General features: G+C 50.3%; 67 protein-coding genes and 2 tRNA genes (1 of these 69 running past the window's edge). 47 read left to right on the forward strand and 22 right to left on the reverse strand.

Going from position 1 to position 54467, the window contains the following annotated elements:
- The first annotated feature begins 101 nt into the window (after positions 1 to 101).
- The 33 genes from rplD to AS151_RS14740 all read left to right on the forward strand — a co-directional run bounded on the left by rplD (position 102) and on the right by AS151_RS14740 (position 18806).
- Positions 102 to 740: a 50S ribosomal protein L4 gene (rplD, locus tag AS151_RS14580; protein WP_071517794.1), complete on the forward strand. Its 639-nt coding sequence runs from the start codon at positions 102 to 104 to the stop codon at positions 738 to 740.
- Positions 727 to 1041, forward strand: coding sequence for a 50S ribosomal protein L23 (locus AS151_RS14585; RefSeq protein ID WP_071517863.1), 315 nt, complete (start codon positions 727 to 729; stop codon positions 1039 to 1041). The genes rplD and AS151_RS14585 overlap by 14 nt, the downstream gene beginning before the upstream one ends.
- A 46-nt stretch (positions 1042 to 1087) precedes the next feature.
- The gene (gene rplB / locus AS151_RS14590) at positions 1088 to 1918 is read left to right on the forward strand and encodes a 50S ribosomal protein L2 (RefSeq protein WP_071517795.1); all 831 of its coding nucleotides are present in this window, start codon (positions 1088 to 1090) and stop codon (positions 1916 to 1918) included.
- A gap of 44 nt (positions 1919 to 1962) precedes the next feature.
- Entirely contained in the window at positions 1963 to 2238 is a 276-nt protein-coding gene (gene rpsS / locus AS151_RS14595; RefSeq protein WP_071517796.1) for a 30S ribosomal protein S19, read from the forward strand.
- A gap of 63 nt (positions 2239 to 2301) precedes the next feature.
- Positions 2302 to 2670 (forward strand): 50S ribosomal protein L22, encoded by a 369-nt coding sequence (gene rplV, locus AS151_RS14600; protein ID WP_071517797.1) that lies wholly within the window; start codon positions 2302 to 2304, stop codon positions 2668 to 2670.
- Positions 2671 to 2707: 37 nt separating this feature from the next.
- Positions 2708 to 3421: a 30S ribosomal protein S3 gene (gene rpsC, locus AS151_RS14605; RefSeq protein WP_071517798.1), complete on the forward strand. Its 714-nt coding sequence runs from the start codon at positions 2708 to 2710 to the stop codon at positions 3419 to 3421.
- 53 nt (positions 3422 to 3474) lie between these two features.
- On the forward strand, positions 3475 to 3894 hold the full coding sequence (gene rplP, locus AS151_RS14610; RefSeq protein WP_071517799.1) for a 50S ribosomal protein L16: 420 nt from the start codon (positions 3475 to 3477) through the stop codon (positions 3892 to 3894).
- A 2-nt stretch (positions 3895 to 3896) separates the two neighbouring features.
- A complete protein-coding gene (gene rpmC / locus AS151_RS14615) occupies positions 3897 to 4148 on the forward strand; it encodes a 50S ribosomal protein L29 (RefSeq protein WP_071517800.1) in 252 nt (83 codons plus the stop codon).
- 21 nt (positions 4149 to 4169) lie between these two features.
- Entirely contained in the window at positions 4170 to 4442 is a 273-nt protein-coding gene (gene rpsQ / locus AS151_RS14620; protein ID WP_071517801.1) for a 30S ribosomal protein S17, read from the forward strand.
- Positions 4439 to 4807, forward strand: coding sequence for a 50S ribosomal protein L14 (rplN, locus tag AS151_RS14625; RefSeq protein ID WP_071517802.1), 369 nt, complete (start codon positions 4439 to 4441; stop codon positions 4805 to 4807). The genes rpsQ and rplN overlap by 4 nt, the downstream gene beginning before the upstream one ends.
- Positions 4807 to 5169, forward strand: a complete 363-nt coding sequence (rplX, locus tag AS151_RS14630; RefSeq protein ID WP_071517803.1) for a 50S ribosomal protein L24 — start codon at positions 4807 to 4809, stop codon at positions 5167 to 5169. The genes rplN and rplX overlap by 1 nt, the downstream gene beginning before the upstream one ends.
- Positions 5170 to 5234: 65 nt before the next feature.
- Positions 5235 to 5780 carry a 50S ribosomal protein L5 gene (gene rplE, locus AS151_RS14635; RefSeq protein WP_071517804.1) on the forward strand — a complete coding sequence of 182 codons (546 nt, stop codon included), beginning with the start codon at positions 5235 to 5237 and terminating at the stop codon, positions 5778 to 5780.
- Positions 5781 to 5802: 22 nt separating this feature from the next.
- Positions 5803 to 6204, forward strand: a complete 402-nt coding sequence (gene rpsH, locus AS151_RS14640; protein ID WP_071517805.1) for a 30S ribosomal protein S8 — start codon at positions 5803 to 5805, stop codon at positions 6202 to 6204.
- Positions 6205 to 6265: 61 nt separating this feature from the next.
- Entirely contained in the window at positions 6266 to 6805 is a 540-nt protein-coding gene (gene rplF, locus AS151_RS14645; protein WP_071517806.1) for a 50S ribosomal protein L6, read from the forward strand.
- An 87-nt stretch (positions 6806 to 6892) separates the two neighbouring features.
- Positions 6893 to 7255 (forward strand): 50S ribosomal protein L18, encoded by a 363-nt coding sequence (rplR, locus tag AS151_RS14650; RefSeq protein WP_071517807.1) that lies wholly within the window; start codon positions 6893 to 6895, stop codon positions 7253 to 7255.
- A 108-nt stretch (positions 7256 to 7363) separates the two neighbouring features.
- A complete protein-coding gene (gene rpsE, locus AS151_RS14655; protein WP_071517808.1) occupies positions 7364 to 7888 on the forward strand; it encodes a 30S ribosomal protein S5 in 525 nt (174 codons plus the stop codon).
- Between the two features lie 46 nt (positions 7889 to 7934).
- On the forward strand, positions 7935 to 8387 hold the full coding sequence (gene rplO / locus AS151_RS14660) for a 50S ribosomal protein L15 (protein ID WP_071517809.1): 453 nt from the start codon (positions 7935 to 7937) through the stop codon (positions 8385 to 8387).
- Positions 8388 to 8574: 187 nt separating this feature from the next.
- Entirely contained in the window at positions 8575 to 9909 is a 1335-nt protein-coding gene (secY, locus tag AS151_RS14665) for a preprotein translocase subunit SecY (protein WP_071517810.1), read from the forward strand.
- Positions 9910 to 9947: 38 nt separating this feature from the next.
- Positions 9948 to 10523, forward strand: a complete 576-nt coding sequence (locus AS151_RS14670) for an adenylate kinase (RefSeq protein ID WP_071517811.1) — start codon at positions 9948 to 9950, stop codon at positions 10521 to 10523.
- A 142-nt stretch (positions 10524 to 10665) separates the two neighbouring features.
- Positions 10666 to 10890 (forward strand): translation initiation factor IF-1, encoded by a 225-nt coding sequence (gene infA, locus AS151_RS14675; protein ID WP_071517812.1) that lies wholly within the window; start codon positions 10666 to 10668, stop codon positions 10888 to 10890.
- 435 nt (positions 10891 to 11325) lie between these two features.
- The gene (rpmJ, locus tag AS151_RS20895; RefSeq protein WP_084639614.1) at positions 11326 to 11439 is read left to right on the forward strand and encodes a 50S ribosomal protein L36; all 114 of its coding nucleotides are present in this window, start codon (positions 11326 to 11328) and stop codon (positions 11437 to 11439) included.
- 90 nt (positions 11440 to 11529) lie between these two features.
- Complete coding sequence (gene rpsM, locus AS151_RS14685; RefSeq protein ID WP_071517814.1) at positions 11530 to 11913, forward strand: 30S ribosomal protein S13; 384 nt, start codon at positions 11530 to 11532, stop codon at positions 11911 to 11913.
- Between the two features lie 270 nt (positions 11914 to 12183).
- Positions 12184 to 12573: a 30S ribosomal protein S11 gene (gene rpsK / locus AS151_RS14690; protein ID WP_071517815.1), complete on the forward strand. Its 390-nt coding sequence runs from the start codon at positions 12184 to 12186 to the stop codon at positions 12571 to 12573.
- A gap of 140 nt (positions 12574 to 12713) precedes the next feature.
- A complete protein-coding gene (locus AS151_RS14695; protein ID WP_170861411.1) occupies positions 12714 to 13664 on the forward strand; it encodes a DNA-directed RNA polymerase subunit alpha in 951 nt (316 codons plus the stop codon).
- A 118-nt stretch (positions 13665 to 13782) separates the two neighbouring features.
- The gene (gene rplQ / locus AS151_RS14700) at positions 13783 to 14133 is read left to right on the forward strand and encodes a 50S ribosomal protein L17 (RefSeq protein WP_071517816.1); all 351 of its coding nucleotides are present in this window, start codon (positions 13783 to 13785) and stop codon (positions 14131 to 14133) included.
- A gap of 15 nt (positions 14134 to 14148) precedes the next feature.
- On the forward strand, positions 14149 to 15021 hold the full coding sequence (truA, locus tag AS151_RS14705) for a tRNA pseudouridine(38-40) synthase TruA (protein WP_071517817.1): 873 nt from the start codon (positions 14149 to 14151) through the stop codon (positions 15019 to 15021).
- An 11-nt stretch (positions 15022 to 15032) separates the two neighbouring features.
- A complete protein-coding gene (gene rplM / locus AS151_RS14710) occupies positions 15033 to 15497 on the forward strand; it encodes a 50S ribosomal protein L13 (RefSeq protein ID WP_071517818.1) in 465 nt (154 codons plus the stop codon).
- The gene (rpsI, locus tag AS151_RS14715) at positions 15485 to 15898 is read left to right on the forward strand and encodes a 30S ribosomal protein S9 (RefSeq protein WP_084639616.1); all 414 of its coding nucleotides are present in this window, start codon (positions 15485 to 15487) and stop codon (positions 15896 to 15898) included. The genes rplM and rpsI overlap by 13 nt, the downstream gene beginning before the upstream one ends.
- A gap of 141 nt (positions 15899 to 16039) precedes the next feature.
- Complete coding sequence (gene rpmE / locus AS151_RS14720; protein ID WP_071517865.1) at positions 16040 to 16267, forward strand: 50S ribosomal protein L31; 228 nt, start codon at positions 16040 to 16042, stop codon at positions 16265 to 16267.
- A 115-nt stretch (positions 16268 to 16382) separates the two neighbouring features.
- Positions 16383 to 17501 (forward strand): peptide chain release factor 1, encoded by a 1119-nt coding sequence (gene prfA, locus AS151_RS14725; protein ID WP_071517820.1) that lies wholly within the window; start codon positions 16383 to 16385, stop codon positions 17499 to 17501.
- Positions 17502 to 17683: 182 nt separating this feature from the next.
- Positions 17684 to 17872, forward strand: a complete 189-nt coding sequence (psbZ, locus tag AS151_RS14730) for a photosystem II reaction center protein PsbZ (protein WP_071517821.1) — start codon at positions 17684 to 17686, stop codon at positions 17870 to 17872.
- 163 nt (positions 17873 to 18035) lie between these two features.
- Entirely contained in the window at positions 18036 to 18656 is a 621-nt protein-coding gene (ribH, locus tag AS151_RS14735) for a 6,7-dimethyl-8-ribityllumazine synthase (protein WP_071517822.1), read from the forward strand.
- A gap of 78 nt (positions 18657 to 18734) precedes the next feature.
- A tRNA-Gly gene (locus AS151_RS14740) sits at positions 18735 to 18806 on the forward strand.
- A gap of 148 nt (positions 18807 to 18954) precedes the next feature.
- On the opposite strand, the gene AS151_RS14745 is transcribed toward AS151_RS14740, so the two are convergent.
- Entirely contained in the window at positions 18955 to 19389 is a 435-nt protein-coding gene (locus AS151_RS14745) for a CAAD domain-containing protein (RefSeq protein ID WP_071517823.1), read from the reverse strand.
- Positions 19390 to 20035: 646 nt separating this feature from the next.
- Between AS151_RS14745 and AS151_RS14750 the strand changes: the two genes are divergently transcribed.
- Genes AS151_RS14750 through AS151_RS14760 form a run of 3 tightly spaced genes read left to right on the forward strand, consistent with a single transcriptional unit; the run spans position 20036 to position 26506 of the window.
- Entirely contained in the window at positions 20036 to 24733 is a 4698-nt protein-coding gene (locus tag AS151_RS14750) for a PAS domain S-box protein (protein ID WP_071517824.1), read from the forward strand.
- Positions 24734 to 24758: 25 nt separating this feature from the next.
- Positions 24759 to 25805 carry a PleD family two-component system response regulator gene (locus AS151_RS14755; RefSeq protein WP_071517825.1) on the forward strand — a complete coding sequence of 349 codons (1047 nt, stop codon included), beginning with the start codon at positions 24759 to 24761 and terminating at the stop codon, positions 25803 to 25805.
- 26 nt (positions 25806 to 25831) lie between these two features.
- Positions 25832 to 26506, forward strand: a complete 675-nt coding sequence (locus AS151_RS14760; protein WP_071517826.1) for a DUF1614 domain-containing protein — start codon at positions 25832 to 25834, stop codon at positions 26504 to 26506.
- A 69-nt stretch (positions 26507 to 26575) separates the two neighbouring features.
- On the opposite strand, the gene AS151_RS14765 is transcribed toward AS151_RS14760, so the two are convergent.
- Together AS151_RS14765 and AS151_RS14770 are read right to left on the reverse strand one after the other, a co-directional pair.
- Complete coding sequence (locus AS151_RS14765) at positions 26576 to 27589, reverse strand: 2-hydroxyacid dehydrogenase (RefSeq protein ID WP_071517827.1); 1014 nt, start codon at positions 27587 to 27589, stop codon at positions 26576 to 26578.
- A gap of 88 nt (positions 27590 to 27677) precedes the next feature.
- Complete coding sequence (locus AS151_RS14770; RefSeq protein WP_084639619.1) at positions 27678 to 28772, reverse strand: GGDEF domain-containing protein; 1095 nt, start codon at positions 28770 to 28772, stop codon at positions 27678 to 27680.
- 450 nt (positions 28773 to 29222) lie between these two features.
- On the opposite strand from AS151_RS14770, the gene AS151_RS14780 reads away from it, so the two are divergent.
- Positions 29223 to 29528: a carbon dioxide-concentrating mechanism protein CcmK gene (locus tag AS151_RS14780; RefSeq protein WP_071517829.1), complete on the forward strand. Its 306-nt coding sequence runs from the start codon at positions 29223 to 29225 to the stop codon at positions 29526 to 29528.
- A gap of 109 nt (positions 29529 to 29637) precedes the next feature.
- On the forward strand, positions 29638 to 30003 hold the full coding sequence (locus AS151_RS14785) for a carbon dioxide-concentrating mechanism protein CcmK (RefSeq protein ID WP_071517830.1): 366 nt from the start codon (positions 29638 to 29640) through the stop codon (positions 30001 to 30003).
- Positions 30004 to 30023: 20 nt separating this feature from the next.
- On the opposite strand, the gene AS151_RS14790 is transcribed toward AS151_RS14785, so the two are convergent.
- Positions 30024 to 30097: transfer RNA gene (locus tag AS151_RS14790), tRNA-Pro, on the reverse strand.
- Positions 30098 to 30193: 96 nt separating this feature from the next.
- Here AS151_RS14790 and lipA point away from each other — a divergent pair.
- From lipA to AS151_RS14805, 3 genes are all read left to right on the forward strand, one after another.
- Positions 30194 to 31087, forward strand: coding sequence for a lipoyl synthase (lipA, locus tag AS151_RS14795; protein WP_071517831.1), 894 nt, complete (start codon positions 30194 to 30196; stop codon positions 31085 to 31087).
- Positions 31088 to 32117: 1030 nt separating this feature from the next.
- Positions 32118 to 33371, forward strand: coding sequence for an RNA polymerase sigma factor SigC (gene sigC, locus AS151_RS14800; protein ID WP_071517832.1), 1254 nt, complete (start codon positions 32118 to 32120; stop codon positions 33369 to 33371).
- 476 nt (positions 33372 to 33847) lie between these two features.
- Positions 33848 to 34306, forward strand: a complete 459-nt coding sequence (locus tag AS151_RS14805) for a transcriptional repressor (RefSeq protein WP_071517833.1) — start codon at positions 33848 to 33850, stop codon at positions 34304 to 34306.
- Positions 34307 to 34321: 15 nt separating this feature from the next.
- Here AS151_RS14805 and AS151_RS14810 read toward each other — a convergent pair whose 3' ends face one another.
- The 11 genes from AS151_RS14810 to AS151_RS14850 all read right to left on the reverse strand — a co-directional run bounded on the left by AS151_RS14810 (position 34322) and on the right by AS151_RS14850 (position 42062).
- A complete protein-coding gene (locus tag AS151_RS14810) occupies positions 34322 to 35296 on the reverse strand; it encodes a peptidoglycan-binding protein (RefSeq protein WP_071517834.1) in 975 nt (324 codons plus the stop codon).
- Positions 35297 to 35427: 131 nt separating this feature from the next.
- Entirely contained in the window at positions 35428 to 35604 is a 177-nt protein-coding gene (locus AS151_RS22210) for a hypothetical protein (RefSeq protein ID WP_170861412.1), read from the reverse strand.
- A 207-nt stretch (positions 35605 to 35811) separates the two neighbouring features.
- The gene (locus AS151_RS14815; RefSeq protein ID WP_071517835.1) at positions 35812 to 36285 is read right to left on the reverse strand and encodes an SH3 domain-containing protein; all 474 of its coding nucleotides are present in this window, start codon (positions 36283 to 36285) and stop codon (positions 35812 to 35814) included.
- Positions 36286 to 36312: 27 nt separating this feature from the next.
- A complete protein-coding gene (locus AS151_RS14820) occupies positions 36313 to 37836 on the reverse strand; it encodes an AAA family ATPase (protein ID WP_071517836.1) in 1524 nt (507 codons plus the stop codon).
- Between the two features lie 14 nt (positions 37837 to 37850).
- Entirely contained in the window at positions 37851 to 38351 is a 501-nt protein-coding gene (locus tag AS151_RS14825) for a YceD family protein (RefSeq protein ID WP_071517837.1), read from the reverse strand.
- A gap of 236 nt (positions 38352 to 38587) precedes the next feature.
- Positions 38588 to 39085: a R3H domain-containing nucleic acid-binding protein gene (locus AS151_RS14830; RefSeq protein WP_071517838.1), complete on the reverse strand. Its 498-nt coding sequence runs from the start codon at positions 39083 to 39085 to the stop codon at positions 38588 to 38590.
- Positions 39085 to 40251: a membrane protein insertase YidC gene (gene yidC / locus AS151_RS14835; RefSeq protein WP_071517839.1), complete on the reverse strand. Its 1167-nt coding sequence runs from the start codon at positions 40249 to 40251 to the stop codon at positions 39085 to 39087. The genes AS151_RS14830 and yidC overlap by 1 nt, the downstream gene beginning before the upstream one ends.
- Before the next feature lie 204 nt (positions 40252 to 40455).
- Positions 40456 to 40872, reverse strand: coding sequence for a PH domain-containing protein (locus tag AS151_RS14840; protein WP_071517840.1), 417 nt, complete (start codon positions 40870 to 40872; stop codon positions 40456 to 40458).
- The gene (gene rnpA, locus AS151_RS14845; protein WP_071517841.1) at positions 40862 to 41266 is read right to left on the reverse strand and encodes a ribonuclease P protein component; all 405 of its coding nucleotides are present in this window, start codon (positions 41264 to 41266) and stop codon (positions 40862 to 40864) included. Before rnpA ends, AS151_RS14840 begins: the two co-directional genes overlap by 11 nt.
- A 28-nt stretch (positions 41267 to 41294) precedes the next feature.
- Positions 41295 to 41432: a 50S ribosomal protein L34 gene (rpmH, locus tag AS151_RS20900; protein WP_084639618.1), complete on the reverse strand. Its 138-nt coding sequence runs from the start codon at positions 41430 to 41432 to the stop codon at positions 41295 to 41297.
- A gap of 90 nt (positions 41433 to 41522) precedes the next feature.
- Positions 41523 to 42062 (reverse strand): DUF2808 domain-containing protein, encoded by a 540-nt coding sequence (locus AS151_RS14850; RefSeq protein ID WP_071517842.1) that lies wholly within the window; start codon positions 42060 to 42062, stop codon positions 41523 to 41525.
- An 833-nt stretch (positions 42063 to 42895) separates the two neighbouring features.
- On the opposite strand from AS151_RS14850, the gene AS151_RS14860 reads away from it, so the two are divergent.
- The 4 genes from AS151_RS14860 to AS151_RS14875 all read left to right on the forward strand — a co-directional run bounded on the left by AS151_RS14860 (position 42896) and on the right by AS151_RS14875 (position 46212).
- Positions 42896 to 44038 (forward strand): Re/Si-specific NAD(P)(+) transhydrogenase subunit alpha, encoded by a 1143-nt coding sequence (locus AS151_RS14860; protein WP_071517844.1) that lies wholly within the window; start codon positions 42896 to 42898, stop codon positions 44036 to 44038.
- Positions 44039 to 44106: 68 nt separating this feature from the next.
- Positions 44107 to 44400: an NAD(P) transhydrogenase subunit alpha gene (locus AS151_RS14865; RefSeq protein WP_071517845.1), complete on the forward strand. Its 294-nt coding sequence runs from the start codon at positions 44107 to 44109 to the stop codon at positions 44398 to 44400.
- Positions 44401 to 44403: 3 nt separating this feature from the next.
- Entirely contained in the window at positions 44404 to 45810 is a 1407-nt protein-coding gene (locus AS151_RS14870) for an NAD(P)(+) transhydrogenase (Re/Si-specific) subunit beta (protein ID WP_071517846.1), read from the forward strand.
- A gap of 69 nt (positions 45811 to 45879) precedes the next feature.
- Entirely contained in the window at positions 45880 to 46212 is a 333-nt protein-coding gene (locus tag AS151_RS14875) for a hypothetical protein (RefSeq protein WP_071517847.1), read from the forward strand.
- Positions 46213 to 46228: 16 nt separating this feature from the next.
- On the opposite strand, the gene AS151_RS14880 is transcribed toward AS151_RS14875, so the two are convergent.
- On the reverse strand, positions 46229 to 46696 hold the full coding sequence (locus tag AS151_RS14880) for a J domain-containing protein (RefSeq protein ID WP_139240674.1): 468 nt from the start codon (positions 46694 to 46696) through the stop codon (positions 46229 to 46231).
- Between the two features lie 279 nt (positions 46697 to 46975).
- Here AS151_RS14880 and miaB point away from each other — a divergent pair, with 279 nt between their 5' ends.
- Positions 46976 to 48337, forward strand: coding sequence for a tRNA (N6-isopentenyl adenosine(37)-C2)-methylthiotransferase MiaB (miaB, locus tag AS151_RS14885; protein WP_071517849.1), 1362 nt, complete (start codon positions 46976 to 46978; stop codon positions 48335 to 48337).
- Positions 48338 to 48493: 156 nt separating this feature from the next.
- On the opposite strand, the gene AS151_RS14890 is transcribed toward miaB, so the two are convergent.
- The 6 genes from AS151_RS14890 to AS151_RS14910 form a co-directional block, all read right to left on the reverse strand.
- Positions 48494 to 50725, reverse strand: coding sequence for a glycoside hydrolase (locus AS151_RS14890; protein ID WP_071517850.1), 2232 nt, complete (start codon positions 50723 to 50725; stop codon positions 48494 to 48496).
- 121 nt (positions 50726 to 50846) lie between these two features.
- Positions 50847 to 51089: a NifU family protein gene (locus AS151_RS14895; RefSeq protein WP_071517851.1), complete on the reverse strand. Its 243-nt coding sequence runs from the start codon at positions 51087 to 51089 to the stop codon at positions 50847 to 50849.
- Between the two features lie 140 nt (positions 51090 to 51229).
- Positions 51230 to 51460 (reverse strand): hypothetical protein, encoded by a 231-nt coding sequence (locus AS151_RS14900; RefSeq protein ID WP_071517852.1) that lies wholly within the window; start codon positions 51458 to 51460, stop codon positions 51230 to 51232.
- 880 nt (positions 51461 to 52340) lie between these two features.
- Positions 52341 to 53798 carry an NAD(P)/FAD-dependent oxidoreductase gene (locus AS151_RS14905; protein ID WP_071517853.1) on the reverse strand — a complete coding sequence of 486 codons (1458 nt, stop codon included), beginning with the start codon at positions 53796 to 53798 and terminating at the stop codon, positions 52341 to 52343.
- A 68-nt stretch (positions 53799 to 53866) separates the two neighbouring features.
- Positions 53867 to 54025, reverse strand: a complete 159-nt coding sequence (locus AS151_RS22215) for a hypothetical protein (RefSeq protein WP_170861413.1) — start codon at positions 54023 to 54025, stop codon at positions 53867 to 53869.
- Between the two features lie 41 nt (positions 54026 to 54066).
- On the reverse strand, positions 54067 to 54375 hold the full coding sequence (locus AS151_RS14910; RefSeq protein WP_071517854.1) for an HU family DNA-binding protein: 309 nt from the start codon (positions 54373 to 54375) through the stop codon (positions 54067 to 54069).
- A gap of 73 nt (positions 54376 to 54448) precedes the next feature.
- Here AS151_RS14910 and AS151_RS14915 point away from each other — a divergent pair, with 73 nt between their 5' ends.
- Positions 54449 to 54467 carry the 5' end (the start) of a hypothetical protein gene (locus tag AS151_RS14915; RefSeq protein ID WP_071517855.1) on the forward strand. The gene runs 266 nt beyond the window's last position, so 19 of the gene's 285 nt are visible here — the first part of the coding sequence; its start codon is at positions 54449 to 54451; the stop codon falls past the right edge of the window.

Here is a 54467-nt window from a genome sequence, read left to right on the forward strand (position 1 = left end):
TCACATCCAGCCAATCTTTAAGAAAGATGGCTACGACTATCAAGTCAATAAAAGTCAATTATTGTCCAGTAAATAACCTATTAGTAAGTAGCAGAACAAATATGGTTAACTGCGCTGTCAAAAACTGGGAAGGAGAAGAAGTCTCCCAAATCAACTTCGAGTGGCGGGTCGCCAAACCGGAAAACGCCTCTCACATCGTGCATCGCGCCCTCGTGCGTCAGATGACCAATTCCCGCCAAGGGACAGCCTCTGCCAAAACTCGTTCCGAAGTTCGCGGTGGCGGACGCAAACCGTGGCGGCAAAAAGGAACCGGTCGCGCCCGGGCAGGGTCCATTCGCTCGCCCTTGTGGCGCGGTGGTGGCGTAATTTTCGGTCCCAAACCCCGCGACTTTGAAATCAAAATGAACCGCAAAGAAAGACGGCTAGCCTTGCGCACCGCCTTTCAAGACTGCTTGCAAGACGCCGTGGTGGTGGAAGACTTCAACGACCGGCTGCCACGTCCGAAAACCAAAGAAGTCTATGCCGCCTTGCAGCGATGGGGCATCGATCCCGATCGTTGTCGGGTTTTGGCGATCGCGCCGAAACCGGATCCCAACGTAACCCTCTCCATGCGCAACCTACCAGGCGTCAAGCTCATCTACGTCAACAACCTAAATGTTTACGACCTATTGACCGCCGACCGCCTGGTGGTAACCTCAACCGCCTTGAACCAAATCCAGGAGGTGTATGGTGACGACTAACCAACCAGAAGACCTGCGGACCCTAGCCGATATCATCCGCCGCCCCATCGTAACCGAAAAAGCCACCATCCTCATGGAAGAAAACAAATACACCTTTGAGGTGGCACCGCAGGCAACCAAACCACAAATTCGAGCCGCCATCGAGCAGCTGTTCGACGTCAAAGTGGACAAAGTCCGCACCGTCAATCCCCCACGCAAATATCGCCGCGTCGGTCGCTTCTTCGGGCACAAACCCCGCTATAAAAAAGCGATCGTTACCCTAGCCGGCGACGACAGCATCACCTTGTTCCCAGAAGTATAAACCTGGACTCTGTCGCCCCCGATTGTCGCTCACACCAGCAATTGTTATGGCTATTCGTACCCTCAGACCTTACACACCGGGAACGCGGGATTACAGCCTATCCGACTTTTCGGAAATCACCCGCGCACAACCAGAAAAAGCCCTCACCAAAGGCAAGCATCGTGCCAAAGGCAGAAACAACCGCGGTACCATCACCTGCCGCCATCGCGGTGGGGGCAACAAGCGTCGCTATCGGTATGTAGACTTCCGCCGGGACAAACACAACATTCCCGCCAAAGTCGCAGCCATCGAATACGACCCCAACCGCAACGCGCGTATTGCCCTGCTGTACTATCAAGACGGGGAAAAACGGTACATCCTGTATCCCACCGGCTTGCAAGTAGGTAGCTTTATCACCGCCGGTCCCGACGTTCCCATCGAACTGGGCAATGCCCTGCCCTTAAGCCGGATTCCCCTGGGAACCGCCATCCACAACGTGGAACTGGTTCCCGGCCGTGGCGGGCAAATCGTTCGCGCCGCCGGCAGCATGGCCCAAGTAGCCGCCAAAGAAGGTAACTACGTTACCATCAAACTGCCCTCCGGAGAAGCCCGCATGGTCCGCAAAGAGTGCTATGCCACCATCGGACAAGTGGGCAACTCCGAACAGCGCAATATTAACCAGGGCAAAGCTGGTAGAAAACGCTGGAAAGGACGCCGTCCCCACGTACGCGGCAGCGTGATGAACCCCGTGGACCACCCCCACGGCGGCGGCGAAGGTCGGGCCCCCATTGGCAAACCCAGTCCGGTAACCCCCTGGGGCAAACCCACCTTGGGCTACAAGACCCGCAAACGTAAGAAAAACAGCGATAAATTTATTGTTCGCCGTCGGAACAAATAATTCAATTGCTGCATTGATTGGTTGAACCAAATGGAGGGATCGCAATGGGTCGTTCTCTGAAAAAAGGCCCTTTCGTAGCAGATAGTTTGCTCAAAAAAATTGAAAAGCTGAACGAAAAGGGTGATAAACAGGTGATTAAAACCTGGTCCCGTGCTTCCACAGTTCTCCCCGATATGGTGGGGCATACCATCGCCGTTCACAACGGCAGGCAGCACGTTCCCGTTTACATCACCGAACAAATGGTGGGGCACAAGTTAGGCGAGTTTGCCCCCACCCGGACCTACCGGGGACACGCCAAAGACAAAAAGGCCGGTCGCTAGGACTCCCCTCGGTCTGCAAGCAGATTTTCGCCACTTGCTAGGAGCAACAATTAGGAGAAAGATATGGCTGTTGCTGTTGACGATACCCAAGAAGTGAAGGCGATCGCCCGTCACATACGCATGTCCCCCACCAAAGTGCGTCGCGTCCTCGACCAGATCCGCGGCCGTACCTATCAAGATGCTTTGATTGTACTTCGCTTTATGCCCTACCGCGCCTGCGAACCGATTCTGAAAGTCTTGCGTTCCGCCGCCGCCAACGCCGAACACAACGAAGGTTTGGACCGTGCCAGCTTGGTGGTCAGCAAAGCTTTCGCCGACCAAGGCATTTACCTGCGGCGCTATCGACCCCGGGCACAAGGACGGGTTTATCAAGTGCGCAAACCCACCTGCCACATTACCATCGCCGTCGCGCCTCAGCTAGAAGAGGAGTAGACAACCTCACTGGTGGATTCATTGTAAGGAGAGATTCGTGGGACAGAAAATACATCCAACGGGTTTCCGCCTTGGCATCAATCAAGAACACCGTTCCATTTGGTTTGCCAACAGCGGTCGCTACCCAGAACTATTACAAGAAGACTTCCAAATCCGCGACTACGTTTACAAGCAGCTTAGCAACGCTGGGATTTCCGAAATCCGCATCGAGCGCAAAGCCGACCAAATCGACTTAGAAGTACGCACCGCCCGTCCCGGAGTGGTCGTCGGTCGCGGCGGCAGCGGCATCGAAGCCTTGAGAACCGGCTTGCAGGATTTGCTGGGAGGCAACCGCCAAATTCGCATCAACGTCGTGGAAGTGACCCGCGTGGATGCCGATGCCAACCTGCTCGCGGAATACATCACCCAGCAACTAGAACGTCGGGTTTCCTTCCGTCGGGTGGTCCGCCAAGCCATCCAAAGAGCCCAAAAAGCTGGTGTAGAAGGAATTAAAATTCAAGTCAGCGGGCGTTTGAACGGGGCAGAAATTGCCCGGACAGAATGGACCCGAGAAGGACGGGTTCCCCTGCACACCCTGCGGGCCGACCTAGACTATTCCTACCGCACCGCCCACACCCAGTACGGCATTTTGGGCGTTAAGGTCTGGATCTTTAAAGGAGAAATTATTCCCGGCGAGGAAGATACCTCGGCTGCCGCCGAATCCCAGCCCATTCGCCGGCAACAACGGCGTCGGGATGGCGTGGGGGCATAAATACCCCGACCGGTTGTCAGTTGCGCCAGTTAGATGTTTAAAGGATAATTGTTATGCTTTTTCCAAAACGGACCAAATACCGCAAGCAGCAGCGCGGGCGCATGAGAGGTAAAGCCACCAGAGGGAACAATTTAAACTTTGGTGAGTATGGCTTAATTACTTTAGAACCTCATTGGATTACCGCCCGCCAAATCGAGGCCAGCCGTCGCGCCATGACCCGCTACGTCCGCCGGGGTGGCAAAATTTGGATTCGTATCTTCCCAGACAAGCCCATTACCATGCGCCCCGCCGAAACCCGGATGGGATCCGGGAAAGGAACCCCCGAATATTGGGTGGCTGTCGTCAAACCCGGTCGGGTCTTATTTGAAATGGGAGGCGTATCTAAAGAGGTGGCCTTGGAAGCACTGCGCCTAGCTTCCCATAAGTTGCCTGTGAAGACGAAGATTATTACGCGCGAACAGGAGCAAACATAACTATGGCGTTTCCTAAAATTTCTGAAGTTCGGCAGTTAAGCGACGAGGAAATCGCTCAAGAAATTGTGCGCCTCAAACAGCGATTGTTTGAATTGCGCTTGGAAAAAGCAACGGGTCGTTTGGAGAAACCCCACGAAATCAAGCACGCCAAACACCGTTTGGCCCAGTTGATGACCGTGGAACATGAAAGAAAACAACAAACCAGCACCCAGAGCGAGGAAGCATCCGAACCATCACAAACCTCTGCCACCTAATGGGATGAAGGAGTTATTTCCATGGCAACGAAAGAAAGAGTTGGTGTTGTAGTCAGCAACAAAATGCAAAAGACCGTGGTGGTGGCAGTGGAAAACCGCACCGCCCACCCGAAGTACGGCAAAATTGTGGTGCGTACGAAGAAATATAAGGTTCACGATGAGGAAGAACGCTGCCTCGAAGGCGATCGCGTACGCATCCAAGAAACGCGACCCCTCAGCCGTACCAAACGCTGGAAAGTTTTGGAAATCATAGAAAGTCCTTCTCGCTTGGAACAAGTAGGAGAGCAAACGTGATCCAGAAAGAATCGTACCTCAAAGTAGCCGATAACAGCGGCGCGAAAAGCTTAATGTGCATCCGCGTCTTAGGCAGCGGTAACCGTCGCTATGCAGGCGTTGGCGATGTGGTGATTGCCGTGGTTAAAGACGCCATTCCCAACATGGCCGTGAAGAAATCCGATATCGTGCGGGCTGTGATTGTTAGAACCCGCAAAGGACTGCGTCGCGAAAGCGGCATGAGCATCCGCTTTGACGATAACGCCGCCGTGGTCATCAACCCCGACAACAACCCCCGCGGTACCCGGGTGTTTGGTCCGGTGGCAAGGGAATTGCGCGATCGCAACTTCACCAAAATCGTTTCTTTGGCACCGGAGGTTCTCTAATGGCATCCAAGAGAAAGCGCAAACAGCAAAAACCCGCCAAACCCTACAAAATGCACGTAAAAAAAGGAGATACCGTCCAGGCCATCTCTGGCAAAGACAAAGGCAAAATTGGGGAAGTTTTGCGCGCCCTCCCCAAAGAGAGCAAAGTCATCGTTAAGGGGATGAACGTCAAAACCAAACACGTGAAACCCCAACAGGAAGGCGAATCCGGGCAAATCGTCACCCAAGAAGCCCCCATGCACAGCTCCAACGTCATGCTGTATTCCACCAAAAACGAAGTCGCCAGCCGGATTTGCTATACCTTCACCGAAGACGGACGCAAAGTCCGCAAACTTAAAAAAACCGGCGAAATCATCGACTAAATTCAACGCCACCCATCTGGCCATTACCCCCCTGACCAAGACCAGGGACAACGAGGATAGCAACCATGACCCTAAAACTCAAAAAACAGTATCGGGAAAGCATTGTACCGAACCTGATGAAACAGTTTAACTACAGCAACATCCATCAGGTTCCCCAACTGGTCAAAATTACCATCAATCGCGGCCTGGGAGAAGCCGCCCAGAACGCCAAAGCACTGGATTCCTCCATTCAGGAACTATCCGTAATTACCGGACAAAGACCGGTGGTTACCCGCGCCAAAAAAGCGATCGCTGGCTTCAAAATCCGCAAAGGCATGCCCATCGGCTTGATGGTAACGCTACGGCGCGAACGCATGTATTCCTTTCTCGAACGCCTGATCGACCTAGCGCTGCCCCGCATTCGCGACTTTCGCGGCATCAGTCCCAAAAGCTTTGACGGTCGCGGCAACTATACCTTAGGCATTCGCGAACAACTTATTTTTCCAGAAGTCGATTACGACAGCATCGACCAAATCCGTGGCATGGACATCACCATCGTCACCACAGCCAATACCGACGAGGAGGGTCGCGCCTTGCTCAGAGAATTAGGCATGCCCTTCCGTGACAATTAAGGGAATAGAATCAGGAGGGAAGATGGCGGCTAACGACACAATCTCAGATATGCTCACCCGGATTCGCAATGCCTGTTTGGTGAAGCACCCCACCACGGAAGTGCCTTCCACCAGAATGACACGTAGCATTGCCCAAGTCCTCAAAGAAGAAGGTTTCATCGCCGACTACGAAGAACACAGCGAAGGAGTCAAGAAAAATATCACCATTTCCTTGAAATACAAAGGGAAAAACCGCCAACCCACCATCCATACGCTCAAGCGAGTTAGCAAACCGGGATTGCGCGTGTACTCCAACCGCAAAGAACTACCCCGCGTATTGGGCGGTATCGGCGTAGCCGTAATTTCCACATCCAAAGGCATCATGACCGACCGCGAAGCCAGACGCCAAGGCATTGGCGGAGAAGTCCTCTGCTACATTTGGTAGCGCCACCGCTCTTTCCGCCCCAGCCCAACGCAGCGAACACTCGCCCTGAGGAAACCAAACTATGTCTCGAATTGGCAAGCGTCCTGTTGAAATCCCCGACAAAGTCAACCTCACCCTAGACGGACAACAAGTTAGCGTCAAAGGACCGAAAGGAGAACTCTCCCGGGTTCTGCCCGATCGCGTCATCATCGAACACGAAAACAACACCGTCACCGTCCGACCCCGGGATGACTCCCCACAAGCCAAACGGCTGCACGGATTGTGCCGCACCCTCATCGCCAACATGGTCGAAGGCGTATCCAAAGGATTTGAAATTCGCCTGGAAATCCAAGGGGTCGGCTACCGCGCCCAGCTGCAGGGCAACACGCTAACGCTCAACCTGGGCTTCAGCAAACCCGTGCAAATGGCAGCTCCAGAAGGCATCGAGTTTGCCGTAGAAAACAACACCAACATCTTCATCCGCGGCATCAACAAAGAAAAAGTCGGCGATACCGCCGCCAAAATTCGCGACCTGCGCCCCCCCGAACCCTACAAAGGCAAGGGGATTCGCTACCAAGGAGAACAAGTACGGCGCAAAGCCGGCAAAGCCGGGAAAAAATAATGTGTGGGTTTGCCCCTTGGTTGCTGGCAGTCCCAGATCCTTCTTTGTCTGTTCCCTAGCCATCCAGTCATTTAAGCAGAAGCGATTATGAAGCGAACTCGTAAAGAACAAATTAAAAGACGCCACGATCGGGTGCGCAAGCGTGTCTTTGGTACCCCCGAACGTCCCCGCTTGTGCGTCTTTCGATCCAACCAACACATTTACGTGCAAGCCATCGACGATACCCAGCACCATACCATCGTAGCCGCCTCTACCCTGGACAAAGACCTGCGATCGCAGCTTTCCTCCACCGCCACCTGCGAAGCCGCCGCTTCTGTAGGTAAACTAGTGGCCCAGCGAGCTCTAGAAAAGGGCGTGCAAAAAGTCGTCTTCGACCGCGGTGGCAACGTCTACCACGGCCGCGTCGCTGCCCTCGCCGAAGGCGCTCGAGAAGGGGGATTGAACTTCTAACCACCCCCCTCGCAGCTGCCACCGCCGGCCGCCAGCAGCTCCCCCAATCCCCCACCACAGGCATACACGCAAACCAACCAGAGCATCCCAACGAACAAGGACATATCTATGGCAGAGCGTCGTCAAAAAAACAATCGCACCCGCGAAAAAGACTCCAACTGGCAAGAACGGGTTGTCCAAATCCGCCGGGTTAGCAAAGTCGTCAAAGGCGGGAAAAAACTGAACTTCCGCGCCGTCGTGATTGTGGGCAACCAAAAAGGTCAAGTGGGCGTAGGCGTCGGCAAAGCCGGCGATGTCATTAGCGCCGTGAAAAAAGGGGTTGCCGATGGCAAAAAACACCTGGTGGACGTTCCCCTGACCAAATCTAACTCCATTCCCCATATCTCCTACGGTCAAGCAACCGCCGCCGAAGTCCTCCTGCGACCCGCCGCCCCCGGAACCGGTGTAATTGCCGGTGGTGCCGTGCGTACAGTACTCGAACTGGCGGGCGTACGCAACGTCCTGGCCAAGCAGCTGGGGTCCAACAACCCCCTCAATAACGCCAGGGCCACCGTCCATGCCCTCTCGGAACTGCGTACCTTCTTGGAAGCTGCCCAAGAGCGCGATGTGCCCCTAGAGCAAATCTACTCCTAAACCAATGATGAAGTGAGCGATCTGTAAGATGCCAACAGCGATAGCTATGAAAATTCACCAAGTGAAGGCAAAACCCAGTTCTTACCAAAAACGGCGACGCTTGGGACGCGGTATTTCTGCCGGACAAGGCGCTAGCTGCGGCAAAGGCATGCGCGGACAAAAAGCTCGTTCCGGTGCCGGTCCCCGCCCTGGCTTTGAAGGCGGTCAACAACCCCTTTACCGTCGTTTGCCCAAGTTGAAATACTTCCCCAAGGTAAACTCGAAAGAATATATGGCAGTGAATGTGGGGCATTTAGCTACCTTTGAAAGCCATGCCGAAGTGACCCCACAAACCCTGCAAGAAGCAGGCATTATCCATCAGATCAAGGCACCGGTAAAAATTTTGGGCGATGGCGAGCTGAACGTTCCCCTGACCGTAAAAGCCGCCGCCTTTAGCCGCAGCGCTCGCGCCAAAATTGAAGCCGCTGGTGGCCGCTGCGAAATTGAAGGGCAGTCCTAGAGTCACCAGCCCCAATCTAGCCGCCTTGGTAAGTCGTCCGCTAACCGGACCGGGAAACGCAAAACAGCGATCGCCTTGGCCTCCCCGATTCTTCTTAAAAAGCAGCAAGCGGCCGGGTATGTGCCCTCTGGTGGCAATGGGTTAAGCTAAACGTTAGGCTCTGTACTCTTACCTGAGGTATTCCTTTATGGTTACTCCTCGCGATTCCACAACACCAAGCGCCCAGGAAACCTTCATGCAGATGGCGAAAGAGGCCGGACTGCGCGGTAGGTTGCTGGTAACCATTGGCTTGATTTTTTTGGTCCGCTTGGGGATTTATTTACCAGTTCCTGGTATCGACCGGGAACGATTTGCTGCCGATATCCAAAATGCCCCTTTTATTGGTTTTTTAAATATTTTCTCCGGGGGTGGATTTGCCACCTTGGGGATTTTTGTGCTCGGGATTTTACCGTTCATTAACGCATCAATTATTATGCAGTTGATGACGGCGGCCCTCCCGCAACTGGAAGATTTGCAAAAAAATGAAGGGGAAGCGGGCAGGCGCAAAATTTCCCAATATACCCGTTACGTAGCCTTGGGCTGGGCCATTATTCAAAGTACCGCCTTTTCTTTTTGGCTGCGCAACTATGCGGAAAACCCCGATGCTCCCATTCTCTTTGTCCTGCAAACGGTGCTGACCCTAACGGCCGGGTCCATGTTTGTGATGTGGGTTTCGGAGCTGATTACTGAAAAAGGTATTGGCAACGGGGCTTCCCTATTGATTTTTGTCAACATTGTGGCTACCTTGCCCACGTCATTGGGACAAACCATCGAACAGGCACAGGTCAGCGCCCAACAAGGCAACCGCGAGTTTTTGGCTGGGGTGCTGGTGCTGACGTTGGTGTTTTTGGTGATGATTGTCGGTATTGTCTTCGTTCAAGAAGCCAACCGCCGGATTCCCATTGTTTCGGCACGCCGACAAGTGGGTCGCCGCTTGTACCGCGAACGGACGAGCTACCTGCCGCTGCGCCTCAACCAAGGTGGTGTTCTGCCGATTATTTTTGCTTCTGCCGTGTTGTTTTTGCCCCTGTCTTTAGCACAGCTAACGGGCAATGCTTGGTTGAGCGAAATAGCTGCCTACCTCAATCCGGCCGGGCAGGCCCCTTGGTTGTATGCCTTGGTTTATTTGGTGTTGATCGTTTTCTTTAGCTATTTCTATACATCTTTGATTATGAATCCCGTGGATATTTCCCAAAATTTGAAAAAAATGGGTTCTAGTATTCCGGGAATTCGTCCGGGCAAGGCAACCAGCGATTACCTGCAGCGGGTTTTAAATCGCTTGACTTTATTGGGGGCGATTTTCCTCGGTTGCGTAGCTATTGTGCCGACAGCAGTGGAAAGCGCTACCCAGGTACGCACTTTCCAAGGTTTTGGGGCTACTTCCTTGCTGATTTTGGTGGGAGTGGCTATTGAAACCGCGAAGCAAGTGCAAACGGCGGTTATTTCCCAACGCTACGAACGAATGGCGAATACGAAATTGTAGAACGTCTCGAAGTTTAGAAACCATAGCGATAAATAACCATGCGAGTAATTTTATTAGGACCTCCAGGGGCAGGCAAGGGAACTCAAGCTGCTACCCTAGCGGAAAAAGAAAATATTCCCCATATTTCTACGGGGGATATTTTGCGCCAGCATGTTGCCGAAGCTACGTCTTTGGGACAGCAGGCAAAATCCTATATGGAGGCGGGGGATTTGGTCCCTGATGATTTGATTTTGGCGATGATTCGCGATCGCTTGACCCAGGAAGATACCAAACAGCGTGGGTGGATCCTGGATGGGTTTCCTCGAAATGTGGATCAAGCTTCCTTTTTGGAACAGTTGCTCTGGGAAATCGAGCAGCCTTTCGACTATGCGGTGAATTTAGAGGTTCCTGACGAAACGTTGGTGACCCGCCTGTTGCAACGCGGGCGCGACGACGATACGGAAACAACCATTCGCCGCCGCTTGCAAGTTTATCGGGAACAAACGGCACCGGTGATTGATTTTTACCGACAGCGCGATCGCTTGCAATCGGTCAATGGCGATCGCTCTATGGCAGAAGTAACCGCAGCTTTGCAAGGCACCCTACAAGAAAACCCCAGTACAGCTGGTAAATAACCGCTGCCAGGCCAACTGCCCTCACCCGGCTAGTTGGACCTGGGTAGGATATCGATGAGTGGCTGGGACCAAAAGCCTCTTTTCTAAAATAGATTTGGGCAAGCTTCGTCTTAGTCACTCACTGTTATGGAGGAAACCTACCTTGGCTAAACAGGATTTAATCGAATTAGAAGGCACAGTAACCGAATCACTCCCCAATGCTATGTTTCGCGTCGATCTGGACAATGGCTACAACGTCCTAGCCCATATTTCGGGCAAAATTCGCCGGAACTATATCAAAATTCTCCCCGGCGATCGCGTGAAAGTGGAACTGACCCCCTACGACCTGAGCAAAGGCCGCATTACCTACCGTTTGCGGAAAAAGTAACCCAGCATAGCGTCCTTTCCTGTTGTTTTCCCCCACCAAATCTTTGCAATTAAACCGGAAATTGGTATAATATTAAGTTTGTAGTGTTGCCTTTATCGGCATCGTCCCCAGGGAAAGCCCGGGGCTTGTGACTTCCCCGCCACCAGCCGAGGAACCTCCGCCCTTTCTCCGGACAGCGCGGCCGGCAAACGGATCGAAAATACCCAGCGGAGATGTCCGAGCAGGGGGATAACCGTGCCCTAGCCCAAGCAGCGACGGCCGCGGTGGCGAGCTCGTCACCAACTGCCCTACAGCCGGGGACCTAGACCGTTCCGCCCAACTGGGATTCCATTTCCCCCGACTCCCTGCTTGGGGAATTGACGGTAGCACCAGCCGCCCGAGCCATTTTCCCTCCACCAAATCCAGCAGTGGTTTCCAAACGCCCAAATTATAGTTATGAAAGTAAGAGCATCCGTCAAAAAAATTTGCGATCGATGCCGCGTCATTCGCCGTCGCGGCCGCGTGATGGTTATATGTTCTAACCCGAAACACAAGCAACGTCAAGGTTAGCCCCACCATCGCGCTCTTAGAGCCTGCCAATCGGCTGGCCATATGTGTTGTTTGTAGTTATTGCAGCTAGAAAAAGCAAGGGAGACAATCGTGGCACGGATTGCTAGTGTCGATTTACCGCGCGACAAGCGCATTGAAATCGCCCTTACCTACATTTACGGCATTGGGTATACCCGGGCTCGGGAAATCTTAGCCCAGACCAGAATTAGTCCCGACACCAGGGTCAAAGACCTGCAAGATTCTGAAGTCGCTACTTTGCGGGACACCATCGAAAACAACTACCAAGTTGAAGGGGACCTGCGACGTTGGGAAACCATGAACGTCAAGCGTCTCATGGACATTGGTTGCTATCGGGGGCGTCGCCACCGCATGGGATTGCCCGTACGCGGTCAAAGAACCCGCACCAACGCCCGCAGCCGGCGCGGCGGTCGCAAAACCATTGCCAACAAGCGGAAAGCCCCTTCCCCCAAATAACCGTCAGACAGAGGGCCTTCTCAATCGAGGCCTTGCCCCGACCAACCTACCCACTCCCCACGCAGCACCCGCAGCCACTTGGTCTGAGGGACAACTCTCTGGGCGAGGGGGTATCTGTTTCGTGGTTCCACCGCAGGAAACGTACTTCTGAAGCCTCAGTTGCTTTGGGAGCCTACTAGCGGTCCTGAAAACCCGCTTGGCAAATCGCCAATGTCATTGTTCCTATCCATCGTTCGCAGCAAATTTCAAAGTTCTCAAAGTTAAAGTCCTATGGCAAAACCAAAAAAAGGCGGAGCTCGCAAACAAAAGAAAAATGTCCCGAATGGGGTAGCGTACATCCAGTCTACATTTAACAACACCATCGTAACCATTAGCGACACCAATGGAGAAGTAGTTTCCTGGTCATCAGCCGGTGCCACTGGATTTAAAGGTGCCAAAAAAGGAACTCCCTTCGCCGCCCAAACCGCAGCAGAAAACGCCGCGCGCAAAGCCAGCGACCAGGGCATGCGCCAAATTGAAGTCATGGTCAGCGGTCCTGGTGCCGGTCGGGAAACTGCCATCCGCGCTTTGCAAGCCGCCGGGCTGGAAATCACCCTCATTCGCGATGTAACGCCCATTCCCCACAACGGCTGTCGTCCCCCCAAACGCCGTCGCGTCTAAGGGATGGCTACTGCTTCGGGAGATTTTTTAGGATTGAGATCGCTCAGCTCAATACCGAACAGCACTCCGCAGCCTCGCAGCAAATACCGATTCGGAAGGCAAAGAGCTTTCCGTTGATACAGGAGAAGGGAGGTTACTCCGTGGCGCAGTTTCAAATAGAATGTGTGGAAACCCACACAATTGAATCCGATCGCAGTCAATACGGCAAATTCGTCATCGAACCGCTAGAAAGAGGGCAAGGAACCACCGTCGGCAACGCTCTGCGGCGGGTGCTGCTGTCCAACCTAGAAGGAACCGCAGTCACGGCGGTGCGGATTGCCGGCGTCAATCACGAATTTGCCACCATTCCAGGCGTGCGGGAGGATGTGCTCGAAATTCTGCTCAACATGAAAGAGATCGTCCTCAGAAGCCATTCCTCCCAGCCACAAATCGGTCGGTTGTTGGTTCAGGGACCTGCCGAAGCTCGAGCGGAACACTTTGACGTTCCCTCGGAAGTGGAAACCATCAATCCCAACCAGCATATTGCTACCCTTTCGGAGGGGGCAACCCTGGAAATGGAGTTTCGCATCGAGCGAGGAGTGGGCTACCGACCAGTAGAAAAAAGTCAAGAAGACGGATCGGCTTTGGACTTTCTGCAAATCGATGCCGTCTTTATGCCCGTGCGGAAGGTAAACTATATTGTCGAAGATGCCCGGGTAGGCGGTTCTTTGGAAAAAGAGCGGCTGATTTGGGAAATTTGGACCAACGGTAGCTTGCCCCCCCAAGAAGCCCTCAGCGAAGCAGCCAAAGTGCTGGTGGATTTGTTTTCGCCGCTCAAGGATATTACTTTGGAGTCCATGGACAAAGAAGAATCTCCCGTGGAAGACCCCACCAGCCAGATTCCCATCGAAGAACTGCAGCTATCCGTACGTGCTTACAATTGCCTCAAACGCGCCCAAATCAATTCAGTAGCCGACTTACTGGATTATACCCAGGAAGAACTTCTAGAAATTAAAAACTTCGGGCAGAAATCTGCCGACGAGGTAATCGAAGCCCTGCAAAAACGTTTGGGGATTACCCTTCCCCAAGAAAAACCAGCCAGAACGCCGTAGACATTGAAGCGCTGCCTCTCCCCTGCCATGCCAGGGGCTGGCTGGTCGGGAACGCCCTTAGTTATGGCGTATCCGTCTTTCTCATCCACTTGTCGTTTGAAGATATTTCCGTACAACCATGCGTCACCGTCGTCGTGTTCCCCATCTAAGCAAGCCAGCCGACCAAAGGCGGGCGCTGTTGCGATCGCTAACCACCGAACTCATCCGCCACGGTCGCGTCACCACCACCAAAGCCCGGGCCAAAGCCGTCCGCTCCGAAGCCGAACGGATTGTCAACCTAGCCAAAAAAGGAACCCTGGAAGACCGGCGGCGGGCCTTGGGCTACCTTTACGATAAAAACCTCGTGCATGCCCTGTTCAGCCAAGTCCACGAACGCTACGGCGATCGCCAAGGGGGTTATACCCGCATCATCCGCACCGTCAGCCGCCGCGGCGACAACGCGGATATGGCGATTGTGGAGCTGGTCTAGCAGGCCGGGCCATTCATGAGTGCGTCCAAGCAGCGAATTGCCCTGGTTCTCCAGTACGTGGGGACCCATTTTCACGGATGGCAGCGGCAACCCCAGCAACGCACCGTCCAAGAAGAAGTGGAAAACGCGATCGCTTCCATTGCCCAACAACAGGTTCCCCTCATTGCCGCCGGCAGAACCGATACGGGCGTTCACGCCGCTGCCCAAGTAGCCCACTTTGAAGCCAACAGCTCCATTCCGGCCACCAAATGGAAAGCGGTCTTAAACGCCCAACTACCCGCAGATATCACCATTTTAGACTCGCAATCGGTTCCCGCCAACTGGCATGCACGCTTTTCCGCGATCTGGCGTCGCTATCGCTATACCATCTATACCGACGCCATCCCCAACCTATTCATCCGGCCCTTTGCTTGGCACTACTACCACGCCGCGCTCGATGAACTAGCCATCCAACAAGCACTGATTCCCTTACTCGGGCAGCACCACCTGTCCGCTTTTCAGCGCAGCGGTTCCCAACGCACCCATGCTTGGGTCAACGTCCACCGCGCCACCTGCCGGCGTCTGGGGTCTTTCCTGTACATCGACATGCAAGCCAATGCCTTTCTCTACGGCATGATGCGTTTGCTGGTAGGCATGCTAGTGTTGGTAGGGAGAAAACAGCTCTCCGTAGCTGACTTTCAAGATATTTGGCAGCAAGAACGGCGCGAACTGGTGAAATACGCTGCCCCCGCCCACGGATTGTGTTTGCTGGGTGTAGGCTATCCCCATTCCCCCTTTTCTCCGCGCATTTGGCAGGCTACCATGCCCCACTTTCTGGTTCGTCCCCTGACGGCCGATGCTCCCCCACCTGCCTCCACCTGCCATGGGCCAACCCAGGAGTCACTATAAGGATCGAAACAATGAACAAAACCTACACACCCACCCCCAAAGACGTAGAACGTCCCTGGTACGTCGTTGATGCCTCTGGGCAGCGTCTGGGACGTTTGGCCAGCGAACTGGCCAACCTCTTAAAAGGCAAAACCAACCCCCAATACGCGCCCCACATGGATACGGGAGCTTTCGTCGTCGTGGTCAACGCCGATAAAGTGGCCGTGACCGGTAAAAAACGCTATCAAAAGCTCTACCGCCGCCACTCCGGAAGACCCGGCGGCATGAAGGTAGAGACCTTCGAGCAGCTGAAAAACCGCATTCCCGAGCGCATCATCCAAGAAGCTGTCAAAGGCATGCTCCCCAAAAACACCTTGGGGCGGCAAATGCTGAAAAAACTCAAAATCTATGCCGGTCCGGAACATCCCCACACCGCGCAAAAACCACAAAAAATTGACTTGCAAACCATTCCGAAAGGAGGAGAATCATGGCAGTAAACGAAACCGACCGGGTTGTCTATCGAGGAACCGGTCGCCGCAAAACCTCTGTAGCTAGAGTGCGTTTGGTTCCCGGAGATGGTCAAGTCACCATTAACAAAAAGAGTGCCGACGACTACTTTCAAGAAAATCCCAGTCATCTGGCCAAACTAAAATCTCCCATGGAGACCCTGGGACTGGAAAACGACTACGATGTCTTGGTCAACGTCCACGGCGGCGGCTTGACCGGACAGTCAGAAGCCATTCGTTTGGGGGTGGCGCGGGCGATTTGCCAGCTCGACCCGGAAAACCGCCATCCCCTCAAGAGCGAAGGCTATTTGACCCGTGACCCCAGGGCAAAAGAACGGCGCAAGTACGGGCTGCGTAAAGCTCGCAAGTCCCCGCAATACTCGAAACGCTAGATCGCAGGGACTGGCAAAAAACGTTAAAATAACAATAACAGCGGTAGATTGGGCGCTGCAATCTGCCGTCCCCAATCATTCCAGCGAGAATCTTTCTTTCTACTGTTTCATCGTATCATTGGCTATTTTTCGGAGTTGGTTATGCCCAAACCAGACATTCACCCTCAATGGTATCCCGAAGCGAAAGTTTACTGTAACGGCGAGTGGGTAACCACCGTCGGTTCTACCCAACCGGAACTTCACGTAGACGTTTGGTCGGGGAACCATCCTTTCTACACGGGAACCCAACGAATTATTGACACGGAAGGACGTGTCGAGCGGTTCTTGAGAAAATATGGTATGAAAGGAAAAAACAACCAGACAAAATAAATAATCAGGTGTCCTACGAGGGGCATTTTGATGCTGGTTGGGTCCTTGTTCTTTTCTAGCAGCGCCAAGGGGCTGCTAGAATTCTCTGCTATCTCGACATGGCGATCGCGGCATTATGGCTGAAGCTTATTTACTCAACAAACTACAATCCGTCGAACAAACCTATCAAGAGCTAACGCGCCGTCTGGCCGATCCGGATGTAAGCAGCGATCCGAGCGAGCTGCAACGGATTGCCAAAGAGCGTTCGATGCTTGATGACATCATCAGTACCTACAACACCTGGAAAGAGGTGAACGAGGAACTAGACGGAGCCAAACAAATTCTTAAAGATGCGGGTGGCGACCAGGAAATGCGCGAAATGGCGCAGCTGGAAGTCCAACAGTTACAAGAAAAACTAGAAAATATTGAAAATCGCTTAAAAATCTTGCTTTTGCCGCGCGATCCCAACGATGAGAAAAGCATTATGTTGGAAGTGCGCGCTGGTACCGGAGGCGATGAAGCCTGCATTTGGGCGGGGGATTTGGTGCGCATGTACACCCGCTACGCTCAAAGCCAAAACTGGCAGGTGAAGTTGTTAAGCGAATCCCCTTCAGAGGCTGGCGGGTTTAAAGAAGCCATTCTGGAAATTCGCGGCGATTGGGTATACAGCAAGCTAAAATACGAAGCCGGCGTACACCGGGTGCAACGGGTACCAGCCACCGAAGCGGGGGGTCGCGTGCATACGTCTACAGCTACGGTGGCCGTGATGCCGGAAGTGGACGATGTGGATGTGCAAATCGATCCCAAAGATGTGGAAATTAAAACCGCACGTGCCAGCGGTGCCGGTGGGCAAAATGTGAACAAGGTGGAAACCGCTGTCGATTTGTACCACAAACCAACGGGATGGCGTATTTTCTGTCAAGAAGAGCGATCGCAGCTGCAAAACCGCGAACGTGCCATGCAAATTTTGCGCGCCAAACTGTACGAATGGGAGCTGCAAAAACAGCATAGCGAAGTTACGGACATGCGGCGATCGCAAATTGGCGGCGGCGAACGTTCCGAAAAAATCCGCACTTACAACTACAAAGACAACCGCGTCACCGACCACCGTCTCAACCAAAATTTCAACCTCGATACGGTTTTGGAAGGAGATACCCTTGCCGGCAACCACAACCTGGAATCCATTATCCAAGCCTGTATTGCCAAAGACCAACAGGAAAAGCTCAGCAAATTGGCAGAAACAGCCTCCGCTTAAAAAAACCAGGCAGTTTTCGGAAAAAGGTAGGCAAAAGTTGGGCAAGCTCGGAGAAAATATAGCCGCGATCGACCCATTTTTTGGTAGCGTACTACTCGGGGGCGATCGCGTTCCCCATACCTACCTAGTTTTTAAGTAATTTTCACTAGTTCTTTATCGTACTGTCTTGGGAGAAAAGGAACATGTCTATTTTGTTTCAAGTAGCTTTAACGGCGCTGGTTTTACTTTCTTTCGTGATGGTGGTGGCTGTGCCAGTTGCCTATGCTTCTCCTGCCAACTGGGATCAATCCAAAAGATTGATTTTCGTTGGTTCTGGATTGTGGATTCTTTTGGTGATCGCCGTTGGCGTTCTCAACTACCTGGTGGTATAACCTCTAGCAGCTTCCAAGCCTATAGCCAAAAAATTTTGCTAGGTATGCGGGAAAAAGTGGGCGGGGTTGACCCTGCCCGATGCCTTTTTCCCCTCTATTTTTGATATTCATTTTCAACCGTTCAAAATCTCTATAAATCTCTATTTCATCAACCACAGCCAACATGACTGTTTTTGAAGGAACTTTTACCGACGCGCAATCCTTGCAATTCGCGATCGCTATTGGTCGTTTTAACGACATGATTACCAACAAGCTCCTGCAGGGATGCCAGGATTGCCTCCAGCGTCACGGTGTCGATACCAACCCCCATGGTAGCCAAGTTGATTATATCTGGGTGCCCGGTAGCTTCGAGCTGCCCATGGTAGCCCGCCAGTTAGCCCTTGCTAGCAACTACGATGCTATTATTTGTCTGGGAGCGGTCATTCGCGGTCAAACGCCCCACTTTGACTACGTAGCCGCCGAAGCCTCCAAAGGCATTGCCAACGCCAGCTTCCAAACCGGCGTTCCCGTGGTTTTTGGGGTAATTACCGCCGATACCATGCAGCAAGCCTTAGAACGGGCTGGCATCAAAAGCAATTTGGGGTGGAGTTATGCCATGAATGCTCTGGAGATGGGCAGCCTCATGCGTAATTTACGGCAAAATGCGATCGCGGGCAAACTCGGTCACTCCCCCGGCATGCTAGCTGGTTCGGCAGAAGGGGAAAACACCACCACCAAACCCGCCGAATCCAGTGTTTGGTTTTCCCCATCCGAAACGCCGGAAGATTTTGGCGAGCAAATTTAAAAATCCCTTGACACTCCCGGAAACTTTTGCCATAATAATAAAAGGCTTTCACGGAAAGCACCCGATCGACCAAAGCAAGCGGGTATAGCTCAGTGGTAGAGCGCCACCTTGCCAAGGTGGATGTCGCGCGTTCGAATCGCGTTACCCGCTCTTTTTCATTTTTCAGCAACAAACCTAGGGAAAAGGTCGTTGGCACCTACCCCTAGGTTTTTTTGTGGACAGACGAACAAGGGTGGCACAAAAGTCCACCCTCCTAAGAAATATATTGATATAGCGATCGCCCTCTAGCTGGGAGAAATTAAGAAGATTTTTTCGACTGTCCGCTGCCCAGGATTTGTTCCTTGTAATTGGAAAACCCTTGAGCGAGTTCCTGGCGGGTAGATACATTTAGTAAATAGCGCCAGATAAACCAGGCCGAGTATCCCATGCCAATGACTTCAAATAAAGGCGCTAGTAGAGGAATTTCGTTAATCGCCGATAGGATAGCCAGCAGTACCTTCAACGTAATGATGGTACCAACAATCAGCAGTACCGTAACCAAAGGTTTTTGGTACTCCCCAAGGAAATTCCCAATTTGTTCCGGCAACTCAGACAGCAGTTGTAGAATTTTTTGTCTGGTTTGCTCCCATTGAGAATTGGATTCTTCCTCGGAAGCAACTGGAACCAAGTCACCGCGTTCCTCCGCGTTGACAGAAACGTTGGATTGCTCTTCTTTTTGAGTTTCGGAGTTCATAAGAATTCAGAGATTGAAGTACGATAACAGGTACAGCTTCAGATGCATGTGCGCGGCACTTCTTGCAGCTGGTTGGCACTAGGAACGCCAACCAATATCTCAGAAGTACCCAACTCCCATCAAAAAATGGGATTTGCTTCTAGCCTATTGAATATACACGCTAAACCTGGCCGCCAGCAAGACGGCAACCGGCTAAAATTTCCCCTTAGCTCAAAATAGGGTAGTATCTTTTAACCGTTTCCCATCTGGGAAAATCATACCGGTTTTTGTTAAAAAAGGTCAAACTCCTAGCGGTAGCCAAGATAGCTGCTGTTATTGCTAGCAGATAGATTGAAAGCAATTTGTTTCCCAGATATTTGTAAATAAAATTTAAAATAATTTAGGAATTGTTAGTAAAATCGCCTCTCCCCTTGTCCACCCCAACAGGATTCAGTACCCCGATGGCAGCAATGACGATCCGGGAAACGCTCAATTTTTATTGACCCAGTGCCGTCTAACTAGGATAAAAACCAGCTAGAATTATTCTTAGTTCCTTCTGATATTGGCGATCGCAATAACCATGATTGAAATTTCTTCTCATTTTCTATTCACAAGTGGCTATATGCCTCATGGAAGTTGCTATCTTTGGCAAACACAACTTGTTTGGTTGCACGCACTGTCCGATTTTACCATCGCTATATCTTATTACATTATAACTTTATTGTTAATTTACTTTATTTGGAAACGAAATGACATCCCCTTTAAAGGGATTTTTATTTTCTTTAGTCTTTTTATTCTTGGCTGCGGTACCACACATCTGTTAGAAGCGTGGACTCTCTGGCATCCTACATATTGGTTTTCTGGTAGTATCAAAGCCATAACCAGTCTCATTTCCTGCTATACAGCCTTGTGGCTGGTTCCTGTCCTGCCAAAAATTATTGCTCTTCCCAGTCCCAAACCGCTAGAACAAGCCAACCAAGAATTAGCCAAACAAGTTTCCGAACGACAGCAAGCAGAAGAAAAAATCAAAACCCTGAACAACGAACTAGAAACCAAAGTACAAGAACGCACCCAAGCCTTAGAAAAAGCCAACTCAAAACTGCAAAAAACCAGCGCCGAATTTCGTGCCATCTTCCGTTCGCTACCCGATGCCATCATCTTTGCCGACGAAAAACGGCAAATTGTGATGGTCAACCCAGCCTTTACAGACATATTTGGTTACCAATCCCAGGAAGTCTTGGGAAGAACGACCCAGTTTTTGTACGCCAACTCAGCAGACTTTTACCATCAAGGGGAACAACGGTTTAATGTCACTGCGTCCGAAGATCCTTCTCGCAAGGAAATCGCATATCAAACCCGCAACGGCAAAACCTTTTGGGGAGAAACCGTTGGTGTTCCCGTTCGAGACTCCCAAGACAACGTACTGGGATTTGTAGGTATTGTACGGGATGTCAGCGATCGCCGCCAGCGCCAGCAACAGCTACAACTGCTAGAACGAGCCATATCTGCCAGTTCCAATGGAATTTTAATTAGCGATGCCGCACAACCAGGCAATCCCATTATTTACGCAAATAAAGGCTTCGAACGTATAACTGGATATCAACAACATGAAATTCTAGGAAATAGCTGTAGCTTTCTGCAAGGAAACGAACGCTCGCAAGCCACAATCGATGAAATTCGCCAAGCCTTGCAAGAACAAAGAGGCTGCCACGTCACCTTAAGAAACTACCGCAAAGATGGTTCCCTATTTTGGAACGAACTATCCATTTCGCCAGTATGGGATAGCAACGGTCATTTAACCCATTATATCGGCGTTCAAACCGATATAACCGAGCGCAAATTAGCAGAAGCGCGTTTGCAGGAAAGCGAAGAGAAATTTCGGCAACTCGCAGAAAACATCAATCAAGTTTTCTGGATGAGTACCTTTGATTTTCGTCAAGTTTTGTACGTTAGTCCCGCTTATGAAAAAATCTGGGGAAGAGATCGGTCTTTCGTTTACCAAAACCCGCTTGCCTGGACAGATCCCATTCATCCAGAAGACCGCGATCGCGTTATTTCTAAAATTGACAAGCAAGCATCGGGAGAATTTGACTTAGAATATCGTATTGTCCGTCCCGACGGCGAAATTCGTTGGATTCGCGACCGCGCTTTTGGCGTTTACAACGAGCAAGGGGAACTTTATCGTATAGCTGGTATCGCCGAAGACATTACCAACCGCAAACTTGCCGAACAAAAATCCCAAGCCGAAGAAGAAGCATTGCGCGACCTTTATCAAATTGCTTCTTCCCAAAAACTGACCTTCCATCGACGCTTGCAAGCTTTACTCACCATGGGAAGACAAAAATTTGGCATGGAAATGGGTATAATCTCCCACATCCAAGGCGATCGCTACCAAATCCAAGCCATACAGACCCCATCCAAATCTTCCCTAAATATCCAAACTGGGGATATTTTCAACCTACAAGATACCTTTTGCCAGCAAGTATTGGCCTCCGAAGAACCCATCGCTTTTCGGAATGCCGGAAATAACGACACCTGGCGCATTCATCCAGCCTATCAAACCACCCAAATCGAAGCTTTTCTGGGAACGCGGATTGTAGTTGGTAGTTTTCCTTACGGTACCCTGAGTTTTTTCAGCCTTCACCCGCGCCGGCAAGACTTTCAAGAAAGCGATCGCCAACTCATTCGACTGATGGCACAGTGGATCGGAAACGAACTCAATCGCCAACAACTGGTTTGCTCTTTAGAACGACAAGTACAGCGGAGTCAACTAACCGAACAAATTACAAACCAAATTCGCCAAAGTTGGTATCCCCAAGACATTTTCGACACCGCCGCCAGTCAAATCGGTCGTGCCTTCAACGCCTCTCGCTGCCTGATTCACAGCTATAGCAACGATTCCATGCCAAAAATTCCGCTAGTTTCCCAATACGTCAAACCCGAAGTACCCCATCTGAGCTACCAAGTACCAGTTCATAACAATCCTCACGTCTGGAAAATTTTAGAAAAAGACCAAGCCGTGGTCTCTCCCAACGTTTATACCGACCCTTTACTAACTCCCGCAACTGACTTGTGTCGCCAGATTGGTCTCAAATCCATGCTTGCCATTCGGACTTCCTACCGCGACGAACCCAATGGCATCATTGCACTGCACCAAGTAGATACATACCGAGAATGGACCTCAGCCGAAATCGAACTGTTAGAAACCGTTGCCGCACAACTGGGAATTGCTCTGGCACAAGCCAATTTATTGCAAGCCGAAACCAATCGCCGTACCGAACTCAGTACCGCCAACCAACAATTGCAACGTGCCAAACAAGAAGCCGAAGCCGCCAACCGTGCCAAAAGCGAATTTCTAGCCATGATGAGCCACGAAATTCGTACGCCGATGAACGCCATTGTTGGCATGGCAGAACTCCTGCAGCAAACCCACCTCAGCGAACAACAACGGGAGTGTACCGAAACCATCGCCGACAGCAGCCAGGTTTTGTTAGCACTCATTAACGATATTCTTGATTTTTCTAAAATTGAGTCCAATCGACTGGAACTGGAAACGCAACCTTTCTCCATTTACCGCTGCGTCGAAAGCTCCTTAGATTTGGTTTCTCCCAAAGCCAATGACAAACAGTTGGATTTGGCTTACTGGATCTCGCCAGAGGTTCCGGAAATTCTGACTGGAGACGAAAACCGATTGCAACAAATTTTGCTCAATCTTTTGAGCAATGCCGTTAAATTTACCGAAACGGGAGAAGTGCTGCTGGCGGTATCTGCCAAATCTCAGTCGCCATCTACTTACCAACTCACTTTTGCAGTACGGGATACGGGAGTTGGTATTACTGCCAAATCAATGGAGCAATTATTTCATGCGTTCGTACAAGCTGATAGTTCCATTTCCCGTCGCTACGGCGGTACGGGATTGGGGTTGGCAATTAGCCAGCGTTTGGTAGAAGTGATGGAGGGTACCATTTGGGTAGAAAGTCAAGGAAATATCGGTGGTTCTCCTCCTGGTGAATGGGAATCGCCAATTCCAGCTTTTATATCAACAGTGGATTTTGGTTCTATTTTTTATTTTCGTGTGGTGCTGGCTGTGGCGGCAGAAGCCGACGAACCCTCTATTTTTTCCCAAACCCAACCCATAGCTGAATGGCAACAAAAGCGTTTGCTGTTGGTGGATGGCAATCTTACCCAGCGAGAAGTTTATACGCGGCGTATGGAATCGTGGGGAATGCAGGTGTTGGCGGTAGCTTCTGCTTCCGAGGCACTGGCTTGCTTGCAGCGGGGAGAGTTCTTTGATGCTGCCATGACGAACAGCCATCTGCCAGATATGGATGGTGTGGTGTTGGCAGAACAAATCCAAAATTTGGATATCTCGCCAAAAAATATGCCGTTGGTTTTATTAAGTTCTGTGAATATTTCTCGTTGGCAAGCGACAGTACGCGATCGCTTTGACAAAATTGTCGAGCAACCAGTGAAATTGACCCAACTGTATCAAATTTTAGCGTCCATCCTAGCCGTACCATCCCAACCATTCGCTGCTACCGAAACCACACAACCAACTGCCAAACATTCTACTGGTACGGATGCTTCCCCTTCATCGGTGCGCATTTTATTGGTAGAAGATATACCAGCCAACCAAAAAGTAGCACAGCAAATGTTGCAAACCTTGGGATACCACGCCGATACTGTAGAAAACGGTTTGCAAGCCGTGGCTGCCTGCCAGCAAATCCCCTACGATATTGTGCTGATGGACGTGCAAATGCCGGAGATGGATGGTTTGACGGCAACCCGTCACCTGCGTCAAGAAAATTTACAGCGCCGTCCTTATATTATTGGGATTACCGCACATGCTAGTTTGAGCGATCGCGAACAGTGCCTGCAAGCTGGTATGGATGACTATATTAGCAAACCCATTCGCCTGTCCAAACTAACATCGGCGTTGCAGGTTTGGTGGGACGGGAACCAATCGAGTACGCCATCGCCAGTATCTCCAGAAAATACAGAAGACACAACCACATCGGCTATTAACTGGGAAATTTTGCGAGAATTACAAAAAGCAGGTGGTGGCGATCGCGAATTCGTGCAAGAAGTGATAAATAGTTACTTAGAAGATGCTCCCCAGCGGCTAGAAGCCATCGAACAAGCTATTGCGAAAAACCAATCCCAACAACTCACATCATCAGCTCATGCCTTGAAATCTCTCAGTGCTACCGTAGGAGCTAGCTATCTAGCCAATTTATGCGAACAACTCCAGGAACTAGGCAAACAAAATCGTGTGGAAGAGTCTTCCGAGATAGCAACCCAATTGCCTGATGCCTTTTCTCAAGTTCGCCAAGCTTTGCAAGAACAACTGCAAGAACAACTGTAACTATCTCAAGAGCGTTAGGTTTCCCATGTCTGAAAGCAACCATCCCGAGCAACCATCCCGCATTCTCATCGTAGACGACGAAAAAACCCTGCGATTGGTGTTGCGTCGTACTCTAGAAAAACAAGGCTATTCTATCCTAGAAGCTGCTAATGGCAAAGACGCTTTGCAAATTTGTGCCGAACAATCCGTTGATATGGTTTTACTGGATGCCATGATGCCAGGGATGGATGGCTTTACTTGTTGTACCAAATTGCATGAAATGCAGCTGCAAGATGTGCCGCCAGTGTTGATGGTGACTGTTTTAGAAGATTCCAAATCTGTGGATTTGGCGTTTGAGGTGGGTGCCACTGACTACGTGACCAAACCCATTCACTGGCCAGTTTTGCGCCAGCGGGTACGTCGGCTGTTGCAACAACGGTGGATGATGCAAGAAATTCACCGCAAAATGGAAACCGAACAGGCGTTAATCGCTCAGTTGGAAGCAGCCAACCGCGAGTTGCAACGGTTAGCCACGGTCGATGGTTTAACCGAAATTGCCAATCGCCGTCGTTTTAACGATTATTTAAACTGGGCGTGGCAACATTTAGCTAGAGAAGGCTCGTTTTTATCGATTGTGCTGTGCGATGTAGATTTTTTTAAGCAGTACAACGATACTTACGGCCATCAAACTGGCGATGCCTGTTTGCATCAAGTAGCGGAGGTTTTGACGCAAGTAGCCAAACGTTCTACAGATTTGGTGGCACGCTACGGCGGCGAGGAATTTGCTCTAATTTTGCTCAATACCAACCTGGAAGGAGCTATTTATTTAGCAGAACAAGTTCGAGACCAAGTCAAAAAACTGGCTATTCCCCACGCCAAGTCCAAGATTGCCCCGGTAGTGACCCTCAGTTGTGGGGTGGCTTCTGTCATTCCCCAACCTGACTTCAGCGAAGACCTGTTGCTTTCTGTAGCAGATGATAGCCTCTACGAAGCGAAAATGCAAGGACGCGATCGCGTGGTTTCCAACACTCGAACTCTGGCAGATATCTTGGAGGAAAAACAAATTCGCGGGACAATAGAAGGCGATAGGTGACTCATTTTGAGCTTGTAAGCATGTCTATGATTTACCTTCCCGTTTCTTTAATTTTGTTCCTGTTGTTGTTGCTGCTATTTCCTTTTATCTGGTTTGCCATTACGCTGGATGCTTTGGAAATTGCAGCAGCCAAACTCGGTTTTTCTCCGGATGTGGCGTTGCTGTTGCTGGCTGCTAGTATTCTCGGCAGTACCATTAACATTCCCATCTACGAAGTTGAGTCGGAAGTACCTGTCGCTTCCAGCATTACGGAAATGTGGTTGCGCCAGTTTTGGGGAATTCCGCTACGCAAAATCGAACAAAAAACCGTGGTTGCTCTCAATGTTGGCGGTGGTTTGATTCCAATTGTTTTGGCTTTGTACCAACTCAGACAAGCGAGTTTTGTCAAAATTGCGGTGGTGACTGCCATTGTGACGCTGGTTTGCTATTTTGCTTCTAACGTGGTTCCCGGCATTGGGATTAGTATGAATCCTTTGCTGCCACCGGTTACGGCTTCTTTGTGTGCCATTTTGCTTACGGAAGCCTCAGCAGAAGCCCCACCCATTGCGTTTGCTGGTGGGGTATTGGGTACGTTAATTGGTGCCGATTTGCTGAATTTACGCGCCATTCAACGCATGAGTCCTGGGGTTTTGAGCATTGGTGGTGCCGGCGTTTTTGATGGCATTGCTTTGTGCGGCTTTTTTGCTTTGTTGCTTAGTTGATGTTGTAATAGTCAAGCGATCGCGCCATTGCAGTTGGGGCGATCGCTATGATAAAAAACAATTTTTAGGCTATTTTTTGGTTTGTATCCGTTCTACTGATACTTCATTGGGGCACTCCTCTCCCTTTTCTACCTGAGAAATATTGCTTAATGTGGTTTCAGCAATTTTGGTGAGGGCTTCTCGGGTAAAGAATGCCTGGTGTCCGGTAATCAAAACATTGGGAAAAGTGAGCAATCGTTCAAAGGTATCGTCTTGAATGACAATTTCCGATAAATCTTCAAAAAACAGGTCTTCTTCCTGTTCGTACACATCCAATCCCAAGGAACCGATTTTACCGGATTTTAACCCATCAATAACCGCCTGGGTATCGATCAAACCGCCGCGGCTAGTGTTGATCAGCATAACACCGTCTTGCATGCGGCTGACTGTTTCTGGGTTAATCAGATGGTAGGTATCTGGCGTTAGTGGACAGTGCAAGCTAATCACATGGGAACGGGAGAAAATTTCCTCCAGGGAAACGTATTCTACCCCCATTTCCTTGCACTCAGGATTGGGGTAGAGGTCGTAAGCAAGCAGCTTGCAGCCAAATCCTTGAAAAATCCGCGCCACAATAGCACCAATCTTGCCAGTACCGACAATGCCTACAGTACGCTGGTGGAAGTCAAACCCAAGCAAACCGTTGAGGGAAAAGTTACTCTCGCGGACCCGGTTGTAGGCACGGTGAATTTTGCGATTGAGGGCAATGGCTAATCCTACCGTATATTCTGCCACAGCATGGGGAGAATAGGCAGGAACGCGGACCACCGTTTGTCCCATTTCTTTCGCCGTCTGCAGGTCCACATTGTTAAATCCCGCACATCGCAGGGCAATGACTTGGGTTCCCCCTTCGGCGAGTTTCCGCAAAGCTTCGGCGTTTACATTATCGTGAACGAACGCACAAACAGCAGGATAGCCATACGCTAGAGGAACCGTTTCTGGATTTAAACTCGGTTCCAGGAAAGTAATTTCGTGGTGGTAATTTTGGTTAGCAGCTTCTAGGAAAGCGCGGTCGTAGCTTTTGGTGCTAAAAACAGCCAGTTTCATGATTTTTCCCTTATGCCCATGCTGTTATGGGAATTGCAACAGCCAGCTTTAGGATAACGTCTATTTTCAGTTCTTTTCCGTACCACATTCATGTAGTATTTTCTGTGTATAATTTAAAGCGATCGCGACCAGCTTGTTTGGCTTGATACAAAGCGCGATCGGCACATTCGATGAGCGTTTCGCTAGTCATCTGACTCGTAGGCACCAAACTGGCAATTCCCAAACTTAAGGTAACGTAACTACTAACCGGGGAGGCAGCATGGGGCAAACACAAGCTTCGCACGGCCCCCTGGATATTTTTCGCCACCTCAATGGCCCCCGCAGCCGGCGTTTGCGGTAAAATAACAGCAAATTCTTCTCCCCCGTAGCGAGCCACCAAATCCGCCGGTCGTCTAGCTGCACGCCTGATGGCTTCCGCAACGCTGCGCAAACATCTGTCGCCTTCTTGGTGACCGTGGGTATCGTTAAATCGTTTGAAAAAATCTACATCGCAAATAATTAGAGAAAGGTAAAGTTTGGCTTCCAATAGCTGCTTCCACTGTTGCTGTAAATATTCTTCAAATCGCCGGCGATTGGTTACTTGGGTTAGCGGATCGATATAAGCCAGATCTTTTAATTCTTTGTTAGCGACAGATAGCTCTTCGCAAAGGCTGTGTAGCAATTCTGTTGCTAGGGTATGAATTTGCGATTGCGCTAGTAAAAGTTGGTGGATATCTAGAATTTTATAAGTAGGAAGATGGGAATAGACACCAACTGTAGAATTTTGATGGGAGGGCTGGCGAACCACCACTGGCTCGTACAGCAAATGCGGCGGTCGGGATAAAACCAGCTGGGCGGCTTTAGAAATCAAAGTTTGTTGGGGAATCACCATTAAATGAACCGTCACAAACCGATATAAATTCCCCACCGGCCTTCTTAAAAAAAGTTCCCGACCGTAAGGACGGCTGAGTTGTTCGAAAAAATGCCGTCGAGAGATCATTCCTACCAACTCTCCTCCATACATCAGGATAATCCCTGGTAGGAAAGGGTTGCTTTCAAAAGCTTGACAAGCTTGGTAAGAGTAGCTATAAATATCTAATTGAGCTTCGTATAGCTGCAATTCTGCCAGTGTAGACTCTAAGGAAAAATGGCTCTTGTATTTGCTCGGCGGACGCAGGTACTGCTCTAGCTCTGGTATATCCATAAGAAGTTCGGCAATAACGCTTGGCACCAAACGCACGAGTAGATTTTTCTCCCAGAAAAAGAAAATGAATTTTTCTCGCTATGTCTATTAACTATTGTATGGCACAAAATTCTCAGGCGTTGAATTTTTGGAATTTCTTTATTGGGGAGAATCTAGCGATCGCTGGTTGATGGTTTCATTACATGTACCGCTCGAAGCGCTCCGAGAATATTCTGAAAATAAATACAACCCCGTTTCAGGAAAGCCCATCAATTCTCCGTACATCTATCCTTGACAAAATCGAATCCCTTTTTTCTGCCCAAGCAGTTGCTGGTGAAAGTATCTAGGACCCCCAGGAGAAACAAACATAAAAGATAACATTTTTTCATCAGATATCTATCTATTTTGCCGCGATCGCCTCGTACAATAAGAAGCAGGTATTGCAAGCGAAACGGAGGAAAGCAACCATCCATGCCTGTTGCCGTTGGAGTAATTGAAACCATGGGGTTTCCTGGGACGCTGGCCGCCGCAGATGCTATGGTGAAAACGGCTCGCGTCACTGTTGTACAGTATTCTCGGGCAGAAAGCGGCCACTTTTTTGTAGCTATCCGGGGACCGGTTTCTGAGGTAAAGCGGGCTATGGAAGCTGGCATCGAAGCTGCCGAAAAGCCTTATGGTTCCGAAGTGCTGACCTACTACATGATTCCCAATCCCCCAGAAAACGTAGCCACGGTTCTGCCTGTGGACTATACAGAAGCCGCAGAACCTTTTCGCTAGGATTTGAAAACCTCAGACACACCTCCCAAGCGATCGCCCACCCTTTTCATAGGGCAAAATCGACCTCAATAGGGATATTTCTGAAGAAAACTGGAACTGGAGCAAATTTATGACACAAGAAGCAGTTGGATCGCTAGAAACCAAAGGATTTCCCGGCGTTTTAGCCGCCGCCGACGCCATGTTAAAAGCTGGTAGAGTGACCCTAGTCGGCTACATCCGTGCCGGTAGCGCGCGTTTTACCATTAACATCCGCGGCGACATTTCCGAAGTGAAAACCGCCATGGACGCTGGTGTGGCAGCTGTTGAGAATGCTTATGGCGGTGTTTTGGAATCTTGGGTGATTATTCCCCGTCCCCACGAAAACGTCGTTGCCGTCATGCCTATTGACTATTCCGAAGCCGTACAGGAATTCCGCGAACAGGCTCAAGGTCTGAGACTGCCCGGGCGACGCGGCAATGGGTCCGCTGCTCAATAGCTGTATAAAGCCAAAAAAAATCGGGATGACTGGATTCGAACCAGCGGCCCCTTCGTCCCGAACGAAGTGCGCTACCAAACTGCGCTACATCCCGATACCTTTCTATCTACGTATTAGGATAGCACAAAATCTTGTATGTAGATAGGATGAAGGAGAGAAATTCGTCGAACGATTTGGAAACAGAGAAAGCGTGAGTACAAACAAACCCAGCTGGCTGCGAGTGAAAGCCCCCCAACCCGAACGTATTGGCGAAGTTCGGGGAATTCTCCGGGAATTGGGACTCAATACGGTGTGCGAAGAAGCCTCCTGTCCCAACATTGGCGAGTGCTTCCACAAAGGAACGGCAACGTTTTTAATTATGGGACCTGCGTGTACCCGGGCTTGTCCTTACTGCGATATTGATTTTGAAAAGTCCCCCAAAGCCCTCGATCCCACCGAACCCATCCGGCTGGCTACAGCGGTACAGCAAATGGGATTGAACCACGTGGTGATCACCTCGGTCAACCGCGACGATTTGGACGACGGGGGGGCTTCTCAATTTGTGCGTTGTATTGAGGAAGTGCGATCGCGCTCCCCCCATACCAGCATTGAACTGTTGGTTCCCGACTTTTGTGGCAACTGGGAGGCTTTGAAAACAGTTTTGGATGCCGGACCGGAAGTTCTCAACCACAACACCGAAACCGTCCCTCGCTTGTATCGCCGCGCTCGTCCTGGGGGCAACTACCAGCGCAGCTTGGAATTGTTGCGGCAAACCCGCGCCTATGCTCGTTGGGTTTATACCAAATCTGGCATCATGGTTGGTATGGGAGAAACCGATGCGGAAGTCCGTCAGGTAATGCGGGATTTACGGGAGGTGGATTGCGACATTTTGACCATCGGTCAGTACCTGCAACCCAGCAGCAAGCATATGAAGTTGGATGATTTTATTCCGCCGGAACAATTTGAAGTTTGGCGGGCGTATGGAGAATCCCTTGGGTTTTTGCAGGTGGTTGCTTCTCCCCTAACGCGCAGTTCCTATCATGCGGAACAAGTAAGAGACCTGATGGATAAGTATCCCAGAACCCAAAGCGAACGGTCTGCGTAGATTGACATTTTGGACTGGGCTCGGTCAATAGCCCGGAGGCTATTGACCGAACTGCAAGAAATTGAGATGCAGTTTGACTGGGAGCTTGGTTGGTTATCGCCTCCCATTTCTGCTAGGATCGAGTTCTTGAAACTCTGCAAGAAATAATTGGGGTATTTTATAGGGATGCCTTGCAAAAAAACCTTGCCAAGAAAACATAGAAGTTTTAAGAAATCATTATTTTTTAGAAATGGCATAAGTTTTGCAAGAGATTGTCGGTGGGGTAGGGGAACTTTGCGCCGTATCCCTACGGGAAGGCTGGAAAAATCCCCTATAACCGTATTTGCAAGCGTATAACTATATTTTTATCCGAATATTTTTGATTTCGATCGCAAGTCGGTAGCGATCCGGAAAGGCAAGAGCAGGTGACGAAAATCCAAGATGGCTCTTGACATATGTCACGAGGCCAACCGTGAATTCCCCATATACTGACAGCAATGGATGAAGAAACACCAACGGGTTCCCTCTGAGGAAAACACGCAAAATTATGCCCTTTTTCCTCAATTGAAATTCGGTTTTTGACCAAATTTGAGTGTTGGGGAATTAAAGTTTTTATAAACTGTGGCGTTGGTGGGATAGAAATCCGCAAAAATACCGTAATCTAGAATTTGGGGTGTGTCGCTGGTTCGTTTTCTCCTGCAAGCTAAAGATTGTTCCAAAAAAAATCAGTAAGGATCGTAGAGTGCGTTTCCTTTTCTGGTTGAGCTCACGGAGAAACCTTTTTCCGCCAATTGCATAACGAAATTCCCAAATTCAAGCGTCAATTGTAACCATATTGGTGAAGTTAGGGGATGCTGCCTACCACAGAAGCACCCAGGTCATGCTTGTATCTCAGACGACAATTTAACCGTCCAGTACCTAGCATGGCTGCTTCGAGATAGTTTTTGTAAACTTTAACAAACTTGAGAAAAGTTTTCGTTGGTTTTTGGGAATTATCTGTGTAGGCACCCCCTAACTGCGCCTCCTGCGTGGAGTGATGGAGAGGAAAATTATGCCCATACCCTCTTTGCCCGTGAATGCTGAATACGACGAGCAACCTGCTGTTTCTGAGTTGGAACTAAATCATTTTGAACCAGAAGCAGAAGATTTAAACGAAGCTGAGATAGCGGTTGAGGACTCAGAAGAAACCAAAAACGAGCAAGCCAGCGCAAGCCGCAGCCATCGCACTACCGATCTGGTGCGCTTGTATCTCCAGGAAATCGGTCGCGTCTCCCTTTTAGGAAGGGATGAGGAGGTTGCCCAAGCTCAGAAAGTTCAGCGCTACATAAAACTGCTAGAACTGCGTCGCGAAGCTGCCCTTGCCGAGTTGGGAAATTTAGCCCGCTACGAACACCTGATGCAAGTACGGGAGTATTTATCTTCCCAACTCGGTCACAGCCCTTCTCGAAAACAATGGGCGAGTGCCGCTCAGGTTTCCCCTAGCGAATTCAAAACCATTTTAAGTCAAGGTAAACGCCGTTGGGCGGAGCTGGCCAATTTAGCTTTAGATGAATTAGAACGCGCCCAATCGGAGGGTTTGCGTGCCAAAGAACGCATGATTAAAGCCAACTTGCGTTTGGTGGTTTCCGTTGCCAAGAAATACCAGAACCGGGGCTTGGAACTGCTCGATCTCATTCAAGAAGGCACGTTAGGTCTCGAACGGGCTGTGGATAAATTCGACCCCACGAAAGGATATCGATTTAGTACGTATGCTTATTGGTGGATTCGCCAGGGAATTACCCGCGCGATCGCTACCCAAAGCCGTACCATTCGCATCCCCGTTCATATCACCGAAAAGCTAAACAAAATCAAAAAAGCCCAGCGCAAGCTCGCTCAAGATAAAGGGTATACCCCCAACGTAGAAGATATCGCCGGCGAGTTGGAAATGACACCGGGGCAAGTGCGGGAAGTGCTCATGCGAGTGCCGCGGTCGATCTCTTTGGAGTTAAAGGTCGGCAAAGACAAAGAAACCCAACTCGGAGAACTGCTCGAAACCGAAGATTTGTCTCCCGAAGAACTCATGATGCGAGAAGCCTTGCATCGGGAGTTGCAGCAGTTGCTTTCAGACTTAAGCAGCCGCGAACGAGATGTCATTCGCATGCGTTTTGGTTTGGGAGACGGCCATCCTTACTCTTTGGCAGAAATTGGTCGTGCTTTGGACCTCTCTCGGGAAAGGGTACGGCAAATTGAAGCCAAGGCACTGCAAAAATTGCGCCAGCCCAAACGCCGCAACCGCGTCCGCGACTATTTAGATGCTTTAAGCTAAGTTGGAATCGCACCTACTCGTTAGGCTGCTAGAACTCAAGAGCGGGTTTTTCGCTTGCCATTCGCAAAATTGCCTCGGTGGCAGAGATAGGCAACCGACATGGGAAAACTACAATTTTTTGTAGGATTTTTTGTAGGAGCAACCCCCGCTGGGGGTCCCTTTTGTAGGGATAGGCACGGGGGCGCTCCCCCTATGCTTCGGCAGGCTCAGCACAAGCATTTTTGTGGGTTTATCTACATCGGATTGGGGATGGCATCAAATCCACCTCAAACAGACTCGCTTTTTTATCCATGGAAATTCCCTGGTGTCGGGTCGATTCGCGAATCAACCCGACAAAATTTTTGCGGTTTGTACGCATCGAATTTGGTATCACCCACTCTAGATTGGAATTTTTCTCAATAATCACCAGCTTCTTGACAATTGCCTAACAACTGGTTATCTTTGTCAATAAGCAACAATATTTGAGAAGATTCCATATGACTTCTTATACAACCAGCTCCTTCAAAGCCGAACTAAACGAGCGCGGCTGGCGCTTGACACCGCAACGGGAGACCATTCTCAAAATTTTTCAAGACCTGCCCAAAGGAGAACACCTGAGTGCAGAAGAGCTCTATCTACGCTTGCAAGAGGAAAGCAATATTAGCATCAGCCTATCGACAATTTACCGGACCCTAAAACTCATGTCCCGCTTGGGGATTCTGAGAGAGCTAGAGTTTGGTGAAGGTCACAAGCATTACGAACTCAACCAACCCCAACCTTACCACCACCACCATTTAATTTGTGTCAAATGTAACAAAACAATCGAATTTAAAAACGATTCTATCCTCAAAATTGGTGCCAAAACTGCTAAAAAAGAAGGATATCACTTGCTCGATTGTCAGCTAACCATTCATGCGATTTGCCCGTCCTGCCAGCGGGCGCTGCTTCCCGTATAGTAGCTTTTAAACCTGTTAGTTTTCTGGAACGGGTACCAGTTGAAAATTGTCGGAGTTGGCCGGCGTTTCTTCTGCATCCGGAAACTCATCAGCTGCCGCCGGCGGTAGCAATCCCATAGCATTGCGCGTTGCCGTATCGACAATGCCATTGCCAATAAAGCCCCGGTCTTGTTGAAATTTAATCACTGCCGCCTCAGTTTTGGGTCCGAAGTGACCGCTGAGGCGTCCATCGTAGTATCCCAACTCCTGCAATCGTTTTTGTACCTGCAAAACGGCATCAGAACTATCACCCCGTTCAAGAATGGTGGTTGGTTGGCTGCTGGGTTGACCGCTGGGAGTCAAAAATTGGGCTTCCTGCTGCCGGCGATTGAGGGCAATTTGGGTTTCGCGGTTGACTTGCCCCGTATCGTCTAGGTTGTTATCTTCCTGGAACGCTTCCACTGCTTCTTCCAGGCGTTTGTCAAAAATGCCGTTAATTAAACCGTCGTAGTATCCCGCTGCTTGCAATTGTTGTTGCAATTGAACGATGCGATCGCCGATATCCCCCCGTTGGATGGGGAAATTCTCGGAAGCCGTTCCTTGGGGAAAACGCTGGTTGTTGCGGGAAAGATCCGGGTCGGGGACTGGTGTGGTTTGTGGTTGGGCATTGGGAACTGGCGGTAGGGGAACTGTGGAGGGAGACTCCCCTGATAAACCCCTTAGCTGCAACGCTTGCTCCGTTTGCGGACCGACGATACCATCAACCGCCAAGCCGTTGGCACTTTGAAACGCTTCTACAGCATCGGCGGTTAGTTCTCCGTAGTATCCGGTAATCGGACCGTTAAAATAGCCCAACTCTTGCAAGCGACGCTGCAAAATTTCCACTTGCCTGTTTGAATCCCCGACCTGTAGCAACGCCAAGGCACTATGGGCAAAGAGCAAAATTGTGACAAATGCTCCTACCGGCAAGACGCGAGCAACGAACTTCCAAACGCGAACCCAAGCCTTCATAAATTTTGTCGAACCATAGCAGTATGCTCGCTCCGATTGTACTAAAAAATGCCAAAAAAAGAACCCGGAAGTTTAGGGAGAAAATGCCCTGTTTTTCCGGGAAAAGCCAATTAGACGGATTTTGAAAACTGCTAAATAATTCCCAAGCGATCGCAAACCACAGCCGTTACTCCGGCAAAAGCCGTAATTCCCAGTGCTAGGAGGGGATGCTGGCCTTGAGCTACGGCAAAAGAAGTAACAATGCCAGCTCCAAGAGATGCGGTAACCACGTTTGTTAATAAATCTTTACCAGAATTTGGTTCGTACATGAGCTTTTAGGGTGTTTGAACTTTACTTTATCGAATTCGGTTTTTTCAAACATATCACCCTGGATTCTGGCATGGGTGGGATCGGGAAAATATTGTCATTAAGATTTAGATTTGGAGAAATTTCTTAACTATTGTTTGGAGGGTTTTTTCTCAGAAAAAATCGCCACCCTCCTGGTGAAGTGGGTAGGGATGGCCGCGGAGGCGATGCTACTGGGAAGTTTCGCGGGTATTGCCAGCTTTTACCCATCCCCTTTGGTTGTCTTCGGGAACCCAGACTTTTTCCCAGACCCCATCGGCACTTTTTTTGATGATATAAACTTTGCCTTCGTAGGGAATGCCACCAATACGATCGGCTTCGTAACTGGGTGCCCCGCGAAGAATCAAGCCCTGGGGCCAAGTAACCAGCGCCGGTTGGGAATTCGGGGGTGGCGAAGGCGCGGGAGAAGGGGAGGGGGAAGGAGAGGGAGCGGGAGCGGGAGAAGACGTAGCAGGCGTTTTGGGGGAGGGAGAGGTTTGGGCAACTTTAGTTTTGGCTGCTTGGTCGTTGGCAAAGGTGGGTTTGGGCGGACGCCCACTCAGGCGCGCGGCAAAGTAAAGTGCTGCCAGCACGCTGCCACCGGCTAAAATGGCGATCGCTAAAAGAAAACCGAGGATAAATTTAAAGCATCCAGAAACATTCATGAGCGGAACCCAGCAACGAATACGGCTTTAATCAGGCGAGCGCAGTTGTCCAGACATGCGCGAACCCAGCGTACTGGAACGGGATGCCATACGTGCTTTTCCGGAAGCCGCCCACGCTTGCAAGTACTCGATTTGCTCTTTTGCCGTCCTTGCCAGGGGCACCACCTGACTGGCAGCTTCTAAAATATCTTCGGTGGTGAAATCGCGCCCTTGACTAAAGCCGATATGCATAGCTTCAATAACAGCTTGTTCGATTTCCGCACCGGAAAAATCCGGGGTTTCGTAGGCCAAACGATCCAAATCGTAATCTTTGAGATGGGCTGGGCGTACGTGGGAGAGATGGACTTCAAAGATTGCCCGCCGTTCTTCTTGGTTGGGCAAACCGACAAAGAAGATATCGTCAAACCGCCCTTTGCGCAACAGTTCTGGCGGTAAGTTTTGAATATTGTTGGCAGTGGCAACCACAAACACTGGCGAAGTTTTCTCTGCCATCCAGGTTACGAAGGTGCCAAATACGCGGCTGGAAGTACCGGAGTCGCCGCGCCCTTCCGAACCGGCGAAGGCTTTGTCGATTTCGTCGATCCACAACACGCAGGGGGCAACGGCTTCGGCAATTTGAATGGCTTGGCGAGTTCTCGCTTCTGACTCCCCCACCAAACCAGAAAACAAACGTCCCACATCCAAACGCATGAGGGGCAGGTGCCAGTGATGGGCGATCGCTTTGGCAGTGAGGGATTTGCCGGTGCCTTGAATGCCTACCAAAAGCAAACCTTTAGGATGGGGCAACCCGTACTGGCGGGCGCGTTCGGAAAAAGCCCCACCCCGACGCAGCAACCATTCTTTGAGGTTGTCCAAGCCACCGATATCGGCGATTTGCTCTTTAGCGGGATAGAAGTCCAGAATTTGGGTTTGGCGAATGGTTTGCCGTTTTTCTTCCAGAATCAGGTCCACATCTTCCGGTCGCACTTCCCCGTGGCTGGCGATCGCTCTGGCAAGAACCCGACGTACCCGTTCCACAGACAGCCCCTGCGCGGAACGCACCATCTCATCCATGACTCGTGGTTGCAAGGAATTGCCAGTACCTGCCAGCAAGCGATCGATTTCCGCGCGAATTTCTGGTGGAGTAGGCAGGGGAAATTCCATCACCGTGATGCTTTCGCTCAGGTCTTCAGGAATTTCAATGCGTGGTGTCAGCAACACCAAATTTTTCGGTTGCGATTTGAGGTTTCTGGCTAGGTTGCGCAGCTTGCGGGAAATGGACAAATCTTCCAAAAAACGGTGAAAATCCCGCAGAATAAAAACACCTGGGGCTGAGGCAGGTAGGCCTTCCACAAATTCCAATGCTTGCAGGGGATTGCGGCGGGCGTACCCTTCATCGTTGGGATTGCCGCGGTAACCATCCACAAAATCCCAGGTATAGATGGCGCGGTTGCCCTGTTCTTCGCTGCAACGCGCGATCGCTTCTTCAGCCCGTTCTTCTTCTAGAGTCGGTACGTAAATAATCGGATACCGGGCGCGCAGCAGTAGTTGAAACTCCTCGGTAAAGCTCATGCTTCAACGCTCCTTCATCCAGACAATTGTTCTTTCAAAGCCGCCAAAGGAGCCCAACGGCTATCAATAAGTTCTTCCTCAGACTCTTCGAGAGCAATTCCCTCACATTCCGAATCGCATAATTGCCGGCTGGGCATTGCCAGACACAACTGTTCGTAGATCCACTGAGCGGGATCGAAATATCCCCAAGGAGAAAGCTGTTCCACCAACTCTTCCAGGGGCGTTTCTTTTTCTAAAGGGAGATTTTCTTCCGCTTCAGCCGCGGCATCCAACCAAAGAAATTCCGAAGTTTCCACTTGGATGCGATGGTTGTATTGCTGCAAGCATCGGTGGCAGGTGAGGGTAACAATGGTCTCCGCCGCCACGGAAACTTCAATATAATTGCCTTGATGGATAACTTTTAAATGCCCTTGTACGGGAGTGAGGGTTTCTAGGTCGCTAAAGTATTCTTTAAATGCGAGTTCTTCGGTTGCATCTGGCGCTTGGGCGAGTTGGGGGAGATAGATGGTTTCCATCAGAAAACCTCCAAAGGCGACTGCGAGGGGGAGAAGCGAAGCGTTGGTGGGGAAAGAAAAAGTTATTTTGATTGAAAAATTTTGTCGAAGGTTCTCTATAGCATATATTTGTCTTAACGTCAATAACTTTTTATGAATCGCCGTGCCGCGGGCAGGGCAGTCAGTAGGAAGGGGAAAGATCCCAACGACCTCCTGACCGTCGCGGGGCAAGCTGCCCTTGCCGTGATTGGAGACTTTTAGCTGCGCATGCGAATCACCAAGGAACGGTGGGGTTCTTGACCGCGGCTGTAGGTTTCCAAATCCGTATCTTCTGATAAGAGATTGTGAACCTGTCGCCGTTCCGCCGCCGATAGTTCCTTCAGTTCCTGTTCTTCGCCTGTCTGGCGAACAGTTTCCACAGCTTCGGAAGCGATGCGCTTGAGTTCTTCCAAGCGGCGCAGTCGATAGCCGTCCAACTCTACAGTATAGGCAGCTTGCTCTTCAGGGGCGCATCCTAAATTAAGAATGGTATTGGCCATGTATTGAATGGCATCGAGGGCTTCGCCACGCGCCCCGGTTAAGGCTTTCACCTGTTTGGGCGTCAAATACGCGGCATCAATGGTCAGCCAATAACTCGCTCCAAATTCGCTTTCTTGGAAGGTTGACTTCACGGGAACCGACAAGCCAACCAGTTGGAGGAGTTCTTCTAGCCACTCTTGCCCTTGCTCCTGTTTTTTGCTGCTTGGTTCCACCATTAGGCTTTCTTCTTAGAACGCCCGGATTCAAAAGGCAGCTCCCCATCTTTGGATTTGCCGTCTTTCTTCTGAGATTTTTCCGCTTCTTTTTCTTGCTGTTCGACCAATTTCTGCAAGTTTTCCGGAAGCGGTTCCCGGGAGAGAATAAAGGTTTGTGCAGTTTGGAAAATATTGGCTACCACCATGTACATCAAAACCCCAGCCGGCAGCGGAAAGAATAGAAACATTCCCGAAAACAGCACTGGGGTAATTTTGTTGATGGTATCCTGTTGCGGGTTGCTGCTGCTTTGTCCTGGTCCTTGACCTGATAGGATTTGGTTGAGGTACAAGCTGGCACCGAAAAACAGCACCATACCCACGATATCCCAATGGATGGTGCCATCTTCATCTACAGCACCTACACTGCCCAAGGCTTCGATAAATAGAAATCCTTCTTCGGCAGCAATCCCAGGAATGGTGGCTTGAATGGTCGCCGATCCTGGTTGCAACGCTTCGATGGTACCATCCGGACGTACGTTCACCCGTTCGGCACCTTGGGTAACTTCCCAATTGGGCGAGAGGTTTTCTCGATCGTATTTTTGGATAAAATTCTGCAAGGGAGTCCCTTCGGGGGTTTGGAATTCTATCTTGGTGGTTTCCCCGACCGCCAGTTGATTGCCACTGGGCAAAATGGCGTTCATGGGGACGTGGTTGTTTTCCGCCAGATAGACATTCTGCGAGTCGGTGCTATAAGGCTGCGGTTGAATGCGCTCGACTTGTTCTTTGGCGAAGATGTCTACATCAACGGTATAGGTAACGTCGGCAAACGGCGAGCCCCGCAATGTGGCAAAGAGAGCAAAGAGAATCGGCATTTGCAGCAAAATAGGAAAGCATCCCGACAGGGGATTGCCGAATTCCTTGTATACCTTGCTCATTTCCTCCTGCTGCTTGGCAGGATCGTCTTTGTAGCGTGCTTGTATGTCTTTAATCCGCTGCTGCATCGCTGGTTGCGCTACGCGCATGCGACGCATGCTACGGATCGATTTGGCACTCAACGGATAGAGTGCAAAGCGAATGACTAGTGTCAAGGCGACAATAGCCAAACCGTAGCTAGGCACGATCCCGTAGAAAAAGTCCAGGATCGGCAGCATGATATTGTTGGAGAGAAACCCAATCCCAAAGTCCATTCGTTTTTTGTCTACCTACGCCCTTGCAATTCTATTAGATTTGAATCGAATTCGTCAGTACAACCGCCCCGATTCGCCTCGGTGGTGCAGCGTTGCTCCGCGAATACGATTTTGGTATTTTGGTTTTTCTGATGACCTGGCTCTGCGGGAGCTAGAAACAGCGGGAGAACCAAGAAAAACCTAGGGGTTGTTGGTGGGTTGGTTCTAAGAGCTTTGCTTTGATTTGCCTCGCTCTCCGATAGCACCGCTTTTTTGGCGGGCTTTGGCGGAAATTTTATCTTCTATGTAGTTGTAAATTTCCCGAAATCTGGGCAACGCTCTCAGTTCCAAACGGTTTCCATCTTTGAGGGTGACGACCATGTCTCCCCAACCACCCCAACCGCGGGGAACGGTGACCACTTTGGCTATTTCTGAGTAGACAATATCGGAGCGATCGCGCCCCATCCAACCACCGGTTACGGTAATCCGACGATTGGTGATGCGATAGCGCAACCACAGGGCACGCACGATCGCCCCAATGGTCAGGGGCAGGAAAATAATGGTGACGCCTAGAAGCAAACCAACGAGCAAATCCCCAACGTGGGGACCTCCCGAATAATATACTTCTTCTTTAATACCCATGCAGAACCTCAGCTTCGGTCAGTAACTGTTTTAATTCTCGCAAAATTTGTTCGTAATTGCACTCCGGCGATCGCTGGCGCACGCCAACCACCACCATCCACCCGGGTTCCATCTGTGGTAGCAACTCCCGCAAAGCAGCACGGATGCGCCTTTTGAATCGATTGCGCACCACCGCTCGTTTGTCTACTTTTTGACTGACGGAAATGCCGATGCGTGTAGGAGAGTGACGAGGACTTTTTTCAGTGGCCTCGCCCTCTCCCGAACCAACAGATGGGGAGACATCGGCATATTTCCAAACTCGCAAACGCAAATGTTTGGATTGCCGCCGCTTGCCTTTTTGATAGACCAGCAAAAAGTCGCGACGATGTTTGAGTCGGTTTTCTTGCGGTAACACGTCCGAATTGACGAACTGTTAGTAGCGATTAAAGTGCAATGCGATGGCGACCTTTGCGGCGGCGAGCGTTGATGGTTTTTCTCCCGTTTCTGGTGCGCATGCGTACCCGAAAGCCTGAGGTTCTTCTTCTGCGACGGTTGGTACCGCGTAATGTCCGCTGCGGCATACGTACTTCCCTCCTTGCTAGCTAGCTCCACTGGACTGGAAAAAACCACAGCATTCTATCATAACACGGTTTGGGGGGATTTGGAGGCAATTAGTCGATGGTGAGCACCCAAGTACCTATGTAGCGTAGCAGAGGAACGTCTCCGGGAGATTCAATGCGAGCGTTGAAATAGTACATGCCGCCAAAATCGGGATTGTCCACATCGGAAAATTTCAGCTCCACTTTTTTGCCAGCGGGAACTGGTTCGAGGGGATAAATTTCAATGACGTGGTTTTCTGGGTCCCAAATGACTTCATCGAGTTCTACAGATTTGCGATTGTCGCCCTCACCTACCAAAACTTCGACTCGATCGACGTTGAATTCGCCGTCGTAGTAATCGGGGTAATCGATGACAAAGCGGGCGGCTGCCAATTCCATTTTATCGGCGGGGATGCGCAGGTGGTAGCGATCGCTATCATCTTCTGATTCTCCCGATTCCAGGAAAAAGTTCAGTTGATTTTTTTGTTCGGGACCGCCAAAAATGGTAAAACCTGGCAGCTGTTGCCCCGAAGCTACGGTGGGGATACTCACCCCCACAGAACCAGCCAAAATGGCGGCTACAACCAAACGTGCTTTTTTTCCAGCGAACATAGGCTTATCCAATCCTCAAGGAATATAACGCTGCGGGAAGCTCTCCGTCGCTTTCCATCAGAAGGCAAGGAACTGCCAGCGCACGGCGTGCAGGTCGCGACCCAGCATAGAAGCGAAAGGAGATCCAACTTTCTATGATACAGGGAAATTGCTTCAAAACTCCCTACCCCAAAGACACTGGTACCAGCTCAATTAGTTCCAGCTCGGCTACCGATACGGCTACGGTGGTTGCTTGCCCCTTCATTTCCCAACAGAAATGAAACCCGTTTTCTGCTCGCTCAACCATTGGAAAATAGCCACAAATACAGGAGGTTTCGCCAGGATTTTGCTTTAGTAACTACCTTGTTATCAAAAATCTACCGGAGATGCGATCGCTTCCTGACAGAGATTTCTCTAGCAAAAATTCCTCCCCAAACCCCTTTCCCAGCAAGGAATTGCCCCGCCAGATTTTCGGTACCATCCATTCTTTTTGCGCCTTGTTTGTCCAGGAAAATTCTGTTAAGACAAGCTAAAAATATCTTTCCATCTTTGGGGATCGGTTTACCATGCAATAGATTGGACCAACCCAATAGGTAGAAAGAAAAAAGCGCCAACAGAACTATCCCCAACTCCCCATATGCCTGCCCAACAGCCGAGTTAAGTCATCCGGCGTGCGTTGGGAAAATCTCGACCCACATCCCACCCGTCTGTGCTGGGGAACCATGCACCCAAACACGCGCAACACTGACCAGCAGCCATTGCTAGACCCTTAGCCGGTTCCCCAACAACGAGCAACAACCACGCGATCGCGGTGGCGAGGGAAATGGGATGGAAAAATCGTTAGGAGGTTCTCTATGAAAATTGCTATTGCCAAAGAAAATGAATTAGGAGAGCGCCGCGTTGCTTGCGTTCCCGACGTAATCCGCCGGCTGGCAAGCGAGCAAACCGAAATTTGGGTAGCCTCCGGTGCCGGAGAAGCTGCCTTTTTTTCCGACGCCGACTACCAACAAGCCGGTGCCAGCATCGAGTCCGATCCGGCGAAGCTCTGGTCTCAAGCCGATGTGGTCGTGAAAGTGGCCCCGCCCAAACCAGAAGAAATCGAAGCTTTGCAACCGGGAACCCTGCTGGTGGGTATGCTCAACCCCTGGCAAAATTTGGAACTCATACAGCAACTAGCCCAAAAACAAGTAACGGCTTTGGCGATGGAAGCCATCCCCCGCACCAGTAAAGCCCAAAGCATGGATGCCCTCTCTTCCCAAGCTTCTATTGCCGGATACAAAGCCACCTTGCTGGCGGCTACTGCCCTGCCCAAATATTTCCCCATGCTAACCACAGCCGCCGGCACGGTTCGCCCTGCGAAGGTATTCGTTATCGGTGCTGGGGTAGCGGGTTTGCAAGCGATCGCGACTGCCCGCCGTTTGGGGGCCATCGTACAAGCCTACGATATTCGTTCCGAGGTAAAAGAACAAATCGAAAGCTTGGGTGCCACCTTCGTAGAAGTAGAACTCGAAGAAGAAACCAGCAGCGAAGGCGGCTATGCCAAAGAAGTCTCGGCGGATACCCAACAACGCATTCAAGAAAAAGTAGCCGATACCATTGCGGACTCCGATGTCGTCCTGACCACTGCCCAAGTTCCCGGCAAGAAAGCACCGCAGTTGGTCAGCGACGCCACCATTGCTAGAATGCGCCCCGGTTCCGTGATTGTAGACGTAGCTGCCGAACAGGGCGGCAACTGCGAAGGGACCGAAGCCGGCAAAGATGTGGTGCGCCACGGCGTTACCATTATTGGTCCTGTCAACCTTCCTTCCTCGGTTCCCGTTCACGCCAGCCAGCTATACGCCAAAAATATTGCTTCCCTACTCAAATACATCATCTCCGATGGCCATTTGAATCTCAATTGGGATGACGAAATCATCAGTCAAAGCTGTATAACCCATCAAGGCGAAATTGTCAACCCCAAAGTGCGAGAACTCGTGGAACAATTAGCCATTAAATAGCTTGCTGGAAGGGTCTCAAATCAAACTTAGCCTTTAGTATTGTTCGTTTTGTTTGTGGAGGTTTTTTGATGCTGGAAAGTTTAATACCAGCCTTATTCGTTTTCGTTTTAGCGGCATTTGTGGGTTTTGAAGTGATTAATAAGGTGCCACCCACCTTGCATACGCCCTTAATGTCTGGTGCCAATGCCATTTCTGGGATTACTGCCATTGGTGCTTTGTTAGTGGTTGGTGCCCGCGAGTGGGATATCACAGAAGCTTTGGGCTTTGCTGCTTTGATTTTCGCCACCATCAACGTGGTAGGCGGTTTTATCGTCACCGACCGCATGTTGCAAATGTTCAAGAAGAAGGAGGAGGCCAAATAGTCTATGAATGAGTACGTAGACTCTGGAATTCAGCTAGCCTACTTAGGGGCAGCTTCCCTATTTATTTTGGGACTCAAACAGTTGGGTAGTCCGGCAACCGCCCGTCGCGGCAACTTGCTGGCGGCTTTGGGGATGTTTGTGGCCGTGGTAGCCACCCTGCTGTATCAAGAAGTGCTCAACTACCAAACTATCCTCATCGGCATCGCCATTGGTGCCGGTATTGGCGCGATCGCTGCCCAAAAAGTGGAAATGACCGCCATGCCGCAAATGGTGGGTCTGTTCAACGGTTTGGGGGGGGCCGCTTCCGCGTTGGTTGCCAGCGGTGAGTTTTGGCAGCTAGCCAACAGCAGCGAATTGATTTCCCCAGATACCAACTTCACCATTTTGCTGAGTATTTTTATTGGTGGGGTCACTTTTTCCGGTAGTTTGATTGCTTTTTCTAAATTGCAACGCCTCTTGCCCGGTGCCCCGCTCACATTTCCCCTGCAGCAACCTTTTAACCTAACGTTGTTAGGGGTTTTTCTAGCAAGCAGCGCCTACTTACTCTTCTTTGAACCTGGCAATCTCACCGCCTTTGCTGCGATCGCTGCTGTTTCCCTGGTTTTGGGCATCATGTTCGTGTTGCCCATTGGCGGCGGCGATATGCCGGTGGTAATCTCCCTTTTGAACTCCTTCTCGGGGTTGGCAGCCAGTGCCGCTGGTTTTGTCATTAAAAACAACATGCTGATTATCGCTGGTGCCTTGGTAGGGGCATCGGGCATTATTTTGACGGTCATCATGTGCAAAGCCATGAACCGTTCCCTCACCAGCGTTCTCTTTGGGGCTTTTGGTGCCAGCGAAGGCACAGCTGCCGCCACTTCCAGTACGCAAAAAGAGAAAACCGTACGCTCTCTAGATGCGGAAGAAGCTGCTATGATGTTAGGCTATGCCCGTTCCGTGGTCATCGTTCCCGGATATGGTATGGCAGTCGCCCAGGCACAACACTCCGTACAAGAGTTGGTGGATTTGCTAGAGAAAAAGGGCGTGGAAGTAAAATACGCCATCCATCCAGTTGCCGGTCGCATGCCAGGGCATATGAACGTTTTGCTGGCGGAAGCCAACGTTCCCTACCCGCAACTGTACGATATGGAGGATATCAATCCCCAGTTTGGACAAACAGACGTGGCTTTGGTGATTGGTGCCAACGATGTGGTCAATCCCGCAGCGAGGGAACAACAAGATAGCCCCATTTACGGCATGCCAATTTTGAACGTAGATACCGCCAAAAACACCATTGTCATCAAGCGTAGCTTGAGTACGGGATTTGCCGGCATCGATAACGACTTGTTTTACAGGAATAAAACGTTTATGATGTTTGGCAGCGCGAAAGATATGGTGACGCAGCTGGTAAATGAGGTAAAACAGTTGTAAGTAATCTCGTCGGGGCGAACGGTAGTTCGCCCTTATCTAAAGGACGTAGGTAGGTAAAATTTGAACGTTATGAACAAGAGCAAACAAAATCTCCCCTTTAAAGGATTTGGTAGAAACAATCGCAAGCGACTGACAGTCACGGCTTATGGGGAAAGTGAAGATCGGGTTCATCACGTAGCCGCTGTTTTACATTTTGCTGACTCGGGAGATATTATCAAAACGCAATTATACGATAGTGGCGAAAGTATAGAAGTAGCTACTGAAGAAATTGTCAAATTTGCTGAAAAAGAAGATGCAGAAATTTATATGGTCAACCAGGTACTGCCGGCAGAAAGCTGTCCCCATTGCGGTGGCAAGGAATATCGCGTGGTGCGAGACGCCGATTTGGAAAGGATGCAGTAGCTTTTTGCGGCGTCGATTATTTTCCAGTGGGAGAGGTTTGCAAATATTCTTGTAATTTATCGTAGGCTTCCCGTACTTGGAGAAAAGCCTGTTTGCTGCCGCCGGGAACGTCAGGATGGGTTTGTCTGGCTTTGCGGCGATAGGCTTTGGTGAGGTCTTTTCTGGTAAAAGGCCAGGTTAAATCGAGCAGTTTTATGTAAAAATCGATTTGTCGGTTTTTTTGAGCCTCCTCGTTTTCGGAAGATTCAAAGGGATATTTGCGATCGCCGTTGGCATAGCGAGCATCTCGACCATATAAATAAGCATCGTCTGCAGTATTAAATTCCTCCCAGATTTCTTGAATGGTTTTTACCAGCAAAATCAAAAAAACAACGAACAGGGAAATAAAAATAGGAATCACCGAATACGGGTGAAGCTGGGTCAGGCAAAATACAAAAACTGGCAAAGTCTTGAGCAAAAAGAGTAAAGAATTATACTTAACCATAAAAAAATATAGTGCCAGAGCTTTAGAAAAATCTTCTAGCCATTCTTTTTCCCGGAGGACAAGCAACGCTACCAACTTTACCAAGAATGCCTGCAGGCACGGACAAAAATTGATATAATCAAAGGTCTACCATTGGCCAGATTGGGCTCTCCAAAAAGCGATCGCCATCGACGATCGATTGGGGAACGATTGTCTTTCTGTCAAAATAGAAATAGCAACAAAAAAAATCGATCGATTGCCCTCCTCCATCGACGACTGTACGCAAAAGCACCTTTATCTATGACAATGAAAACCCCGCGCAACTATCACATCACCACCTTCGGCTGCCAAATGAACAAAGCCGATTCCGAACGGATGGCTGGAATTTTAGACGATATGGGGTTCACCTTCGTCGAAGACCCCGACGACGCCGATATCATTGTTTACAATACTTGTACCATTCGCGATAACGCCGAACAAAAAGTTTATTCCTATCTAGGTAAACAGGCGAAACGCAAACACCAAACGCCAGAACTCACCCTCGTGGTTGCCGGTTGCGTGGCCCAGCAAGAAGGGGAAGCCTTAATGCGTCGCGTACCGGAGTTGGATCTGGTTTTGGGGCCGCAACATGCCAACCGCCTGCAGGATTTGCTAGAGCAAGTATTTGATGGCAATCAGGTAGTCGCTACCGAACCCATCCACATCATGGAAGACATCACCAAGCCACGGCGGGATAGCGATATTTCCGCTTGGGTGAATGTCATTTACGGCTGTAACGAGCGTTGTACCTACTGCGTCGTTCCCAACGTCCGCGGAACCGAACAATCCCGCATGCCAGAAGCCATTCGCGCGGAAATGGAAGAGTTGGGACGTGCGGGATACAAAGAAGTAACCCTGTTGGGTCAAAATATCGACGCTTACGGCCGTGATTTGCCGGGAGTGACCCCAGAAGGTAGGAACAAATACAACTTTACCGATTTGCTGTATTACGTTCACGACGTTCCCGGCATCGAACGCATTCGTTTTGCCACCAGCCATCCCCGCTATTTTACCGAACGTTTGATTGCGGCCTGTGCAGAACTGCCTAAGGTATGCGAACATTTTCACATTCCCTTTCAATCCGGGGATAATGACATTCTCAAAGCCATGGCGCGGGGATATACCCAGGAAAAATATCGCCGTATCGTCGATAAAATTCGCCATTACCTTCCCGACGCAGCCATCAGTGCCGATGCTATTGTCGGATTTCCCGGGGAAACGGAAGCACAATTTGAAAACACGTTAAAATTAGTGGACGATATTGGTTTCGACCAGTTAAATACAGCTGCTTATTCCCCACGTCCGGGAACAGCAGCGGCTAAAATGGAAAATGAAATCTCCGAAGAAGTGAAAAAAGACCGCCTGCAGCGTTTGAATCATTTGGTGGCCACCAAAGCCGCCGAGCGATCGCAACGGTATTACAATCGCATCGAAGAAGTACTGGTGGAAGGTGTCAATCCCAAAGACGCTTCCCAGGTCATGGGGAGAACCCGCGGCAACCGCCTAACTTTCTTCAAGGGAGATTTAGATACCCTACGAGGAAAAATCGTTCCGGTTCAAATTACCGAAGTTCGTGCTTTCAGTTTGACAGGCGAAGCTTTGGTGCCAGCTGCTGTTGGGTAGGGAGACAGCATGGGATCGTCGACGCATGGTAGAAAGCCAACATCTAGCAACTGAAATTAAGGGGCAACCACACCGGGATTGCCCCTACAAGAAATTGGGATTTTTGCATATGGGATTGGGGATGATGGTTGCATTTTCCCATCTCCCACGCTCCCTTTAGGGACTATCAATAGTAATCAAATGGTCTTCCGGCAGATGGGAACGAAAATGACCAGCGTTGGAAAAGACCAAAAGTAGCTCTAAAGACCAACCCGGTTCCGTAGGTAGGTCATCCCAGGGAATGGCAATTTCCAAACAGCGGTCGAGTCCCACTTGCGCGCGGGTTCTGTGCGCGTACCAGCAATTGTATTCCCCCGCTTCATAAAACCAAATGGATTGAGTGAGCAGATCGATGCCTAGATGGTGGTGAAATAAATAATTTAACGGTTCCCGATCGGGGAGTTCTTCTAAAGGTAAGGTACTGTTGTGCATTGTACGGTGCGGGTAGTACCAAAATAAATTGAATTCCGCAGGAAAATCCTTGCCTGGTTTTTTCCCAGTTTGAAAATCCAAACGCAGGTAGAAATTTAAGTGATCGCGTCCGTACCAAATGCGCTGTACCGGACTGCTGCGGTGCATAGTACCGCGCGCCGCACCCACTTCAATGCGACCGGCATGGTTCCAATCTTGTTCGTCTCCAGCACCATCGATGGTGGGATGAATGAAAGTTTGCGGACGTTGTTCGCCTTTGCGTTCGTGTTCTTCCAAGGGAGATTGTAAAGCGTCGGGAACCGGTTCTCCCAAAGCTTCGTAAATGTCAGCTAGGTGTTCGCGGAATAACTGGTCAAAGATGGCATCTTGGTTGGAACTGTGACCTTCGCCAAACCACCAGAACCAGTCGGATCCTTCGGCAGCATATAAAGCTTCCCAGACGGCGGGGTTGGTTTCTTCGGTGGCTTCGGGATGGTTTTCTAGGGTTTTCCGCGCATCGTAGAGCAAATCCCAGGCGCGGTTTTTGATGGGATCGCCAATCCACGTGGCAAAGTTGCCGTCTACCCAGGAACCGCTGTGGAGTTGGTGGCTAGGAAGGGAGTCCTGTGGGGGAAATTTATCCAAAAATTCGGAAACGGTGACCAACTGCAGTTGTTGGGTATCGCTGCACAGTTGGTATAAATGCTCTAGGAAGGGTTTGCCGTCTTCTTGGTAAAATTCCCAGCAGTTTTCCCCGTCGAGGGCAATGGTAACCAGCCAGGGTTGGTCTAAGGTGGTGCTGTTGCTGCTTTGTTGCTGGCGTAGCTGGCGCGCGATCGCTTCTAGATACCCTACCAAATCGGAAGCAGCTTTTTTGGGGTCTATGGAACTGTAGGTGAACCCAATTAAATCCGACAAGCGATGGTCGCGAAAGACAATGCTGAGATCGCCGTGGGGGGTTTGCAGGCGATAGGGACGGTATAAAAGTTCTGCTTCTTGTAAATTCCCCGCCGCATCGCGATTGAAAAAGCGGCTTAAGGTCCATCCCAAAACCGCTTCGTCGGAACACAGCCACTGAAATCCAGCTTGTGCCACATCGTCCAAAATGTCCGGACTCACCGACTGTTCCGAGGGCCATAAGCCTTTGGGATCGACCCCAAATCGCTGGCGATACATGTCAATAGCGCGCTGCAAGTGTCGGGGAATGTCGCTGGGGTATTGAAACCGCTTGTTCGGTAGCGGGACTTCTGGCATGGCTACTTTGGCAGCGTCGGTATCTGCCAGCAGCGGTAAGATGGGGTGAGTGTAGGGAGATGTGGTGACTTCTAACTGTCCGTTATCTTGCAGTTCTTTATGTTTGGCAACGATACGCGCCAGAATTTGCCGTTGTTGCTGCCAAATTTCTTGGCGATCGTAAAATGTAAAGTTCCGTCCTTTTTGAAAAAACTTGGCAATTGCCGGTTGGTCCCAGAAAATGGGATCGATCCAGGCTAAATTGTGCCAAGCCATCAAATCCCCATAATCGCGCAGCGACCAGTTTTCCCAACACCAGTGAATCCCTTTTTCTTGTTTTTGTTCGTACAGTTCGGCGTAGCGGGGATGGGGATCCACCATGGTGCGGTGGTTGGCATCAAAAAAATGTTCTAGAACAAACTTTTTTTGTCCTTGGGTGAGCTTTTCTACAGGAGTGAGGGTTGCTTCTAAATAGGGGTCTCTGGCGCGGTCGTTGATATAATCTTCCAGTTGCAAAATTAGAGAGGGAACCAAGTTGACGGTTTGGCGCAACTGGGGATATTTTTCTAGCAGTAAGATTAAGTCTAAATAGTCTTTGGTACCGTGCAGGCGTACCCAAGGCAGCCGATATTCGCCGCTGCGATAACTTTTGTATAGAGGCTGGTGCTGGTGCCAAATAAAAGCAACGTATAGTGGATGACTCATAATTCTCTAAGCGATCGCCCCAGGGGAGAAACTGCTGGCACTGGCATTAGCCCAAGCAAGAGAAAAGATACTGGCTATTGGGGTACCTTTTCTCCTACTTTTGGCGCTATAGCGCTTGGCCTTACATGATGGCTTCTACTTCCGCAATTTCGGGGATTTCTTGGCGCAGTTTGCGCTCGATCCCCATTTTCAGGGTCATGGTGGAGCTGGGGCAAGAACCGCAGGCTCCTTGCAGGCGTAGTTTGACGATGGGACCGTCAATTTCTACCAATTCTACGTTGCCGCCATCTGCCATCAAGTAGGGACGCAGTTGGTCGAGAACCTGTTCGACGTTTTCTGGGGTTAAAGCGAGTGCTTGGGTCATTGGAACCTCCTTTCGGTTTTTTTGGTTTGCTCGAACCGTTCCCAAGGTTGAAGCAACTAAAAAAATAAGTGAATTCTGTTTGTCATTCTACATATTTTGAGCGCTGGTGGGGACGGTTGCGAGTAGGGGGAAGCGAACAATCAATCGTTCCATTCGCCTCTGGGGGGAACTGGAGGATTGCGTCGCAGGGTTCTGGTTAAATCGTCGTCGCGGCTGCTTTTTCCCCGCAGCCACTGGCGAATGGCAGCTTCAAAAACTTTGCTGGGTTCGTTGGTGAGGTGTTTGACTTGCTCTAGGAGCTCTGCATCCAGTTCGATGCAAACTTCTACCTTGTCACGCGGTCTTTTTTCGGGTTGGGAAGAATCATTCATAAGCGTCAATAGAGTTACTATAAAAGAATTTATAATTTCTCGATTCTATTGGTATTTTACGAGAAAAGATGGGAGATTGAAAGCCTTGCCTCTTTCCCAGCCGGGAGGAAAAGCTCCCCGTGTGGCTTTAGTCGCCGTTACCATCAAGTCCAGGTACTAGAATCTAGAAAAGCAGGCGAAATTTCTTAAACCTATTTTTGTTCATTATGTTGACTCTCAGCTACGAATTCTCCCCTCCAACCGACATGCCGCCAGGCTCAAACGATGGAGTTGTGATGGGAAATCTGTCGGCAAGTTGGGAATGATGGGCTGAGAGAACGCCAAGATGGGGTCAAATCCCAAAAATCGCCTGTCAACGCCTGTCGTCTGGGAGGCGAGTACATCATTCCTGCCGATCTCCCTCGCCCTACCTCTGCCAGTCAGTGCAAGGCATTAACACCAAGCTAAGAAAGACCATCCCCAACTGAAAATCCCCCGATCGCAAGTCTGGTAGCAAATGCTTTGGCGTAGCTCAGCACAAGCGCTCAAATGTTTGGAGACCGTATGGGTGGCTATGTATTGACGGGGATTTGGTTTTCCTCGTTTTAAGAAAAAAAAGGGCGGTTTCGCTCCTTTGTTTTTCCTAAAGTCAAGGAAACCTGTATCGAAGGGAATTAAATTGACTTTTCGAAAATTGGGAAACTACGGTTTTTTAAGTCTCGCTCTCTTCGGTGAGGGCTTTAGCGAGCAGGTACTATATCATTTTATCCGATGCAAGTGGATGTCGAAGTTCCCCAATCACCTATGAGCGGTCATGCCATAGGGATTGGTTCTGCTGAAGTTGCGATCGCATGACTTGAGGGGACAGAAATTGAATTTTAACCTCACAGAGCAACTGACATCAACCCCGCCGCCAGGTAAAAAAGGTTTCCCGCAGGCGTTGGCGTAGGGGGTGGCGCTGGCGCTTTTGTTCTTGCCAGCTGTCGTACAGTCGTTGGAACAGTTCGCTGTAGCTGGGCATCATGGGAACGATGGTGGCGATCGCTTCGATGCTTTTTTTTTGGCGGATGAGAGCAGCCAGGGGTACGATGAGTTCTCGGGCGTGGGGAAGTAACAAATGAGCCCCAAGCAATTTTCCATTGCTCTTTTGCAAAACGAGTTTGGCCAATCCCACTGGCATCCCATCCACTTGCATGGCTCGCAGGTCGGTCAGCGAGTGGCGCAGCACCACAATGCGATCGCCGTAGCGTCTTTGGGCTTGAGCTTCGGTCAATCCCACCCGTGCCATTTCCGGTTGCGTACCAATTCCCCAAGGAATGCCTTGGTAGTTGGGAGAAAACCAAGGGGCAAACAGGGCATTTTTGACAGCAATTTCCGCTTCGTAGCAGCCGATGTGGGGGAAAGGGTACCCCCCCAAAAGACTCCCGCAAGCATAAATCTGCGGGTTGGTGGTTTGTAGTTTGGCATTGACCTGCAGCCGCTTTTTCCCAGTACGGGTTAAATGCCATTTGACGCCCACCGTTTCTAAATTCCAGCCTTCCAAATCCGGTTGATAGCCAGTGGCAAAGACAATTTCATCGCTTTCAATGGCACGATTGCCGGCAAGAACCCATTTTTTCTGTTGAATTTCTTGAACTTGGGTTACAGTAGCTTGGGTCATTACGCGCACGCCACTGGCTTCCAAGCTAGCTTGCAGCAGGTATGCAATTTCTGGGTCTTCTTTCGGCAAAATGTGAGAGCTTCCCACCAATAAAGTCACGTTGCTACCAAATTGCTGCCAAATTTGGGCGAGGTGAACGCTGGCTGGGGAAGCCCCCACAATGGCCATTTGCGATGGCAAATTTTCGCGTTTGGCGAGTTCGCCAATGGTTTCGCTGTCTAAATAGCTGGTGGTTACCAAACCGGCAATTTGTGGAATGTGGGGTTGGACCCCCGTCGCTAGCAGGTAGGCTCGCGATCGCAGGGAACGCCGTTCGATGGCAAAGGCGAGTTTGGGGAATTTGACAAACCGACCGGTTTCGCAGACGAGGTCAATACCCAGGCTTTCTAAAACAGATGGCGATTGAGCGGCCATCAAATGGCGAACTACCTCAGCGCCCCATATACGAGCGCGTTTGACCGGGTGATTTTCTCCTCCCCGAATTTGGGTAGCCGCAAAAACATCATCCCGCAGGCTTCCTCTGGTGGATACGGTACGTTCCCAAATATCTCTTAGTTCCAAACCGCTACTTTCCCATGCTTGGGTCGCCGATGGCGGCCAAACCAGGGCTACGCGGGCACCCCACTGACGAGCAGCGATCGCTGCCCGCACGCCGGCGGGGCGATTTCCGATTACAACCAGATCGTACTCTGCCGCCATAAACCAAATGCGCAATTGAGGAGAATGAAAACCTAGCCGGGCAAGGCAAAACTGAGGTAGTCAAGCTATCAGGAAAATGCGATCGCTGCACTGGGAATTCCCCGGGGCAGCCAACCAGATGGTTGGGTAGATATTTGGAAGTCCAAGACGGGATGGTTCAACCAGCGAGGAAAACCACAGCCAGCGATCGCACGGAGCGGGTACTCGTTGTATTGGGCAATAACCACAACAACGTAGGTACCTGAAAGCCTGCTGTCAGCGCCAAGCTTCAGTTGTTGTCGCTGTCAGGAGCTACTTTGTCTTTAAACAGCTTGCCAGCGGAAAAGGCCGGTACTTTGGTAGCGGGAATTTCCATTCTGTCACCAGTTTTGGGGTTGCGACCTTCACGAGCTTTGCGTTCTCTGGACTCAAAAGAACCAAATCCTACCAAAGTGACTTTATCGCCGGCAGACACAGCTTCCATAATGGTTTCAAAAACAGCACTAACGACGGCGTCTGCCTGTTTTTTCGTTACGCTACTGCCTAAGCTTTCGGTGGCTTTTTCGGCCACGCGATCGACCAATTCTCCTTTATTCATAGGAACACTCCTTACATCAATTTACACTTGCTAGCTCCGAGAATGGCAGGGGGTTCGGTGAGAAGCGCCTGAAATGACTGCATCCTCAAAGT

It is taken from the genome of Geitlerinema sp. PCC 9228 (assembly GCF_001870905.1).
Lineage (GTDB): Bacteria > Cyanobacteriota > Cyanobacteriia > Cyanobacteriales > PCC-9228 > PCC-9228.

Excerpts from the sequence above, each read along its gene's own strand:
- rplD (WP_071517794.1), top strand. The coding sequence starts at position 102 with ATGGTTAACTGCGCTGTCAAAAACTGGGAAGGAGAAGAAGTCTCCCAA.
- AS151_RS14585 (WP_071517863.1), top strand. The coding sequence starts at position 727 with ATGGTGACGACTAACCAACCAGAAGACCTGCGGACCCTAGCCGATATC.
- rplB (WP_071517795.1), top strand. The coding sequence starts at position 1,088 with ATGGCTATTCGTACCCTCAGACCTTACACACCGGGAACGCGGGATTAC.
- rpsS (WP_071517796.1), top strand. The coding sequence starts at position 1,963 with ATGGGTCGTTCTCTGAAAAAAGGCCCTTTCGTAGCAGATAGTTTGCTC.
- rplV (WP_071517797.1), top strand. The coding sequence starts at position 2,302 with ATGGCTGTTGCTGTTGACGATACCCAAGAAGTGAAGGCGATCGCCCGT.
- rplP (WP_071517799.1), top strand. The coding sequence starts at position 3,475 with ATGCTTTTTCCAAAACGGACCAAATACCGCAAGCAGCAGCGCGGGCGC.
- rpmC (WP_071517800.1), top strand. The coding sequence starts at position 3,897 with ATGGCGTTTCCTAAAATTTCTGAAGTTCGGCAGTTAAGCGACGAGGAA.
- rpsQ (WP_071517801.1), top strand. The coding sequence starts at position 4,170 with ATGGCAACGAAAGAAAGAGTTGGTGTTGTAGTCAGCAACAAAATGCAA.
- rplX (WP_071517803.1), top strand. The coding sequence starts at position 4,807 with ATGGCATCCAAGAGAAAGCGCAAACAGCAAAAACCCGCCAAACCCTAC.
- rplE (WP_071517804.1), top strand. The coding sequence starts at position 5,235 with ATGACCCTAAAACTCAAAAAACAGTATCGGGAAAGCATTGTACCGAAC.
- rpsH (WP_071517805.1), top strand. The coding sequence starts at position 5,803 with ATGGCGGCTAACGACACAATCTCAGATATGCTCACCCGGATTCGCAAT.
- rplF (WP_071517806.1), top strand. The coding sequence starts at position 6,266 with ATGTCTCGAATTGGCAAGCGTCCTGTTGAAATCCCCGACAAAGTCAAC.
- rplR (WP_071517807.1), top strand. The coding sequence starts at position 6,893 with ATGAAGCGAACTCGTAAAGAACAAATTAAAAGACGCCACGATCGGGTG.
- rpsE (WP_071517808.1), top strand. The coding sequence starts at position 7,364 with ATGGCAGAGCGTCGTCAAAAAAACAATCGCACCCGCGAAAAAGACTCC.
- rplO (WP_071517809.1), top strand. The coding sequence starts at position 7,935 with ATGAAAATTCACCAAGTGAAGGCAAAACCCAGTTCTTACCAAAAACGG.
- secY (WP_071517810.1), top strand. The coding sequence starts at position 8,575 with ATGGTTACTCCTCGCGATTCCACAACACCAAGCGCCCAGGAAACCTTC.
- AS151_RS14670 (WP_071517811.1), top strand. The coding sequence starts at position 9,948 with ATGCGAGTAATTTTATTAGGACCTCCAGGGGCAGGCAAGGGAACTCAA.
- rpmJ (WP_084639614.1), top strand. The coding sequence starts at position 11,326 with ATGAAAGTAAGAGCATCCGTCAAAAAAATTTGCGATCGATGCCGCGTC.
- rpsK (WP_071517815.1), top strand. The coding sequence starts at position 12,184 with ATGGCAAAACCAAAAAAAGGCGGAGCTCGCAAACAAAAGAAAAATGTC.
- rplQ (WP_071517816.1), top strand. The coding sequence starts at position 13,783 with ATGCGTCACCGTCGTCGTGTTCCCCATCTAAGCAAGCCAGCCGACCAA.
- truA (WP_071517817.1), top strand. The coding sequence starts at position 14,149 with ATGAGTGCGTCCAAGCAGCGAATTGCCCTGGTTCTCCAGTACGTGGGG.
- rplM (WP_071517818.1), top strand. The coding sequence starts at position 15,033 with ATGAACAAAACCTACACACCCACCCCCAAAGACGTAGAACGTCCCTGG.
- rpmE (WP_071517865.1), top strand. The coding sequence starts at position 16,040 with ATGCCCAAACCAGACATTCACCCTCAATGGTATCCCGAAGCGAAAGTT.
- prfA (WP_071517820.1), top strand. The coding sequence starts at position 16,383 with ATGGCTGAAGCTTATTTACTCAACAAACTACAATCCGTCGAACAAACC.
- psbZ (WP_071517821.1), top strand. The coding sequence starts at position 17,684 with ATGTCTATTTTGTTTCAAGTAGCTTTAACGGCGCTGGTTTTACTTTCT.
- ribH (WP_071517822.1), top strand. The coding sequence starts at position 18,036 with ATGACTGTTTTTGAAGGAACTTTTACCGACGCGCAATCCTTGCAATTC.
- AS151_RS14745 (WP_071517823.1), bottom strand. The coding sequence starts at position 19,389 with ATGAACTCCGAAACTCAAAAAGAAGAGCAATCCAACGTTTCTGTCAAC.
- AS151_RS14755 (WP_071517825.1), top strand. The coding sequence starts at position 24,759 with ATGTCTGAAAGCAACCATCCCGAGCAACCATCCCGCATTCTCATCGTA.
- AS151_RS14760 (WP_071517826.1), top strand. The coding sequence starts at position 25,832 with ATGATTTACCTTCCCGTTTCTTTAATTTTGTTCCTGTTGTTGTTGCTG.
- AS151_RS14765 (WP_071517827.1), bottom strand. The coding sequence starts at position 27,589 with ATGAAACTGGCTGTTTTTAGCACCAAAAGCTACGACCGCGCTTTCCTA.
- AS151_RS14770 (WP_084639619.1), bottom strand. The coding sequence starts at position 28,772 with ATGGATATACCAGAGCTAGAGCAGTACCTGCGTCCGCCGAGCAAATAC.
- AS151_RS14780 (WP_071517829.1), top strand. The coding sequence starts at position 29,223 with ATGCCTGTTGCCGTTGGAGTAATTGAAACCATGGGGTTTCCTGGGACG.
- AS151_RS14785 (WP_071517830.1), top strand. The coding sequence starts at position 29,638 with ATGACACAAGAAGCAGTTGGATCGCTAGAAACCAAAGGATTTCCCGGC.
- sigC (WP_071517832.1), top strand. The coding sequence starts at position 32,118 with ATGCCCATACCCTCTTTGCCCGTGAATGCTGAATACGACGAGCAACCT.
- AS151_RS14805 (WP_071517833.1), top strand. The coding sequence starts at position 33,848 with ATGACTTCTTATACAACCAGCTCCTTCAAAGCCGAACTAAACGAGCGC.
- AS151_RS14810 (WP_071517834.1), bottom strand. The coding sequence starts at position 35,296 with ATGAAGGCTTGGGTTCGCGTTTGGAAGTTCGTTGCTCGCGTCTTGCCG.
- AS151_RS22210 (WP_170861412.1), bottom strand. The coding sequence starts at position 35,604 with ATGTACGAACCAAATTCTGGTAAAGATTTATTAACAAACGTGGTTACC.
- AS151_RS14815 (WP_071517835.1), bottom strand. The coding sequence starts at position 36,285 with ATGAATGTTTCTGGATGCTTTAAATTTATCCTCGGTTTTCTTTTAGCG.
- AS151_RS14820 (WP_071517836.1), bottom strand. The coding sequence starts at position 37,836 with ATGAGCTTTACCGAGGAGTTTCAACTACTGCTGCGCGCCCGGTATCCG.
- AS151_RS14825 (WP_071517837.1), bottom strand. The coding sequence starts at position 38,351 with ATGGAAACCATCTATCTCCCCCAACTCGCCCAAGCGCCAGATGCAACC.
- AS151_RS14830 (WP_071517838.1), bottom strand. The coding sequence starts at position 39,085 with ATGGTGGAACCAAGCAGCAAAAAACAGGAGCAAGGGCAAGAGTGGCTA.
- yidC (WP_071517839.1), bottom strand. The coding sequence starts at position 40,251 with ATGGACTTTGGGATTGGGTTTCTCTCCAACAATATCATGCTGCCGATC.
- AS151_RS14840 (WP_071517840.1), bottom strand. The coding sequence starts at position 40,872 with ATGGGTATTAAAGAAGAAGTATATTATTCGGGAGGTCCCCACGTTGGG.
- rpmH (WP_084639618.1), bottom strand. The coding sequence starts at position 41,432 with ATGCCGCAGCGGACATTACGCGGTACCAACCGTCGCAGAAGAAGAACC.
- AS151_RS14850 (WP_071517842.1), bottom strand. The coding sequence starts at position 42,062 with ATGTTCGCTGGAAAAAAAGCACGTTTGGTTGTAGCCGCCATTTTGGCT.
- AS151_RS14860 (WP_071517844.1), top strand. The coding sequence starts at position 42,896 with ATGAAAATTGCTATTGCCAAAGAAAATGAATTAGGAGAGCGCCGCGTT.
- AS151_RS14865 (WP_071517845.1), top strand. The coding sequence starts at position 44,107 with ATGCTGGAAAGTTTAATACCAGCCTTATTCGTTTTCGTTTTAGCGGCA.
- AS151_RS14870 (WP_071517846.1), top strand. The coding sequence starts at position 44,404 with ATGAATGAGTACGTAGACTCTGGAATTCAGCTAGCCTACTTAGGGGCA.
- AS151_RS14875 (WP_071517847.1), top strand. The coding sequence starts at position 45,880 with ATGAACAAGAGCAAACAAAATCTCCCCTTTAAAGGATTTGGTAGAAAC.
- AS151_RS14880 (WP_139240674.1), bottom strand. The coding sequence starts at position 46,696 with ATGGTTAAGTATAATTCTTTACTCTTTTTGCTCAAGACTTTGCCAGTT.
- miaB (WP_071517849.1), top strand. The coding sequence starts at position 46,976 with ATGACAATGAAAACCCCGCGCAACTATCACATCACCACCTTCGGCTGC.
- AS151_RS14890 (WP_071517850.1), bottom strand. The coding sequence starts at position 50,725 with ATGAGTCATCCACTATACGTTGCTTTTATTTGGCACCAGCACCAGCCT.
- AS151_RS14895 (WP_071517851.1), bottom strand. The coding sequence starts at position 51,089 with ATGACCCAAGCACTCGCTTTAACCCCAGAAAACGTCGAACAGGTTCTC.
- AS151_RS14900 (WP_071517852.1), bottom strand. The coding sequence starts at position 51,460 with ATGAATGATTCTTCCCAACCCGAAAAAAGACCGCGTGACAAGGTAGAA.
- AS151_RS14905 (WP_071517853.1), bottom strand. The coding sequence starts at position 53,798 with ATGGCGGCAGAGTACGATCTGGTTGTAATCGGAAATCGCCCCGCCGGC.
- AS151_RS14910 (WP_071517854.1), bottom strand. The coding sequence starts at position 54,375 with ATGAATAAAGGAGAATTGGTCGATCGCGTGGCCGAAAAAGCCACCGAA.